The sequence below is a fragment of the Kribbella sp. NPDC051718 genome (assembly GCF_040681515.1).
GTDB lineage: Bacteria > Actinomycetota > Actinomycetes > Propionibacteriales > Kribbellaceae > Kribbella.
This window is the reverse complement of record NZ_JBFAYZ010000001.1, coordinates 396,326-452,363: the sequence shown is the minus strand read 5'-3', so window position 1 is coordinate 452,363 and position 56,038 is coordinate 396,326. Positions and strand designations below refer to the sequence as shown.

The 56,038-nt window shown below is 68.5% G+C and carries 52 protein-coding genes and 1 pseudogene (2 of these 53 cut by a window edge); 27 read left to right on the top strand and 26 right to left on the bottom strand.

Annotation, left to right across the window (positions count from 1 at the left end; translation table 11 throughout):
- Positions 1-1,224: the 5' portion of a hypothetical protein gene (locus tag AB0M15_RS02155; RefSeq protein WP_363813032.1), read on the bottom strand. 216 nt of this gene lie to the left of the window's left edge; only the first 1,224 of its 1,440 coding nucleotides appear in the window; its start codon is at positions 1,222-1,224; its stop codon lies beyond the left edge, outside the window.
- 162 nt (positions 1,225-1,386) lie between these two features.
- Between AB0M15_RS02155 and AB0M15_RS02150 the strand changes: the two genes are divergently transcribed.
- The 13 genes and pseudogenes from AB0M15_RS02150 (at position 1,387) to AB0M15_RS02090 (ending at position 15,541) form a co-directional block, all read left to right on the top strand.
- Entirely contained in the window at positions 1,387-2,979 is a 1,593-nt protein-coding gene (locus AB0M15_RS02150; protein ID WP_363813031.1) for a succinic semialdehyde dehydrogenase, read from the top strand.
- Complete coding sequence (locus tag AB0M15_RS02145) at positions 2,976-4,694, top strand: GMC family oxidoreductase (RefSeq protein ID WP_363813029.1); 1,719 nt, start codon at positions 2,976-2,978, stop codon at positions 4,692-4,694. Before AB0M15_RS02150 ends, AB0M15_RS02145 begins: the two co-directional genes overlap by 4 nt.
- A gap of 628 nt (positions 4,695-5,322) precedes the next feature.
- Positions 5,323-6,318, top strand: a complete 996-nt coding sequence (gene bioB / locus AB0M15_RS02140; protein WP_363813027.1) for a biotin synthase BioB — start codon at positions 5,323-5,325, stop codon at positions 6,316-6,318.
- Positions 6,315-6,503, top strand: coding sequence for a hypothetical protein (locus AB0M15_RS02135; RefSeq protein ID WP_363813025.1), 189 nt, complete (start codon positions 6,315-6,317; stop codon positions 6,501-6,503). Before bioB ends, AB0M15_RS02135 begins: the two co-directional genes overlap by 4 nt.
- A complete protein-coding gene (gene bioA, locus AB0M15_RS02130; protein WP_363813023.1) occupies positions 6,500-7,816 on the top strand; it encodes an adenosylmethionine--8-amino-7-oxononanoate transaminase in 1,317 nt (438 codons plus the stop codon). The genes AB0M15_RS02135 and bioA overlap by 4 nt, the downstream gene beginning before the upstream one ends.
- Positions 7,816-8,937 (top strand): 8-amino-7-oxononanoate synthase, encoded by a 1,122-nt coding sequence (locus AB0M15_RS02125; RefSeq protein WP_363813021.1) that lies wholly within the window; start codon positions 7,816-7,818, stop codon positions 8,935-8,937. The genes bioA and AB0M15_RS02125 overlap by 1 nt, the downstream gene beginning before the upstream one ends.
- The gene (gene bioD, locus AB0M15_RS02120) at positions 8,934-9,596 is read left to right on the top strand and encodes a dethiobiotin synthase (protein ID WP_363813019.1); all 663 of its coding nucleotides are present in this window, start codon (positions 8,934-8,936) and stop codon (positions 9,594-9,596) included. The genes AB0M15_RS02125 and bioD overlap by 4 nt, the downstream gene beginning before the upstream one ends.
- Positions 9,597-9,683: 87 nt before the next feature.
- Positions 9,684-10,637 (top strand): hypothetical protein, encoded by a 954-nt coding sequence (locus AB0M15_RS02115; protein ID WP_363813017.1) that lies wholly within the window; start codon positions 9,684-9,686, stop codon positions 10,635-10,637.
- Between the two features lie 163 nt (positions 10,638-10,800).
- Entirely contained in the window at positions 10,801-11,592 is a 792-nt protein-coding gene (locus tag AB0M15_RS02110) for a hypothetical protein (protein WP_363813016.1), read from the top strand.
- A 15-nt stretch (positions 11,593-11,607) separates the two neighbouring features.
- Positions 11,608-12,690, top strand: coding sequence for a hypothetical protein (locus AB0M15_RS02105; protein ID WP_363813014.1), 1,083 nt, complete (start codon positions 11,608-11,610; stop codon positions 12,688-12,690).
- Complete coding sequence (gene guaA / locus AB0M15_RS02100; RefSeq protein ID WP_363813012.1) at positions 12,687-14,237, top strand: glutamine-hydrolyzing GMP synthase; 1,551 nt, start codon at positions 12,687-12,689, stop codon at positions 14,235-14,237. Before AB0M15_RS02105 ends, guaA begins: the two co-directional genes overlap by 4 nt.
- A pseudogene (locus AB0M15_RS02095) lies at positions 14,228-14,691 on the top strand (phosphoglycerate mutase family protein). Before guaA ends, AB0M15_RS02095 begins: the two are co-directional and overlap by 10 nt.
- Positions 14,692-14,782: 91 nt before the next feature.
- Positions 14,783-15,541 carry a hypothetical protein gene (locus AB0M15_RS02090; protein ID WP_363813010.1) on the top strand — a complete coding sequence of 253 codons (759 nt, stop codon included), beginning with the start codon at positions 14,783-14,785 and terminating at the stop codon, positions 15,539-15,541.
- A 276-nt stretch (positions 15,542-15,817) separates the two neighbouring features.
- Here the strand turns inward: AB0M15_RS02090 and AB0M15_RS02085 are convergent, their stop codons facing one another.
- Together AB0M15_RS02085 and AB0M15_RS02080 are read right to left on the bottom strand one after the other, a co-directional pair.
- Positions 15,818-18,478: a hypothetical protein gene (locus AB0M15_RS02085; RefSeq protein WP_363813008.1), complete on the bottom strand. Its 2,661-nt coding sequence runs from the start codon at positions 18,476-18,478 to the stop codon at positions 15,818-15,820.
- The gene (locus tag AB0M15_RS02080; protein WP_363813006.1) at positions 18,475-20,244 is read right to left on the bottom strand and encodes an HSP90 family protein; all 1,770 of its coding nucleotides are present in this window, start codon (positions 20,242-20,244) and stop codon (positions 18,475-18,477) included. The genes AB0M15_RS02085 and AB0M15_RS02080 overlap by 4 nt, the downstream gene beginning before the upstream one ends.
- 72 nt (positions 20,245-20,316) lie before the next feature.
- On the opposite strand from AB0M15_RS02080, the gene AB0M15_RS02075 reads away from it, so the two are divergent.
- Genes AB0M15_RS02075 through AB0M15_RS02065 form a run of 3 tightly spaced genes read left to right on the top strand, consistent with a single transcriptional unit; the run spans position 20,317 to position 22,934 of the window.
- Positions 20,317-21,279, top strand: a complete 963-nt coding sequence (locus AB0M15_RS02075; protein ID WP_363813004.1) for an endonuclease/exonuclease/phosphatase family protein — start codon at positions 20,317-20,319, stop codon at positions 21,277-21,279.
- A 9-nt stretch (positions 21,280-21,288) separates the two neighbouring features.
- A complete protein-coding gene (locus AB0M15_RS02070) occupies positions 21,289-21,426 on the top strand; it encodes a hypothetical protein (RefSeq protein WP_363813002.1) in 138 nt (45 codons plus the stop codon).
- On the top strand, positions 21,420-22,934 hold the full coding sequence (locus AB0M15_RS02065; RefSeq protein WP_363813000.1) for a hypothetical protein: 1,515 nt from the start codon (positions 21,420-21,422) through the stop codon (positions 22,932-22,934). The genes AB0M15_RS02070 and AB0M15_RS02065 overlap by 7 nt, the downstream gene beginning before the upstream one ends.
- Here AB0M15_RS02065 and AB0M15_RS02060 read toward each other — a convergent pair.
- Positions 22,915-23,742, bottom strand: coding sequence for a TetR/AcrR family transcriptional regulator (locus tag AB0M15_RS02060; RefSeq protein WP_363812998.1), 828 nt, complete (start codon positions 23,740-23,742; stop codon positions 22,915-22,917). The two genes, AB0M15_RS02065 and AB0M15_RS02060, sit on opposite strands and share 20 nt — an antisense overlap.
- A gap of 57 nt (positions 23,743-23,799) precedes the next feature.
- Between AB0M15_RS02060 and AB0M15_RS02055 the strand changes: the two genes are divergently transcribed.
- Both AB0M15_RS02055 and AB0M15_RS02050 read left to right on the top strand, forming a co-directional pair.
- Positions 23,800-24,636 (top strand): NAD(P)H-binding protein, encoded by an 837-nt coding sequence (locus tag AB0M15_RS02055; protein WP_363812996.1) that lies wholly within the window; start codon positions 23,800-23,802, stop codon positions 24,634-24,636.
- Between the two features lie 32 nt (positions 24,637-24,668).
- Positions 24,669-25,820, top strand: coding sequence for an Rv2578c family radical SAM protein (locus AB0M15_RS02050; RefSeq protein WP_363812995.1), 1,152 nt, complete (start codon positions 24,669-24,671; stop codon positions 25,818-25,820).
- Here the strand turns inward: AB0M15_RS02050 and AB0M15_RS02045 are convergent.
- Positions 25,817-26,287, bottom strand: a complete 471-nt coding sequence (locus AB0M15_RS02045) for an HIT family protein (protein ID WP_363812993.1) — start codon at positions 26,285-26,287, stop codon at positions 25,817-25,819. The genes AB0M15_RS02050 and AB0M15_RS02045 overlap by 4 nt on opposite strands.
- The gene (gene map, locus AB0M15_RS02040; RefSeq protein ID WP_363812991.1) at positions 26,284-27,054 is read right to left on the bottom strand and encodes a type I methionyl aminopeptidase; all 771 of its coding nucleotides are present in this window, start codon (positions 27,052-27,054) and stop codon (positions 26,284-26,286) included. Before map ends, AB0M15_RS02045 begins: the two co-directional genes overlap by 4 nt.
- A gap of 102 nt (positions 27,055-27,156) precedes the next feature.
- On the opposite strand from map, the gene AB0M15_RS02035 reads away from it, so the two are divergent.
- Both AB0M15_RS02035 and AB0M15_RS02030 read left to right on the top strand, forming a co-directional pair.
- Positions 27,157-28,308: a CapA family protein gene (locus AB0M15_RS02035; RefSeq protein WP_363812989.1), complete on the top strand. Its 1,152-nt coding sequence runs from the start codon at positions 27,157-27,159 to the stop codon at positions 28,306-28,308.
- A 63-nt stretch (positions 28,309-28,371) separates the two neighbouring features.
- Positions 28,372-28,917: an rRNA adenine N(6)-methyltransferase family protein gene (locus AB0M15_RS02030; protein ID WP_363812987.1), complete on the top strand. Its 546-nt coding sequence runs from the start codon at positions 28,372-28,374 to the stop codon at positions 28,915-28,917.
- A gap of 51 nt (positions 28,918-28,968) precedes the next feature.
- On the opposite strand, the gene AB0M15_RS02025 is transcribed toward AB0M15_RS02030, so the two are convergent.
- Positions 28,969-30,705, bottom strand: a complete 1,737-nt coding sequence (locus AB0M15_RS02025; RefSeq protein WP_363812985.1) for an ABC transporter ATP-binding protein — start codon at positions 30,703-30,705, stop codon at positions 28,969-28,971.
- A complete protein-coding gene (locus AB0M15_RS02020) occupies positions 30,702-32,423 on the bottom strand; it encodes an ABC transporter ATP-binding protein (protein WP_363812983.1) in 1,722 nt (573 codons plus the stop codon). Before AB0M15_RS02020 ends, AB0M15_RS02025 begins: the two co-directional genes overlap by 4 nt.
- A 159-nt stretch (positions 32,424-32,582) precedes the next feature.
- On the opposite strand from AB0M15_RS02020, the gene AB0M15_RS02015 reads away from it, so the two are divergent.
- On the top strand, positions 32,583-33,548 hold the full coding sequence (locus tag AB0M15_RS02015; RefSeq protein WP_363812981.1) for a glycerophosphodiester phosphodiesterase family protein: 966 nt from the start codon (positions 32,583-32,585) through the stop codon (positions 33,546-33,548).
- On the opposite strand, the gene AB0M15_RS02010 is transcribed toward AB0M15_RS02015, so the two are convergent.
- Positions 33,545-34,816: a M48 family metalloprotease gene (locus tag AB0M15_RS02010; protein WP_363812979.1), complete on the bottom strand. Its 1,272-nt coding sequence runs from the start codon at positions 34,814-34,816 to the stop codon at positions 33,545-33,547. The two genes, AB0M15_RS02015 and AB0M15_RS02010, sit on opposite strands and share 4 nt — an antisense overlap.
- A 155-nt stretch (positions 34,817-34,971) precedes the next feature.
- The gene (locus tag AB0M15_RS02005) at positions 34,972-35,292 is read right to left on the bottom strand and encodes a PspC domain-containing protein (RefSeq protein WP_343979993.1); all 321 of its coding nucleotides are present in this window, start codon (positions 35,290-35,292) and stop codon (positions 34,972-34,974) included.
- Between the two features lie 153 nt (positions 35,293-35,445).
- Between AB0M15_RS02005 and AB0M15_RS02000 the strand changes: the two genes are divergently transcribed.
- Entirely contained in the window at positions 35,446-35,793 is a 348-nt protein-coding gene (locus AB0M15_RS02000; RefSeq protein WP_363812977.1) for an MmcQ/YjbR family DNA-binding protein, read from the top strand.
- Between the two features lie 30 nt (positions 35,794-35,823).
- Positions 35,824-36,393, top strand: a complete 570-nt coding sequence (locus AB0M15_RS01995; protein ID WP_363812975.1) for a TetR/AcrR family transcriptional regulator — start codon at positions 35,824-35,826, stop codon at positions 36,391-36,393.
- On the opposite strand, the gene AB0M15_RS01990 is transcribed toward AB0M15_RS01995, so the two are convergent.
- Genes AB0M15_RS01990 through AB0M15_RS01980 form a run of 3 tightly spaced genes read right to left on the bottom strand, consistent with a single transcriptional unit; the run spans position 36,390 to position 37,834 of the window.
- Positions 36,390-36,914, bottom strand: a complete 525-nt coding sequence (locus tag AB0M15_RS01990; protein ID WP_363812973.1) for a cupin domain-containing protein — start codon at positions 36,912-36,914, stop codon at positions 36,390-36,392. The two genes, AB0M15_RS01995 and AB0M15_RS01990, sit on opposite strands and share 4 nt — an antisense overlap.
- Before the next feature lie 18 nt (positions 36,915-36,932).
- A complete protein-coding gene (locus AB0M15_RS01985) occupies positions 36,933-37,202 on the bottom strand; it encodes a helix-turn-helix domain-containing protein (RefSeq protein WP_363812971.1) in 270 nt (89 codons plus the stop codon).
- Entirely contained in the window at positions 37,091-37,834 is a 744-nt protein-coding gene (locus tag AB0M15_RS01980) for a DJ-1/PfpI family protein (RefSeq protein WP_363812969.1), read from the bottom strand. The genes AB0M15_RS01985 and AB0M15_RS01980 overlap by 112 nt, the downstream gene beginning before the upstream one ends.
- Before the next feature lie 91 nt (positions 37,835-37,925).
- Here AB0M15_RS01980 and AB0M15_RS01975 point away from each other — a divergent pair, with 91 nt between their 5' ends.
- The gene (locus AB0M15_RS01975; RefSeq protein ID WP_363812967.1) at positions 37,926-38,354 is read left to right on the top strand and encodes a RidA family protein; all 429 of its coding nucleotides are present in this window, start codon (positions 37,926-37,928) and stop codon (positions 38,352-38,354) included.
- On the opposite strand, the gene AB0M15_RS01970 is transcribed toward AB0M15_RS01975, so the two are convergent.
- The gene (locus AB0M15_RS01970; RefSeq protein ID WP_363812965.1) at positions 38,351-38,911 is read right to left on the bottom strand and encodes a GNAT family N-acetyltransferase; all 561 of its coding nucleotides are present in this window, start codon (positions 38,909-38,911) and stop codon (positions 38,351-38,353) included. The two genes, AB0M15_RS01975 and AB0M15_RS01970, sit on opposite strands and share 4 nt — an antisense overlap.
- Positions 38,912-39,149: 238 nt before the next feature.
- Here AB0M15_RS01970 and groL point away from each other — a divergent pair, with 238 nt between their 5' ends.
- Entirely contained in the window at positions 39,150-40,775 is a 1,626-nt protein-coding gene (gene groL, locus AB0M15_RS01965) for a chaperonin GroEL (protein ID WP_363812963.1), read from the top strand.
- Between the two features lie 66 nt (positions 40,776-40,841).
- On the opposite strand, the gene AB0M15_RS01960 is transcribed toward groL, so the two are convergent.
- Positions 40,842-41,363, bottom strand: coding sequence for a DinB family protein (locus AB0M15_RS01960; protein WP_363812961.1), 522 nt, complete (start codon positions 41,361-41,363; stop codon positions 40,842-40,844).
- Positions 41,364-41,665: 302 nt separating this feature from the next.
- Here AB0M15_RS01960 and AB0M15_RS01955 point away from each other — a divergent pair, with 302 nt between their 5' ends.
- Together AB0M15_RS01955 and AB0M15_RS01950 are read left to right on the top strand one after the other, a co-directional pair.
- The gene (locus AB0M15_RS01955) at positions 41,666-42,598 is read left to right on the top strand and encodes a GNAT family N-acetyltransferase (RefSeq protein WP_363812959.1); all 933 of its coding nucleotides are present in this window, start codon (positions 41,666-41,668) and stop codon (positions 42,596-42,598) included.
- Positions 42,599-43,097: 499 nt separating this feature from the next.
- A complete protein-coding gene (locus tag AB0M15_RS01950) occupies positions 43,098-43,541 on the top strand; it encodes a hypothetical protein (RefSeq protein ID WP_363812957.1) in 444 nt (147 codons plus the stop codon).
- Here AB0M15_RS01950 and AB0M15_RS01945 read toward each other — a convergent pair.
- The 11 genes from AB0M15_RS01945 to AB0M15_RS01895 all read right to left on the bottom strand — a co-directional run.
- Positions 43,501-44,718, bottom strand: coding sequence for an epoxide hydrolase family protein (locus AB0M15_RS01945; RefSeq protein ID WP_363812956.1), 1,218 nt, complete (start codon positions 44,716-44,718; stop codon positions 43,501-43,503). The genes AB0M15_RS01950 and AB0M15_RS01945 overlap by 41 nt on opposite strands.
- Before the next feature lie 56 nt (positions 44,719-44,774).
- Complete coding sequence (locus tag AB0M15_RS01940) at positions 44,775-45,485, bottom strand: FHA domain-containing protein (RefSeq protein WP_363812954.1); 711 nt, start codon at positions 45,483-45,485, stop codon at positions 44,775-44,777.
- Positions 45,482-46,759, bottom strand: coding sequence for a VWA domain-containing protein (locus AB0M15_RS01935; protein ID WP_363812952.1), 1,278 nt, complete (start codon positions 46,757-46,759; stop codon positions 45,482-45,484). Before AB0M15_RS01935 ends, AB0M15_RS01940 begins: the two co-directional genes overlap by 4 nt.
- Positions 46,760-46,786: 27 nt before the next feature.
- A complete protein-coding gene (locus AB0M15_RS01930; protein ID WP_363812950.1) occupies positions 46,787-47,854 on the bottom strand; it encodes a PP2C family serine/threonine-protein phosphatase in 1,068 nt (355 codons plus the stop codon).
- Positions 47,851-50,193, bottom strand: coding sequence for a tetratricopeptide repeat protein (locus AB0M15_RS01925; RefSeq protein WP_363812948.1), 2,343 nt, complete (start codon positions 50,191-50,193; stop codon positions 47,851-47,853). The genes AB0M15_RS01930 and AB0M15_RS01925 overlap by 4 nt, the downstream gene beginning before the upstream one ends.
- Positions 50,190-51,314 (bottom strand): hypothetical protein, encoded by a 1,125-nt coding sequence (locus tag AB0M15_RS01920; protein WP_363812946.1) that lies wholly within the window; start codon positions 51,312-51,314, stop codon positions 50,190-50,192. The genes AB0M15_RS01925 and AB0M15_RS01920 overlap by 4 nt, the downstream gene beginning before the upstream one ends.
- The gene (locus tag AB0M15_RS01915) at positions 51,314-52,294 is read right to left on the bottom strand and encodes a glutamate ABC transporter substrate-binding protein (RefSeq protein WP_363812945.1); all 981 of its coding nucleotides are present in this window, start codon (positions 52,292-52,294) and stop codon (positions 51,314-51,316) included. Before AB0M15_RS01915 ends, AB0M15_RS01920 begins: the two co-directional genes overlap by 1 nt.
- The gene (locus tag AB0M15_RS01910; RefSeq protein ID WP_363812943.1) at positions 52,291-53,619 is read right to left on the bottom strand and encodes a hypothetical protein; all 1,329 of its coding nucleotides are present in this window, start codon (positions 53,617-53,619) and stop codon (positions 52,291-52,293) included. The genes AB0M15_RS01915 and AB0M15_RS01910 overlap by 4 nt, the downstream gene beginning before the upstream one ends.
- Positions 53,616-55,037 (bottom strand): AAA family ATPase, encoded by a 1,422-nt coding sequence (locus AB0M15_RS01905; protein WP_363812941.1) that lies wholly within the window; start codon positions 55,035-55,037, stop codon positions 53,616-53,618. The genes AB0M15_RS01910 and AB0M15_RS01905 overlap by 4 nt, the downstream gene beginning before the upstream one ends.
- The gene (locus tag AB0M15_RS01900; protein WP_363812939.1) at positions 55,034-55,612 is read right to left on the bottom strand and encodes a hypothetical protein; all 579 of its coding nucleotides are present in this window, start codon (positions 55,610-55,612) and stop codon (positions 55,034-55,036) included. The genes AB0M15_RS01905 and AB0M15_RS01900 overlap by 4 nt, the downstream gene beginning before the upstream one ends.
- Before the next feature lie 94 nt (positions 55,613-55,706).
- Positions 55,707-56,038 carry the 3' end of a toxic anion resistance protein gene (locus AB0M15_RS01895; protein ID WP_363812937.1) on the bottom strand. Its footprint extends 949 nt past the window's final position, so 332 of the gene's 1,281 nt are visible here — the last part of the coding sequence; its start codon lies off the right edge, out of view; it ends in the stop codon at positions 55,707-55,709.

Here is a 56,038-nt window from a genome sequence, read left to right as displayed (position 1 = left end):
GATGTCGAGCAGTACCTTCGCCCAGACCGGCGCGTAGGTGCTCGTCTCGTAACGCATCCGCTGCGATTCACGCTCCGACGAGATCGCGAAGAGATAGTGCGCCTCGAGCCCGAGCGTCAGGGCCGTCTCGGCGTCGTGCGCGAGCATCGGGCGGACCAGCTCGGCGAGCTCGGTGGCCCGGACCGCCGCCGACTCCGGATCGGTCCGGCCGGACACCGTCGCCAGCGTCATCCCCGGCGCGGGCTCGCTCAGCGCGACCAGCCGGTAGTACTGCTCGTACGGACCGAGCTTGATCTCCGCCGTCTCCAGCGCGGTGGTCAACGACGGCGGTACGCCGCGGTCGAGCTCCTCGGTGACGAGCGCGGCCGTCGTCGGGTCGGTCGCGAACGCGGTCCGCAGGCAGTTCTCGCCTTCCAGCACCCGGCCGACGATGCCGAGGTGTTTGCCCTTGCGGGTCAGCGCGGAGACGAGCGTGCGCAGGTCCGTCGCCGACTCGGAGTCGGCCAGTGTGTCCGCGGTGTTCAGCCCGATCTCGTCGGCCTCCAGCGCGAGGTCCAGCCGACCCTCGGCGGCGTGGATGTCGGCCGAGACGGCTGTCGCCGAGCAGAGATAGCGCGCGTACGACAAGGACTGCGAGCTCGCGTTGATCTGGTCGGCCAGCTGCAGGAACAACTGGGTCGCCGCATCGGCGGACGCGACAGCCAGATCGGGATCGCCGTACCGGCGGAGGATGAGCGCGTTCATGGCGAGCACCCGGGCGAAGTCCGGCTGGTGCAGCAGGCCGTCCGTGCCGCTGACCAGCTGGCCGTACGCGATCACCGCGCCGTCCATCTCCAGTACTGCGGTCGCCCCGTACCCGCGATGCGCCTGCGTCATCGCCCGTCGCGCGCGGATGTCCGCGAGGAACGAGGTGCTGTCCAGTACGTCGGCATCGGCCAGCTCCGTATAGCCGAGCTGGGCCTCGTGCAGAGCGGCAAGCGCTTCCTCGTGCCGGCCCGAGGCGTTCAGCGACCCGGCCAGCTCGTACTGCGTCGCCGCCATCAGATGCTTGGCCTCGTAGTGATCCGGGCGATCCCCGGCACGCTCCCTGGCCAGCTCGATGACACGCTGCTGGTACGGCCCGGCCTCGTCGGCGCGGCCCTCCTCGATCAGCACCTGGGCTGTCTGCAGCGCCTCGCCGAGCTCGTCCTCAGGGGGCGTCCAGAGCCCCCCGCTGTCCACCATCTTTACGTTCAACCCCTTCACAGGTTCAGTCGCTCACCCTATAGCCAACAACCACCCGGAAGCGCGCGTTGACGACCGTTACATCGGTGCCGTGGCACCCGAGTGCTGTCTGGCAGCACCCGAGTACTGACACGAGCTGTTACCGGCAGGTAGCCTGGGTGGATGAGCGAGCAGACCTCGATTCCTGCCGACCCCGAGCTCGACCCGACCGCGTCGTACGCGACCGACCAATCGGTCATCCGTCGGCTGGCCGGTCTGTTGCGCGCGACGGCGGGTACGCGCACCTCCTATGCGCCGGCGACCGGGCAACCGGTTGCCGAGTTGCCGGTGTCCGGTCCGGACGACGTGGTGCGCGCGGTCCGGTCCGCCCGCAAGACGCAGCGGAGCTGGAAGGGCACGTCGTTCGCCGACCGCTCGGCCATCCTGCTGCGGTACCACGACCTCGTCCTGGACCACCGCCACGAACTCGTCGACCTGGTGATCACCGAGTCCGGCAAGGCCCGTAAGCAGGCTTTCGAGGAGGTCGCGCACGTCGCGCTGACCGCCCGGTACTACGGCCGCAAGGGCGCCGAAATGCTCGCCCCACAGCGCAAACTCGGCATGTTCCCGGTGCTCACCCGCGCCGAGCAGCGGTTCGTACCCAAGGGTGTCGTCGGCATCATCTCGCCCTGGAACTACCCGCTCAGCATGGCGATGGCCGACGGCATCCCGGCGATCATGGCCGGCAACACGGTCGTCCACAAACCCGACAGCCAGACGCCGCTCACCGCTCTGCGCGCGATCGAGTTGCTCTACGAGGCCGGCCTCCCGCGCGACGCCTGGCAGCCGGTGAACGGCGACGGCCCGACCGTCGGCGGCGCGATCATCCAGAACACCGACTACGTCTGCTTCACCGGCTCGACCAGGACCGGCAAGCTCGTCGCCCAGCAGGCAGGCGAGCGCCTGATCGGCTGCAGCCTCGAGCTCGGTGGCAAGAACCCGATGCTCGTACTACGCGACGCCGACGTGCACCGAGCCGCCGAGGGCGCCGTCCGGGCCTGCTTCTCCAGCGCCGGCCAGCTCTGCGTCTCGATGGAACGCCTCTACGTCGCCGACCAGATCTACGACGCGTTCATCACCGCGTTCCTGGACCGGGTGAAGAAGCTCAAGCTCTCGGCCGGCACCGGCTGGGACGTCGACATGGGCTCGCTCATCTCCAAGGCCCAGCTCGAGACCGTCACCCGGCACGTCGACAACGCCCGCGAGCACGGCGCCGTCGTACTGGCCGGTGGCAAGGCGCGGCCGGACATCGGCCCGCTCTTCTACGAGCCGACCGTGCTGTCCGGTGTGACGCCCGAGATGGAGTGCTTCGACAACGAGACTTTTGGGCCGCTGGTGTCGGTCTACCGGTTCTCCGACGAGGCGGAGGCGATCGAGCGCGCCAACGAAGGCGAGTACGGACTGAACGCGAGCGTCTGGACCAAGGACGGCCGCCGGGGCCGCGCGATCGCGGCTCAACTGGTCGCGGGCACGGTCAACGTCAACGAGGGCTACGCCGCGACCTTCGGCTCGATCGACACCCCGATGGGCGGCATGCGCTCCTCCGGCCTCGGCCGCCGCCAGGGCGTCGAGGGCATCCGCCGGTACGTCGACCCGCAGGCGATCGCCACCCAGCGCGTCCTCCCGATCGCCGCCTCGCACGGACTCAAGGACGAGGCCTACGCCGAACTGATGACCGGAGCCCTGCGGGTCTTGAAGAAGCTGGGCCGCGCATGAGCTTCGACCACGACGTCCTCATCATCGGATCGGGTTTCGGTGGCAGTGTTTCAGCGCTGAGGCTGGTCGAGAAGGGGTATGACGTCGGGGTCCTGGAGGCCGGCGCGCGGTACGAGGACCAGGGGTTCGCGAAGAACTCCTGGGACAAGAGCCGGTTCCTGTTCGCGCCGAAGCTCGGCTGGTACGGGATCCAGCGGATCAGCGCGCTGCGCGACGTGATCATCCTGTCAGGCGCCGGAGTCGGCGGCGGCAGCCTCGTCTACGCCAACACCCTGTACGAACCGCTGCCGGCCTTCTACACCGACAAGCAGTGGGCGCACATCACCGACTGGAAGGCCGAGCTCGCCCCGTACTACGACCAGGCCAAGCGCATGCTCGGCGTCACCACCTATCCCGGCTTCACCCCGGCCGACAAGGTGATGAAGCAGGTCGCGGACGACATGGGCGTCGGCGACACCTTCCACCCGACACCGGTCGGCGTGTTCTTCGGCGAGCCCGGCGTCGAGGTCGACGACCCGTTCTTCGGCGGCGCCGGACCGCGGCGTACCGGCTGTATCGACTGTGGCGAGTGCATGACCGGCTGCCGGCACAACGCGAAGAACACGCTCACCAAGAACTACCTGTACCTGGCTGAGAAGGCCGGCGCGCAGGTGTACCCGATGACCACGGTGACGTCCGTCGAGGAGCTGCCCGGTGGCGGCTACGCGATCGAGACGCGCCGGACGTCGAACAAGAAGGCGACCCGCAAGTTCACGGCCCAGCAGGTCATCTTCGCTGCCTCCGCCCTCGGCACCGCGAAGCTCCTTCACCGGCTCCGCGACGAAGGCAAGCTGCCGCACCTGTCCGACCGGCTCGGCGTACTGACCCGGACCAACTCGGAGTCGTTGCTCGGGGCAATCGCCCGGGACAAGACGGTCGACTACACTAGGGGTGTCGCGATCACCTCGTCGTTCCACCCGGACGACATCACCCACATCGAGCCGGTCCGGTACGGCCGGGGCAGCAACGCGATGTCGCTGCTGCAGACCGTGCTGACCGACGGCGGTGGCGACAAGCCGCGCTGGCGGACCTGGCTGCGGGAGATGGCGCTGCAGCGCAAGAACCTGCGCCGGCTGTACGACCTGAAGCACTGGTCCGAGCGGACCGTGATCGCGCTGGTGATGCAGACCGCGGACAACTCGATCACCACCTACGGCAAGCGGGACAAGCTCGGCCGCTGGAAGCTGACCTCGAAGCAGGGGCACGGCGCCCCGAACCCGTCCTGGATCCCGGTCGCCAACGAGGTGGTCCGGCGGATGGCGAAGCTGATGGGCGGGACGCCGGGCGGCACGATCGGCGAGCCGTTCAACGTGCCGATGACCGCGCACTTCATCGGTGGCTGCGCGATCGGCGACTCGGCCGCGACGGGCGTGGTGGATCCGTACCACCGGGTCTACGGGTACGACGGGCTGCACATCGTCGACGGCTCGACCATCTCCGCGAACCTCGGGGTGAACCCGTCCCTGACGATCACCGCCCAGGCGGAGCGGGCGCTGGCGTTCTGGCCGAACAAGGGGGAGGACGACGGCCGGCCGGCGCTCGGCTCGGAGTACCGGCAGCTGACACCGGTCGCACCGGCCAACCCCGAGGTGCCCGCCGATGCCCCAGCGGCACTCCGCCTGCCCATCGTCACCATCACCCACCCTGACAAGCCAGGCGCGACCACCAGCAGCTGACCCACCCCGGCTGCCGCCTTGGGGGCTGGGAGGGAAATGCACCCGGATCGGGGTACAACACTCCCCGGCCGCGGACGAGTTCCTCCCCGAACCGGGCGAGCAGGCTGTGACGAAACCGTGACCCAGTGATGACAATGTCCCGTGACCAGTGATGGTCACGGGACGTGAATGCACTGCTGTGAAACTGAAAAACCCTCAGAACAATTGTTCTGAGGGTTTGTCTTTGCCGTAAAAGGGAGCAAGCCCCTCGGGAACGTTTCCGCCCAAATCGTTTCCCGAGGGGCTCACTCAAGCCGGGGTGAGGCGCCCGGCGCTTTGGGATCGGGTCACCAACCATAGCTGGCGACCCGAGTTCGTGGTCCTCACTCTACTACCGATCCGAGCCATTTTGACCTGCTCGCGGTGACCGTAATCACTCTGCGTGCTGTTCGTAATGTGCGACCTTGCAGTCGCTCCTCGTAACCGGAAGCGGTGTTCTTGCGATCACCGCCTCTGCACACATCAACGAGGCCACTCACAAGGGGTTACGAGATTCCCCAAAACTTTTTCTGGCGGGGTGACGCCCCTCGCAGCGGCCACCCGGGCCCTGGCTTACTGTGGGCCGACCGTTCGATGAGGCAGGAGAACCATGAACGACATCCTCGATGTGGCGCGTGAGCAGGTTCTGGAGCGAGGGATCGGCCTCACCCAGGAGCAGCTGGTCGAGGTCCTGCGATCGCCGGACGAACAACTCGACGCATTACTCGCGCTGGCGCACGAAGTACGGGTCAAGTGGTGCGGTGAGGAGGTCGAGGTCGAGGGGATCATCTCCCTGAAGACCGGCGGCTGCCCGGAGGACTGCCACTTCTGCTCCCAGTCGGGCCAGTTCACCTCGCCGGTCCGCTCGGTCTGGCTGAACATCCCTGAGCTGGTCGAGGCCGCGAAGGAGACCGCGAAGACCGGCGCGACCGAGTTCTGCATCGTCGCCGCGGTCCGGGGCCCGGACGCCCGGCTGATGTCGCAGGTGAAGGCCGGCATCGAGGCGATCAACGCCGAGGTCGACATCAACATCGCCTGCTCGCTCGGCATGCTCACCCAGGAGCAGGTGGACGAGCTCAAGGCGATGGGCGTGCACCGGTACAACCACAACCTGGAGTCGGCCCGCTCGTACTTCGGCGACGTGGTCACCACGCACTCCTTCGAGGAGCGCTGGGACACCTGCCTGATGGTCCGCGAGTCCGGCATGGAGCTGTGCTGCGGCGGCCTGGTCGGGATGGGGGAGTCGCTCGAGCAGCGTGCCGAGCTGGCCGCGCAGCTGGCTGAGCTGGAGCCGCACGAAGTACCGCTGAACTTCCTGAACCCGCGTCCTGGCACCCCGTTCGGCGACATGGAGATCATGGCCGGCAAGGACGCGCTGCGCACGATCGCCGCGTTCCGGCTGGCGATGCCGAAGACGGTACTTCGGTACGCGGGCGGCCGTGAGCTGACACTGGGTGACCTCGGCACGCGCGAGGGTCTGCTCGGTGGCATCAACGCCGTCATCGTCGGCAACTACCTGACCACGCTGGGCCGCCCGGCGACCGCCGACCTGGACCTGCTGGCCGACCTGAAGATGCCGGTGAAGGAACTCCAGAAGACGCTATGACCACTCTGCTCTACTGCGGCCACTGCGGCCGTGACACCGCCGACGGCAGTCACTCGGACTGCCGTCGCGCGTTGGCGATGGAACCGCCGCGGTACTGCGCCGAGTGCCGGCGCCGGATGGTCGTCCAGGTGCACCCGATGGGCTGGACCGCCAAATGCTCCGTCCATGGCGAGCTGGCCGGATGACCATGTGGTCGGCTGAGGAACTGCTCGGGCGGGATGCCGCGACGTTGTGGCATCCGTACTCGTCGTTGACCGAGCCCGCGCCGATGCACTTGGTGCGCGGGGCATCCGGGGTGCGGTTGCAGCTCGACGACGGGGCTGGTGGCACGGTCGAGGCGATCGACGCGATGGCGTCGTGGTGGTGCATGATCCACGGGTATCGGAACCCGGTGCTGGATGCGGCACTGAAGGCGCAGGTGGACTCGTTCAGCCATGTGATGTTCGGTGGGCTGACGCACGAGCCGGCGGTGCGGCTGGCCGAGCGGTTGGTGGAGATCACGCCGGAGCCGATCCGGCAGGTGTTCTTCTGCGACTCGGGGTCGGTGTCGGTCGAGGTCGCGATCAAGCTCGCGCTGCAGTATCAGGTTGCCCGCGGCAACAACGGGCGGACCCGGATGCTGACCGTCCGGGGTGGGTACCACGGCGATACGTTCGCGCCGATGAGCGTGTGCGATCCGGTGAACGGGATGCATTCGTTGTTCACGGGCGCGCTGAAGGAGCAGGTGTTCGGGCCGCAGCCGCCGGCTGGGTTTTCCCGGGCTGAGGATGATCCGGAGTACTTGGCCTGGGCCGCGTCGATGCGGGCGATTGCTGCGGAGTACCGGGATCAGGTGGCGGCGATCATCGTCGAGCCGATCCTGCAGGGTGCTGGTGGGATGTATCCCTACAGTCCGGCTTGCCTGAAGCTGCTGCGCGAACTGGCCGACGAGCACGGCTTCCTCCTCATCCTCGACGAGATCGCCACCGGCTTCGGCCGCACCGGCACTCTGTTCGCCTCCGAGCACGCTGACGTAGCCCCCGACATCCTCTGCGTCGGCAAGGCTCTCACCGGTGGCTACCTCTCGATGGCGGCCACCCTCTGCACGACAGACGTAGCCCACACCGTCTCAGCCGGCCCCGGCGGCGCCCTGATGCACGGCCCCACCTTCATGGCGAACCCGCTCGCTTGCGCGGTATCACTGGCCAGCATCGACTTGCTGCTCTCCCAGGACTGGTCGGCCCGGGTCTCCGAAATCTCCACCGGCCTCACCACCGGGCTAGCCCCCGCGGCTGCGCTCCCCGGCGTAAAAGATGTCCGAGTCCTAGGTGCGGTCGGCGTCGTCCAGCTGGCCGGCCCGGTTGACATGAAACGCATGACAGACGCAGTACTGAGCCGAGGCGTCTGGGTCCGCCCGTTCCGAGACCTCGTCTACACGATGCCTCCCTACACCTGCACGCCCGAGGAAATCACCACCATCACCACAGCCATCACCGAAGCCATTGCTGAGGGCAACTGATGTTGAAGGACTGGCTTGGGCCGAAGGCGGCTGCGTTGGAGGCGCGGGGGCTGACTCGGCGGCTTCGGGCGCGGGCTGCCGACGAGGTGCTGATTGATCTGGCTGGCAACGACTACCTCGGGCTGGCGTGCGATTCGCGGGTTGTGGAGGCTGCGGTTGCTGCGGTGCGGGAGTGGGGGGCGGGGGCGACTGCGTCTCGGTTGGTGACTGGGACTACTGCGCTTCATGCTGAGCTGGAGTCTGAGCTTGCGGACTATGCCGGGCATGAGGCTGGGCTTGTCTTCTCCTCCGGGTATCTGGCCAACCTTGGTGTCGTCACCGCGTTGGGTGGGCCGGGGACCGTATTGGTTTCGGATGAGCATGTGCATGCGTCGATCGTGGATGCTTGCCGGTTGGCGCGGTCTCGGGTCGAGGTTGTGCCGCACAGCGATGTCGAGGCTGTTGGGAAGGTGCTGGCTGAGCGCAGTGAGCCGCATGCGGTGGTGCTGGTGGAGTCGGTTTACAGCGTGCTCGGGGATGCGGCGCCGTTGGAGCAGTTGGCGGGGCTTGCGTTGGAGCATGACGCGGTGCTGGTGGTTGATGAGGCGCATGGGCTCGGGGTTACCGGGGGTGGGCGTGGGTCGGTGGCTGCGGCCGGGTTGGCCGGGCTGGAGCATGTGATCGTCACCATGACGTTGTCGAAGGCAATGGCTAGCCAGGGTGGGGTTGTGCTCGGGCCGGCCGTGCTGCGGGAGCATCTGGTCAATCGGGCGCGGTCGTTCATCTTCGACACCGGGCTCAACCCGGCTGCTTGTGCGGCGGCTCTTGCCGCGTTGAGGGTTCTGCAGGGCGAGCCGGATCGGCCCGCGCAGATTCATCGGACCGCGGCTCGGCTGGCTGAGGCGTGTGGGGTCAGGCCGTCTTCGGGTGCTGTCGTGTCCGTGCCGATGCCTGGTCCGCGGGAGGCGGTCGCGGCGGCGGAGGCTTGTTTGGCGTCCGGAGTACGGGTCGGTGTGTTCCGGCCGCCGTCGGTGCCGGACGGGATCAGCCGGCTCCGGCTGACGGCGCATGCGGGACTGTCGGACGAGGATCTCGAGCGAGCCTGCCAAGTCATCAGCAGTGCGATCCAGGAGGTTTCGTGAGCGGGGTTCTGTTCGTCACGGGCACTGACACCGGCGTGGGGAAGACCGTGGTTACGGCGGCGCTCGCTGCTAGTGCGGACGGCTGTGTGGCGGTGCTGAAGCCTGCGCAGACCGGTGTGACGGCGGATGAGCCGGGGGATCTGCAGGATGTCGCGCGGCTGACCGGGCTGGATGATCTGCATGAAGGCGTCCGGCTGCTGGAGCCGTTGGCGCCGACGACGGCTGGACGTCGGCAGAAGGTTGCCTTGCCGTCGGTCGACGAGCACGCGCGGGCGATCGAGAAGCTTGCGGTGGATCGGGATCTGGTGCTGGTCGAGGGCGCGGGTGGGTTGCTTGTCGGGTTGGATGACGATGGCAACGATCTGGCCGATCTCGCTGCCCGGCTGGAGATTCCGTTCGCGTTCGTGGTCGTTGCGCGCGCGGGGCTCGGGACGTTGAATCACACCGGGCTCACGGTCGAGGCGCTGCGGGCGCGCGGGTTGCCGATCGCCGGGCTGGTGATCGGGTCGTGGCCGGCTGAGCCGGATCTGGCTGAGCGGTGCAACCTGGAGGACTTGCCGGTCACGACCGGCGTACCGGTGATCGGCCGGATCCCGGCAGGTGCCGGCGCATTGGACAGGGATGTATTCGTCGCTGCGGCGGCCGGCTGGTTCGAGTGAGTTGCAGGTTTGACATCTCCCGGGCTGTAGGAGATCGGTTTCTCTGCGGGTAGGACAGAGCAGAGTCCGATCAACCGTGGGGGATAGATGAAGATATTGGGATCGATGGCGCTGGTGAGTCTGCTGGTGGCGGGGGTGGCCGGGACGGCAGCGGCTGCGGATCCGGTGGGGACGAAGAAGCTCAACGGGGTGCGGTCGGAGCAGCCGCGGATCAGGGTGCTCGGCGCATCGAGCGCGGGCACGCTCTACCAGGTGAGCCGGGTGGGCGACTCCGCTGAACCGGCGACCTGGGTCAAGCCGGCCGGGGCGCCGGCGTACCAGACGGACTTTTTCAGCCGGCTGGCCGGCGACAAGATCTACCGGAGAGGGCCCGGGACGAACTATCAGCTGATCGGCGACCCGCAGACCCGAACCTGCCCGCCCGATACGCCGGCAGCGGCTGACGACGGTGGGATCGATCCGTCGGACATCGCGTTCCTGGCGGTCACGCCGTTCGGGTGGATCGGCCGCTCCGGCGAGCGGGTCGACGTCTCCGCGAGCGGCTGCACGGTCAGCACGCCTGGCTATCCGTCCGGCGGTGACATCGTCGCGACCGGCCCGAACGGCTATCTGATCACGCCGCAGTCCTCGACCGCCGGCAACGTCACCGTCACCTACGTTCCGTATGCCGCGCCGGCCGCGCAGGTGGTGCTCGCCGACCTGCCGAGGGACAGTGTGTGGGCGTTCTCGCTGTCCGCGACCCATGCCGGCTGGGCGAGATTCAACGGCGCCGACGGTGGCAGCGCGATCTGGCTGGCCACTCTCGGCAGCGCCGGCTCGGGACACGCGATCGGCACCGTGCCGGACCGGGTCTCCCGGACCGCGGTCGCCGGTACCTCGGTCGGCTGGGACATCTGCTCGCAGAGTGAGGCCGACAACTGCACCTCCGGATCGGTCACCGCGGGTGGTGTCGCATCCACGCTGACCGGCACCAGGACCGTGACGTCGAACGGATCCAAGCTCGTGTACGACGTAACGGGCGCGCGCCGGCCTCGATCGTGAAGGCAGCGGCGGTCAGCGCTGCCGCGGCCAAGACCCAGGTGCAGGCGATCCAGCGACTCGTCCCGATCACTGGATCGGTTGCCCTCGGTGCCGACCGGGTGTTCTACAGCGACGGCCGGGTAAGGACACGCTCTACCAGCGCAGCTACAAAGTGCAGGACGGCGTGGTCGATCTCGGTGCGGAGACCACGGTCGCACCGGTGGTCCGTGCGACGCAGGTGACGGTGGAGGGCCGGAGCACGGCGTATCTCGACGCGCACGGTGATCTGCGGCTGATCTCACCGAACGGGAGTCAGTCGCTGGCCTTCGTCTCGCACCAGGATGGGCTGCGCGCTTCGCCGGACTTCGCGATGAGTGTGACCGGCCGGTGGGTTCGGTGGACCCGGGAGCAGTACGCCGGACCGCCTTGTGAGGATGGGGTTTGCGAGGGCTTCTATTCCGATCAGACCGCGATGCTCTACGACCAGGCGACCGGGACGAACACGGTACTGGGCGAGGAGGACTTCCTGCCTGTTGCCGATGGCAAGCTTTATCACTACGACGACGACCTCGCGATCGTGCAGAAGGATCTGGCGACCGGGACCGAGACGGTGATGCGGCCGGCCGGGTCGGAATCGCCGTTGGCGGTGGATGCGGACTCGCAGTACCTGGTCTGGCTGAGCTACACGGGTGCGGGGTACCGGATCGGCTATCGCAATCTGGCGACCGGGGTGGTGACCGAAGGGGTCGCGCTCGGCGGGGAGTTGGGGTACGGACAGCTCAAGGTGGGTGGCGCCAAGGCGGCGTACACGGTCCAGCATGGTGGGGATCAGCAGGTGCGACAGGTGCGGGTTCTCGATCTGGTGACCGGTATGTCGACGGAGGTCGGTGAGACGCGGCCCGGCTTCGATGTCTCGGGCAACGCGCTCGCGACGATCGGTGCCGATTGGACAGCGCGGATCACCCCGCTCGGTTAGATCTACACTCGCTCGGTGACCCACTGCCCTGCCCGGTACGACGAAGCGCTGGGCATGTGGGTCATCGACGAGCCGGACGAGGTCCGCGAGGTGCTGCTCGATCCGGGGACGTTCCGGCCGGACAATGCGGTGGTCGCTCACACTGCGTTGAGTGTGAAGGCACTGCGGGTGCTGCAAGGGGCCGGGTTCGCGTTGCCGCCGACGCTGGCGAACAACGCTGGGGCGTCGCATCGGCCGATCCGTGCTGCCGTTGCCCGCTTCTTCAGCCCGGCCCGGGTTGCTGCCGTCGAACCGCTGACACGACGGTTGGTCTCCGAGCGGGTCGCCACTGCCCAGGCACTGCTGGAGGACGGGCCTGTGGATCTGGTCGAGGTGGTCGCCGCTGAGCCGCCGGCGGTGGTGTTGCTGCATTTGCTCGGGCTGCGCGATGTCGACGTACCGGCATTGAAGGCGTGGGGCCGGGAGTCGCTCGAGTTGTTCTGGGGCTGGCCCGACGAGGACCGCCAGTTGGAGCTCGCCCACAGCGCAGCAGAGTTCTACAACTGGCTACGCAAGCAGGTGAAGGCTTCGAGGCGACTGCCCGGAGATGACCTGTTCGGCGTGCTGGTGCGGTTGGGGTTGAGCGACGAAGAGGTGTGTGCAGTTGCCTACTTCTTGCTGATCGCAGGCCAGGAAACAACCACCCAACTGATTTCTACTGCCTTTCAGAAGACTCTTGGACGAGTGGTGGACAACCCCACAGAAGTTGTCGAGGAGGTGTTGCGGGAGGCGTCTTCGGTGCCGACCTGGCGGCGGGTTACGGCGGGGCCTGCTGTGGTCGGTGGGGTTGAGGTGCCTGGTGGGGCGCCCTTGCTTCTTGGGCTCAGCGGGCATGGCGGGCCGGCCGATCTGGCTTTTGGGCTTGGGGTTCATCGGTGTCTCGGGGCGGGGCTGGCTCGGTTGGAGGCGCGGGTGGCCTTGGAGTGTGCGGCGTCGTTGCTGTCCGTAGTACGGGCGGTTGAGGCCGAGCCGCCGATGATTGAGTTGTTGTCGTTCCGGGCGCCGGCGAGAGTGCTGATTACAGCGGAGCTGACCTGCACCGATACCCTTGACAAGTGACTGAGCATGAGCTGGTTCTGGTCGTCGACTTCGGGGCGCAGTACGCGCAGTTGATCGCGCGCCGGGTGCGCGAGGCCAACGTGTACTCCGAGATCGTGCCGTCGTCGATGGCGGTCGAGGAGATGCTGGCCCGGAATCCGAAGGCGATCATCTTGTCCGGCGGACCGCAGTCTGTGTACGCCGAGGGCGCGCCGCGGGTCGAGTCGGGGCTGTTCGAGGCCGGGGTGCCCGCGTTCGGGATCTGCTACGGGTTCCAGGCGATGGCCCAGACGCTCGGCGGCGACGTCCGGCGTACCGGGCTGCGTGAGTTCGGCCGGACCCCGGTGACCGTCGGTGCGGCCGGCACGCTGCTGGCCGGTATCCCCGCGGACCTCAGCGTCTGGATGTCCCACGGTGACGCGGTGCACGCCGCGCCGGCCGGGTTCGACGTACTGGCTGCCTCCGAGGGTGCGCCGGTGGCGGCCTTCGAGGACCTGGACCGCAAGCTGGCCGGTGTGCAGTGGCACCCGGAGGTGCTGCACTCGCAGGCCGGGCAGGCCGTGCTCGAGCACTTCCTCCTCGACATCGCCGGCTGCAAGGGCGACTGGACGACCACCAACCTGGTCGACGAGCAGGTCGAGCTGATCCGCCAGCAGGTCGGCGACAAGCAGGTCCTGTGCGCGCTGTCCGGCGGCGTCGACTCCGCCGTCGCGGCGGCCCTGGTCAGCAAGGCGATCGGCGACCAGCTCACCTGTGTGTACGTCGACCACGGGCTGCAGCGCGCCGGTGAGTCCGACCAGATCGAGAAGGACTTCGTCGCGGTCACCGGCACCCGGCTCGAGGTCGTCGACGCGGAGGACCAGTTCCTCGGCGCGCTGGCCGGTGTCACCGAGCCGGAGCAGAAGCGCAAGATCGTCGGTCGCGAGTTCATCCGCACCTTCGAGGCGACCGCCCGCAAGCTGGACGCCGAGCGGCACATCGAGTTCCTGGTTCAAGGCACCCTGTACCCGGACGTGGTCGAGTCCGGCGGCGGTACCGGGACGGCCAACATCAAGTCCCACCACAACGTCGGCGGCCTGCCGGACGACCTGCAGTTCTCGCTGATCGAGCCGCTGCGGACGCTGTTCAAGGACGAGGTCCGCGAGCTCGGTATCGCCCTCGGCCTGCCCGAGACGCTGGTCTACCGGCACCCGTTCCCCGGCCCGGGCCTCTCGATCCGGATCATCGGCGAGGTCACCAAGGACCGGCTGGAGATCCTCCGCGCGGCCGACCTGATCGCCCGCACCGAGCTGACCGCGGCCGGCCTCGACCGCGACATCTGGCAGTTCCCGGTGGTGCTGCTCGCCGACGTCCGCTCGGTCGGTGTCCAGGGTGACGGCCGCACCTACGGCCACCCGGTCGTGCTGCGCCCGGTCACCAGCGAGGACGCGATGACCGCCGACTGGGCCCGCCTGCCGTACGACGTCCTGGAGAAGATCTCCACCCGGATCACCAACGAGGTGGACGAGATCAACCGGGTCACCCTGGACATCACCAGCAAGCCGCCGGGCACCATCGAGTGGGAGTAGCCCTCACCACGGTTCAGCTCCTCGTCGTCCGCCACGGTCAGTCGACCTGGAACGCGGACGGCCGATGGGCCGGGCAGGCAGATCCACCGTTGACCCAGCTCGGCAGGCAGCAAGCAGCCAAGCTGGCTCGTCGTTGTCGCGACGCCGGAATCGGAGCCGTCAGCTGCTCCGACCTGAGCCGGGCACGAGAGACCGCCGCGATCGTCGCCAAGCCCCTGGGCCTCGCCGAGCCGAACCTTTCGACCTGTTCGCCGACCGGGTCCAGCGAGGGCTGAAGAGTGCTGCGGCTCTCGCGCCGGTGGTCCTTGTGGTTGCCCATGCAGGCGTACTCCGCGCCGTGGCCTCGCTGACGGCAACCGCGACGGTCGGCCAACTGCTGAACACGGACGGTCGGCGAATCGCCGTGGCGGGGGACCAACTGAAGGACGACGGGCCGGCCTTCGCTAACCGGTAGGAGCCCCGCCATGTGGTGGATTGCTGAGAGTTCCTGCAGAATTCGGGGGGATCGGTTGTGAGGCCGTGGGTCGAGACGCAGAGTAGGGATTGTGGGGACGTCTGTGGGTGGGGTGAGGCTGTCACGCCGTCGTCTGCTCGGATTCGGGGCAGTCGCGGTCGCCACGGGTGCGGCGATGGTCGCGACGTCGAACTCGGTCTCGGCGGACACCTACGGCTCCGGGCAGCTTGATCCGTGGGAGGGGCTGAACACCTCCATCTCCTCCGACGACCAGATCCGCCGGGTGGTCGCGGCCGACGGGGTCTTCCTGTTCGGCGACAGCATCATGGTCCAGGACGGCAACCACCTGGCCCGCCGGGTCCTCACCCTGACCCACAAGCCGATGGCCATGCACAACTGGGCCGGCCAGCCCACCGAGGCCGCTGTCGACGCGCTGGAACGCTGGAAAACGAAGTACGGCCTCCCAAGCCGGATCGTGATGGCAGTCGGCTCCAACGACATCTTCAAGCCGCCGGCCTTCGGCCCCCAGGTCGACCGCGCGACGCGCATCATCGGTCCCGCTCGCGAGGTCTTCTGGGTCAACTCGTACGTATGCCGCACCCGCGAGTCCGACCTCGTCCAACGAGCCGACCGCCGCAACACCAACTGGGTCAACCGCCAGTTGGACGACGCCGAACGCCGCTACCCCAACCTCCACGTAGTCCGCTGGGCCGAATTCATAGCCAAAGTAAGATCCACCCGCCACTACGTCCGAGACGGCGTCCACACCACAGTCCCCCTAGGCCAACGCTTCCGCGACGAACTGATCACCGACGCCTTGATGTCCAGCCGCCAAGCCACCGGCTCCTGAACCAACCCTGCCGTACGTCGGCAGCCGTCCTCGACCACCGCGAGGTGTTGCTGGGGCAACGGACGGATCGCCAGGCCATCAAACATCCGGGGGCGGGTGCCTGGCTCGGCGTGTCGGGTGGTTGATGGGGGCGTTTGATGGGCTGGCGGTCCGGCCCGGTTCGCCAGCGCACACCAAACCCGGCGAGCAAACGCTTACCAGGGCGTGTCGCAGCCGTTCGCGAGGGTTGTGTATGCGTGGCGGTGCGGTCGCCGAGGTGACGCGAAGCGTCGGCTGCTACTGGTTCGTGAGTTGGGCCTCTAGGGCGGTGGCTTCTTCGGTGCGGCCTTGGGTGCGGAGGCGGTCTAGTAGGAGGTAGCCGGAGCGGTACCAGAAGTCGTCGCCGGGGTGGGTGGAGTTGAAGATCTCTCGGGCCAGTACTTCGTCTGTGGTGCCGTGTTCGGCTATCAGGAGTTTGGCGTTGGTCAGTTGGGATTCGAAGGCGCCGCGTTCGTAGTACGCCGCCGCCTGGTGGGCCTGGGCTACTGCCGCTGCGGGGTCGCCCTTCTGGAGTTCGAGCATGGCCAGGTCCCAGTGGATGCCTGCCTGCTGGAAGATGACCGACTCGTCGGCCGAGGGGAGGGCGTCGAGTACTGATTGGGCCTTGGCCAGGAGCTCCGGTACCAGGGGGAAGTTGCCGCAGTAGCGGGCCGACTGGGCGGCGAGACGGATGGCTTGGACGTACTCGATGGGTTGCTCGGCGGCTTCGAAGTACTCGGCTGCGGCGACCAGGGCGTCGACTGCCTCCTCGTCGCGGTCCATTCGTTCGAGGAGCATGCCCTCGTCCTTGCGCAGCAGGCCCAGCCAGTGCGGATGCGCGTCCTCGGGAGCATCGGTCAGCTGGGCGCGGACCTTGGCCAGCGCGGCCTCCAGTTCACCGAGTGCGCGGTAGGCATCGACCAGTACGCTGCGAGCGTCCGCCAACGTCCAGGCGAAGTCAGGGTCGCTCTCCAGGACCGGCGACGCCTCCTCAGCCGTCTCGGCTGCTTCGAGAGGCCGACCGGCCATCAGATAGGCGCGGGCCAGGTCGACCTGGCCGAAGGCGACGTGTGGTTGCGAGACGGGGAGGCCGGAGGCGATGGCGATCCCCTCCTCCAGGTCATCGACCGCCTCGGCTGCGCGATCCAGCTTGGCGCGGACCCGGCCGCGCTGCCGGTAGGCCACCGAGCGGGCCAGGTCGTCGCTGGCGGTCAGGCCGACGGTGGCGGCTGCCTCGGCCTCTTCCAGCCGGTTCAGCTGGACCAGGAGGTTGCTCAGCAGGATCGACGAGCTGGCCAGCTGGTCAGAGTCGGTGTCGGGGAGTTGGCGGGCGGCTTCGAGCTCGGCCACGGCGTCTTCGAAGCGGCCGTCCTGGGCGTAGAGGGTGGCCAGCGAGTCCTGCCAGCCGGCGCGGCGACGGGGTTCGTCGTTGGCGATCAGCCAGCGCATCGGCTGCTCGCCGGTGGCCAGGGCCTCTTCGACCTGACTCAGGTGGCCCAGCATGCGGGCGATCCGCGCACGGTTGCGGAGTAGCCGGGCCTCTTCGCCTAGGTCGGCGTACAGGGTCAGGGCGTTGCGCCAGGCGTCGAGAGCGACCTCGGGCTCGTCCTGGGAGGTCAGGCCCCAGAGGTCGAAGAGGCGGGCGCGGTCCAGGGGAGTGCGGGCCTCTTCGGGGACTTCGGCTTCGAAGGACTTCCAGGCCGCGATGGCGTCGTCGCGACGGTAGTGCTGCCAGGCTTCCTCAGCCCGGTCCAGCCAGCCGCTGCCCTGCGGTGTTTCAGCCGGTACTTCCGCCTGCTGTGGTTGGGATTGTGGCGCCTCGACTCTTGCCCGAGCCCGGCGCGCTGTCTCGGACAGCGGTAGGTACTCGACCCAGGGCTCGGCCGTGAGCACCGACTGGATGACCTGGGTCTGGTGCGCCGTCCCGTTGCGTTCGTCGAACCGAGCCGCGAGGCCGAGCGCCCGGTCGGCCAGCTCCTCGGCGAGCTGAGGCGCCGGCACGTCGTCACCCTGGGGACGTCGGATCATCAGGGAGCCGACTCGCCGCAGAGCCAGCGATGCGGCCGCGGCGAAGTTCATCTCGGCCAGCGTGGTCGGCGGGTCGTCGAGGTCGGCCAGATGCCGCTCGACCAGCTCGATCGCCTTTGTTTCGTTGCCGGTCCGGGCGAGGAAGACGACGTGGTCGGCGTAGGCCTTCAGCTCGCCGGGAAGGTTGCGGAGCGCCCGGTAGGACCGTCGGTGCGCGTCGACGGCTTCCGAATACATGCCCTCGGCAACATAAGCCGGCAGCAGCGCGGTCAGCATCTGCTGCGGTTGCTCGTTGCAGGTCAGCGTCCCGTCCAGTACGCCGACAGCGAGCGCTACTGCGTCGGCCGGGCGGCCGATGTCGATCAGGTGGCTGACCTTGGAGGTCGGGTCGCACCCGACGCAGTCCGACAACGAGTCACGCGGAGCCGTCGACCAGAGCCGGTACTGCTCGGCCGCCGTCTCCGCATCGCCGACATGACTGGCGACCAGCCAGCGGTACTGGTGCACCGCATGCATGCTGTGCCCGCCGGTCCGCCACCGCCGCTCCATGTCGTCCAGTACGCCGTACGTCTGCGCCAACGGCACCTCGGGGAACTGGCTCAACGTGCTCGGCGCGTACTTGAACGTCCACAGGAACGTGTGCGTGTGATCGCTGTACCGCTCCGGCTCCGCATCCCAGTCGGCCACGCAGCGCGCGAACGGCACCAGCGACTTCCGCGCCTCGCCACCCATCACGTACGCCGTGACCAGGCTCAGCCGCGAGTAGAACGACAGCTCCTGGTTCTCGGCCGCGTCGGCCCGGCGGACGACATCCTCCAGCAACGCCGACCGCGCCTTCCCGTACGGCGTACTCTCCGCGCGCTGCAGCCGATCAACGAGATCGTCACTCATCGCGGGTCCTCCTGGGACGGGACGGCCTGATCGAGCAGGCCGAGGAAGGAGCGGTTCACCAAGGCGGAGTCCGCGGGGCCGATCGGGTGGTAGCCGAGCATCAATGCGTGCCCGTAAAGGCCTTCCACGGCTAGCCGAGTCAGCTCGGGATCGGTCAGCGAGACCATCCTGCGCACCAGCGGGCTGCGGTGGTTGAGGACGAGTTGCGGCCGGCTGTCGTCATGCGTGTCGAGCGCGCCGAGCACCTCGGCCCACAACGCATCCGCTTTGCTCTTCGTACTGCGAAGCTCAGCCGCGAACTGTGCCGACCGATCGACCAGGTAGATCGCGGGCAGCCCGGCCGGGTCGAAGGCGCGGACCACGACCTCGCACCCCACGGCGTCGAGCGCGTCCTGGGCAAGGCGGATGAACGGCCGCAACGCCAGCTCGGTGGCCGGATCCAGACTGTCGAAGCTGGTCGACAGCTCGGTCGGGTCGAAGCGGCTCGTGGTCAGGTCGGGGACGACGTCGGGGAGCCGTTCGAGCAGTTCGCTGTCGTAGGTGTAGCCGCCGTTGACGACGGTGAGCTGTTGCGCGGCAGCGACGGCCGCGAGCTGGCGGAACTCCTCGATCGTCGCAACATAACGGATCTCGCCGCGCCGCTCGTGCAGCTCGGCGGCGGTCATCCGGCCGTGGTTGGTCTCGAACCGCAGCCAGCGATACACCAGCCGGAGCATCTCGTCGTCGTGCAGCGCGAGCGCCTTCACCCCGAGCTGGTGGATGCCGAGGAACCGGTCGAGCTTCTGCGGATCGGTACTGCCCAGCCGGACCAGCCAACCGCGCAGTTGTGCGCCGAGTGCTTCCCGGGTGGCCTCGAGGTTGCCGTCGTCGAACAGGGCTTCGCGGCTCGCGGTCGGGCGCAACTCGGAGGTGTCGATGACGGCGCGGACGAAGAACGCCCAGTCCGGCAGCAGGCCCTCGACGCCTTCCGCGAGCAGCATTCGCTTGAGGTAGACGCGATGGGTCGCGCGCTCGGCCGGGCTGGCGGGGAAGGGCAGGACGAACGCGACACCGGTCAGCCCGGCGGCCGGGATGTTGAGTGGAATGACGTCGAAGGGGGTGAACCCCAACTTGTCCTGCGCGTAGCCGAGTAGCTCGGCGCGTTGCGTAGTACCGGTTGCTTCCCAGGGGGCGCGGCCGTCGGTGACCTGGTCGCCGTTGACCTTGATCTCCAGCGGGAGCAGGGCTCCGAAGAGGCGGATCAGCTCGATCACGGTGGCCTGCTTGTACCACTGCTCGGCGCCGCGTCTGGCGGTCAGCGTGACGGTGGTACCGACCTCGTCGCGCGGGCTGGTCTCCTGCAGCGAGTAGCTGCCGTCCGCCGTACCGATCCAGAGCGTGGTGGGGCCGTCGGCCGGGCGGGTGACCACCTCGATCTCCTCGGCCACCATGAACGCCGACAACAGCCCGATCCCGAACTGGCCGAGGAACTCGGTCCGCGCGAACCCGATCTCGTCCCGCTTGGAGCTCCGCCCGATCGTCGCGAGCAACTCGGTCACCTGGCCGGGGAGCAGCCCGATCCCGGAGTCGCTGACGCTGATCCGCCGGTCGTCGACCTGTACGTCGATCCGCCCCGGCGCGCCGGCGTCGACGGCCCGGCGCGCGGTGATCGCGTCGACGGCGTTCTGCAGCAACTCCCGCAGGTAGACCCGCGGACTGCTGTACAGGTGATTGCTCAGCAGATCGACGACCCCGTGCAGGTCGACCTGAAACTTCTCGCTTCCCATCCCCAGCCCCTCTCCACACCCCGGTCGCACACGCTACCGTGAGGCAAGGGGTATCGAGCCTGGGGAGGGCTGATGGTGCTCACGGTGGGGACGTTCAATCTGAACAACCTGTTCGACCGGTGGAACTTCGCCGGTGCGGTCGAGGTGCTGGCGGCGGGGACGAGTTCGGTGCCGGCGACGTACACGTTCGACAACGAGGACCGGCGGCGGCTGCAGCTGGACGGGCACGGGAAGCTGCTGGTCTCCAAACCGGCCGAGGACACGGCCCGGATCGCCGAGCGGCTGCTGGCGGCGGATGTCGACGTCTGGGTGGTGCAGGAGATCGAGAACGTCGACGTGCTGCGGGAGTTCAACCGCGAGCACCTGGGCGGGGCGTACGAGCACGTGATGGTGATCGACGGCAACGACTCGGTCCGGTTCATCGACATCGGGATCCTGTCGCGGCGGCCGCTCGGCGGGGTGACGAGTTATCAGCGGGTGTTCCATCCCGACGTACCGGACCGGCCGATCTTCTCCCGCGACCTGGTCGAGGCGGAGATCCTGGACGCTGCCGGGCGGCGGATTCTGACCATCTTCGGTACCCACCTGAAGTCGAAGTTCGTCGACTTCACCGTCGCCGATCCGGTCGCAGCGGCCGCGGCGGCCCAACTGCTGCGGCAGCGGCAAGCCGAGACGATCACCCGGATCATCGCGGCCCGTACTTCGAGCCGCCAGCGCTATCTCCTCTGCGGCGACATGAACGACACGCCGGACTCGCCGGCGCTGGTCGCGTACGAGCAGTCGGGGATGGTCAGTGCGCTCTTGTCGCCGACCGAGGTGGGGATGGTGAAGACGACGGTCGAGCTGCCGGTGAGTCCGGCGTGGACGTCGACCTTCAAGGAGACCGGGCAGCCGCGGTCCTTCGACCTGATCGACCAGATCTGGCTGTCACCCGCCCTCGCCCCACGGCTGACCGGCGCCTTCATCGGCCGTCGCCGCAAGCTGGCCCGCGATGGGACCGACCACGACCCCGCCTGGATCACCCTCGACCTCTAGTCTCTTGGGGTGGACCTCGAACTGCTCATTGCCCAAGTGGACCGGCTGGTGTTCGGTGCGGATCCGGCGCTGGCGCTGGAGCCTTCGGGCGGGCGGTCGCGGCGTACGACGCCGAGCCGGATCCGGAGCAGCTCGACAGCTTGCTGACCACCTTCGGGTACGTCGTGCTGCAGTTCGACGAGTATTCCGGGTTGCCGCTCGACCGGACGCTGGACCTGCTCGACGATCTGGAGCGGCGGCATCGGGCGGCCGGGAACAGTCTGCGGATCGTGCACTTCTGCCGGTGGCTGGTTGCCAGACATCTCGGCGACGCGGCGGTGGCGGAAGCGCAGTACCAGGCGTGCCTGGCGGCTGAGCGGGACGACTTCGCCTGGTGTGAGGGTTGTGAGCAGATCTACCAGGTCAGGCATCTGATCGAGACGGGCCGCGCTGCCGAGGCCGTCGCCGTGACCGAGGCGGCCTTCGCCTCGCCGGTCGATGGTTGCCACCAGCAACCACAGGCGTTGCTGGCGGCGGCGCTGCCGGCCTATGTCGCGGTGGGGGAGCTGGAGGCGGCCGCTGATGCTCATCGGGTGGCTTATCGGTTGGTACGTGACGATCCCGACGAGTTGTTCGCGCATGCCCAGCACATCAGGTTCTGCGTGCTGACGGGGAATCTCGAGCGGGCTCGGGAGCTGGTCCAGCGGCATACGGCCGGCCTCGACGCCAACGTCTCGCAGGCCGATGCGCTGGCCTTCTGCGTCGCGGCCGGGCGGATCGACGAATCGCTCACCGAGCAGGCGTGGAAGCTGGCGGCGTCGTTTGATCAGCGAAACGGCAACCGGCACCAGAGCGATCTCGCCCGGTCACTGCTGGCCGAGCGGCCGTGGGTCGCTTCGCTGGATCTCTTCGGCGACGGTGGTTGCGCGGAGCAACTTGCCGCGGTCGCTGCCCGGCCGGACGACCCGGTGGCCGGTTGGGCGCTCGCCAAGGCGCGGATCGAGATGGCACATCGGATGCACCTTCAGGAGCGCAACCTGGAGGCTGCGGAGATCGCGGAGCAGGTGCTGGTTTCGCTGACCGACTCGCGCATCGCGGGGCTGGCCGAGCCGGACAGCTTGCGGGTACTACGCAACGTGCTGTTCGCGGCGTACCTGGACCTCAACGAGGCGGCGGCCGCGTTGCCCCAGGCCGAGCTGGTACTTGCCGACGTACCGCCCGATGCCGGGCCGGAGTGGCTGGGGATGATCCTGCGCAAGAAGGGCGAGCTACTCGAACAGCTCAACCAGGACTCCGAGGCTGTTGATGCCCTGGTCGCCGCGGCCGCGCAGTACGCGCTGGCCGGGGAGTTGCACGACCAGGTGGCGGCGCTGCGGCTTGCTGCTCAGTCGGCGCGCTATACCGGCTCGTTGGACCAGGCGGAAGGGTTGCTCGACGAGGCCCGGGCCGTGGTCGACGAGTTGCCTGCGGATGACCTGCGGAGCCCGACGAGCGATGCGGTGGTGCACTGGGAGCTGGCGCTGGTACGGGACATGCAGGGGCGGTTGCTGGAGGCGATCGAGCTGGCCACTGTGTCGGCGGGCCTGTACGAGTCGGTCGGGCAACTGGAGAGCGCCTCGAATGCTCGGGACTACATCGCTGATCGGCAGGGGCGGCTCAGGGCTTCCGGCTCTTGAGGGACTCGATCCCGTCCAGGAGGCGGTCGAGGCCGAAGCGGTAGGACTCGTCGGCGGCCTCGCGGGTGCCGTCGCCGTAGCCCTTGGCGTTCCAGATCGCCGTCATCGTCGGGTGGCGGTCCTGGTCGAAGTATGTCTCCCAGAGGTCCCAGCGCTCGGTCCACCAGGCGTCGTGGCTCTGACCGGTCTCTCGCTCCAGCTGGTCGCTCTCCGCCTCCAGGCCGGCGGCAGAGTCGATGTACGTCGTGATGGCGAGGGCTGCCGTGTTGGTCTGGCGGGGGGAGAGGCCCAGTACCGCGCAGGCAGACAGTAGGTACTCGCGAGCGGCCAGCATGCCGGGGCCGACGGGTGGGCGGATCGTGGAGATGCTGGCCAGCCAGGGGTGCCGGTGGAACATGGCGCGGGTCTGTTCGGAGTACAGGTTGATCTGGTCGCGCCAGCCGGTGGGGCGTGGTTCGCCGGGGGCGGGGAGGTCGCGCTCGGCCAGTACCTGGTCGACCATCAGGTCGAGGAGCTCCTCCTTGGAGGGGACGTAGGTGTAGAGCGTCATGGTGCCGACGCCGAGTGCCTTGGCGACGCCGCTCATCGAGGCGGCGGCCAGGCCGTGGGAGTCGGCCAGCGCGATACCGGCGTCGACGACCTTGTCGAGGTCGAGGGTGGGGCGGCGGCCGAGCTTGGTCTGCTGACTCGGCTGGGCCGGCTTGTGGTTCCGCCAGAGCAGGGCCAAGGTGCGGTCGGCCGAACCGCCGCCGCTGTGCCGAACTGCCATCGTCGCCTCCCCGTTCCTGCTGTCGAGGAACTTTCTCATATGCGCGCCTTTGCTATTCTCGTATAGCCTACGAGAATAGCAAGCTGAGGAGTGCGGATGACGATTCTGGTGACGGGTGCGACGGGCAGTGTGGGGCGGCTGCTGGTGGATGAGTTGGTGGCTTCTGGGGTTTCTTCTGTGCGGGCGCTGACGAATGACCCCGTGCGGGCTGCGTTGCCTCCTGGGGTGGAGGTTGCGGAGGGGTATCTGGGGCGGCCGTCGACGCTGCCGGCTGCTTTGAAAGGCGTGGACACGGTCTATCTCGCGCCGCTGCCTGCCCGGGTGGACTCCTTTGTGGAGTGTGCGTTGGAGGCGGGGGTGCGACGGGTGGTCGTGTTGTCGGGGGAGCCTGCGGAGTACGAGGCGGCGGGGGATCCGTCGGCGTGGCATTACTACAAGGTCGAGCGGGCTGTGGAGGAGGCCGGGTTCGAGTGGACGCATCTGCGGCCGGGGCAGTTCATGAACAACACGCTGGATTGGGCTGAGTCGATCAAGGCTGAGGGGGTGGTGCGGGCGCCCTATCCGGAGGCGGTGCAGACGCCGATCGATCTGGGGGATATCGCGGCGGTGGCTCGGGTTGTGCTGCTGGATGAGAGCTATACCGGGCATCGGTTGGTGATGAGCGGGCCGGAGGCGATCACGCAGCCGGAGGAGGTTGCGTTGATCGGTGCGGCCATCGGGCGGTCGTTGCGGTTCGAGTCGTTGTCGCGGGCGGAGGCGCTAGCGGCCTGGTCGCCTTCCATGGGAGTGGAGACGGCCGAGTGGTTGCTGGACGGGTTCCGGATGATGTCGGAGTACCGGATGACGCCTGAGCCGACCGTGCTGGAGGTGACCGGGCGGCCCGCTTTGCCCTATCGCGAATGGGCCGTGCGGAACGCTGCTGCCTTTATTTGATTCCTGGCCGAACATGTGTTCGACTGTTGTCCATGCGATGGGCTGGGCAGCGGATCGAAGCAGAGGCGCCGGGTGCGCTGCCGGGGCTGGGGTCGATCGCGGGGTTGGTGCGGAGCGTGACGACCCCGGAGTTCCGGGGCGTCACGTTCCACGAGGTGCTGGCGCGCTCGGCGCTGAACTCGGTGCCGGGCTCGGGGATGCCGTTCAACTGGACGATCAATCCGTACCGCGGCTGCACCCACGCCTGCCGCTACTGCTTCGCCCGGCCGAGCCACCGCTACCTCGAGCTCGACACCGGGCTGGACTTCGACCAGCAGATCGTCGTCAAGACCAACGTGGCGGACGTACTGCGCCGCGAACTCGCCCGGCCGTCCTGGGGTTTCGAACAGGTTGCCCTCGGCACCAATACCGATCCCTACCAACGGGCCGAGGGTCGCTACCAGTTGATGCCCGGCATCATCGAGGCGCTCGCCGCGTCCGGCACTCCGCTGTCGATCCTGACGAAGGGCACGCTGCTCCGGCGCGACCTCTCCGTCCTGGCCGCCGCCGCGGAAGAAGTCCCAGTCGGCCTGGGCGTCTCGCTGGCCCTCGCCGACGAAGATCTCCGCCGGTTGGTCGAGCCCGGCGTCCCGTCAGTACGCGGTCGCCTCGACCTGATCCGCGCCATCCGCGAGGCCGGCCTCCCTTGCGGGGTGATGGTCGCACCCGTACTTCCCTGGCTCACCGATTCCCCCGAGCAACTCGACCACCTGTTCGGCGAGCTAGCCGACGCAGGCGCAACCGGCGTCACCACCCTGATCCTGCACCTGCGCCCAGGCGTCAAGGAATGGTTCATGAAGTGGCTGGCCGAGGACCGCCCCGACCTGGTCTCCCGCTACGACCAGCTCTACTCCCACGGCTCCAACGCCCTGCAAAGCTTCCGCAACGCCTTCGAGGAGAAGGCCCGCCCCCTCCTGGACAAACACGGCTTCGGCCGAGGCGCCCGCCACCGCTCCTCAACCAACGGCGTAGTAGAAGCCTCCGGCCCAGGCTCCCGCTCAGGCTGGGGCGAACCAGACCCCACCAACGCCCGCTTCCGCACCCGCCGCCAACCGGTTGACTACACCCGCAACCGCCGCACCCACCGCGCCTCGGCTCCAGTCCCACCCCTAACCCCAGACCCCAACCAACAAACGCTCTTCTAGCTGAGCTGGTTTCGCAGGGCCCGGACCGGTGCGAGGAACTGTTCCTCCGGGATCTGGGGCTCTGGGTGCCGGGGTGCTGGGAAGGGGAACGGCTGGCCGGGGCGGGGGTCTTCGGTGTATCTCGGTAAGAGGTGGGTGTGCAGGTGCGGGCTGGTGTTGCCGAGGGTCTCGTAGTTGAGTTTGAGCGGCTGGTAGATCGCGATGATCGCCCGCGCGACCCGGAGCGTCTCCAGCCAATAGCCGGCCGCTTCCTGGTCGCTCAGCTCGACCGGCTCCACGACGTGGCCCTTCCAGATCGACAGCGAATAGCCCGTCTGGACGGCAGCGCTCTGCAGATACCCGTCGATGTACTGGCCCTCGAAGATCCGCGCGCCGTACTCGTTGCGGTCCTGTCCCATGCCGTGGCAGAAGTCGCACTCCTCGCCGGACACCAAAGCGGCCCAGTTCTCCGGCCAGCGCAGAGTCATTCGCGGGCCGTGAGGATCTCGGGGCCTTCGGGGGTGATCGCTACGGTGTGTTCGGCGTGGGCGCCTCGGGTTTGGTCTGTGGAGCGGAGGGTCCAGCCGTCGTCGTCGATGACGTAGACGCTGCCCGGGCCGTGCCAGAACCAGGGTTCGATGGCGATGACGTGGCCGGGGCGGAGCTTCAGGCCCCGGCCGGGGTGGCCGCCGTTGGGGACGTGGGGTTCTTCGTGCATGCGGCGGCCGATGCCGTGGCCGCCGAAGTCGAGGTTGGTGCCGACGCCGGCCCGGCGGCCGATCTCGCCGATGGCCGCGCCGACGTCGCCCAATCGAGCACCCGGGACGGCGGCCGCGATACCGGCCGAGAGTGCTTGCTCGGTCGTCTCGATCAATTGGAGGTCCTCGGCGCGCGGAGTACCGACGACGAAGCTGGTGGCCGAGTCGGCGCACCAGCCGTCGACCGAGGCGCCGCAGTCGACGTTCAGCAGGTCGCCGTCGGCCAGCCGGAGATCACTCGGCAGGCCGTGCAGGACGGCGTCGTTGACCGAAGTACAGATCACGCCGCTGAACGGCCTGGTCGCGAAGCCGGGCTGGTAACCGTCGAACAGCGACACCGCGCCGGCGGACCGGAGCACCTCGCGGGCGACCTCGTCCAGCTCGCGCAGCGAGACGCCGACCGAGGCATGCTTCTTGACCGCGACCAGGGCCGAGGCGACCACTCGTCCGGCGGCGCGCATCTGCTCGATCTGGTCCGCGGTCTTCAGTTCCACCATCCGCTGAGGTTAACCCGCTCACAGGGCCCCAACTTTTCCGGCCGCCGGGGCGTCTCCTCAGCAGGACCGCGGGGTGCGGACCTGCTGAACCGGGGGACACAGATGACAGGCTTGGGGCGGGCTGCACGGAAGATGGTCGCAGCGTTCCTGCTGATCGCGGGCATGGTGGCGGTCACCGGCTGTATCGCCGATACCGAAGCAGCGGAGAACAAGCCCGCTGCCGCGCCCAACAAGAAGCCTGCCAACGGACCGAACCAGCCGGACCAGCTGACCCTGGTCGCGACCGGCGACGTCCTCCTGCACGAGCGCCTCTGGAACACCGCCAAACGCGACGGCAGCAACGGCGAATGGGACTTCGCCCCGCTCCTCAAGGGCGTCAAACCCCTGGTAGAGCAAGCCGACCTGGCCGTCTGCCACCTCGAGACCCCGCTCGGCACGCCGCCCAAGGGCTACCCGCTCTTCCAAGGCCCACCGCAGATCGTCCCGGCCCTGGTCAAGACCGGGTACGACGCGTGTTCCACGGCCAGCAACCACAGCTTCGACCAGGGAGCGGCCGGCATCGACCGCACCCTGAAGCTGCTCGACAAGGCAGGCCTGAAGCACACCGGCACCGCCCGCACGCCCGAAGAGGCCGAGACCCCGACGATCGTCACGGTGCAAGGCGTGAAGGTCGCCCTGCTCAGCTACACCTACGGCTTCAACGGACTCCCGTACCCCGACGGCCAGACCTGGCGGGCCGGCAAGCTCGACGTCGACAAGATCAAGGCGATGGCTGCGAAGGCCCGCGACAACGGCGCCGAGATCGTCGTGGTCAGCTGCCACTGGGGTGACGAGTACAGCAAGAAGCCCAACGACCAGCAGCGTACGGTCGCCAGGGAACTCCTTGCCGACAGCAACATCGATCTGATCCTCGGCCACCACGCGCACGTGGTCCAGCCGGTCGAGCAGATCAACGGCAAGTGGGTCGTCTACGGACTCGGCAACCTGGTCGCCGCGCATCGGCAGCCCGACAGCACGAAGGCCGAGGGGCTGCTGATGAAGTTCACCTTCCGCAAGGACGGCGACCGGTGGAAGGCCGAAGCGCAGTACGCGCCGTTGCTGATGACCGACACGCTGCCCGTCCGCGTCCTCGACGTACAACGCGAGCTCGCCAAGCCTGACCTCTCCGCGGCCAGGAAGGACCGGCTGGAGCTGGCGCAGCGGCGTACCAGCGAGACAGTCACGTCGTTGGGCGCGCAGCCGAAAATGCTTTGATGGCAAGGCGTTCCACACTCTAAGGTCGACGCATGTCTATCAACTACTTCGTGATGGTCCGTCGTGCCCGGCTACGGGCAGGCGAGGGGTGCCTGGGGATGGCATCCGCTCGATAGTCGTTGGGCCCAACGCGTCGTCGACGCCGCCGGAGTCAAAGCCGGTGATCTCGTCCTCGACGTCGGTGCCGGCCTCGGCGCGCTGACCGCGCCGCTGGTCCGTGCTGGAGCCCAGGTGGTCGCTGTAGAGCTCCACCCTGGTCGCGCCGACCGATTGCGTCGGCGGTTCGCGGACGATCCGGTCACGGTGGTGCGTGCCGATGCGAGTGACCTCCGGTTGCCGTCACGGCCGTTCCGGGTGGTCTCCAGTCCGCCGTACGGGATCTCCACCGCGTTGCTCAAGAGATTGCTTGCCCCAGGCACCCGCCTGGTCGCGGCCGACCTCGTCCTGCAACGTCAAGTGGCCAACCGCTGGACCAGCCACCAAGCACCGGCCGCTTCCAGATGGAGCCGGTACTACGACCTGTCGATCGGCCTGCGTCTTCCCCGAAAGGCCTTCACACCCCCACCTCACGTCGACTCCGCCGTCCTGACAATCCGCAAACGACACTAGACACCGGCCTCCACTTCAACTCGAAGTGGAGGCCGGTGTCGTCAAAAAAGCTCAGCCGTGCCAGGAGTTCCAGAGCGCGGCGTAGGAGCCCTGATGGGCCACTAGTTCGTCATGGCTGCCCAGCTCGCTGATGCGGCCGTCCTCGACCACCGCAACCCGGTCGGCGTCGTGCGCCGTGTAGAGGCGGTGGGCGATGGCGATGACCGTCCGGCCTTCCAGTACTGCGGCCAGCGACCTCTCCATATGCCGAGCCGCCCGTGGGTCGATCAGCGAGGTCGCCTCGTCGAGTACCAACGTATGAGGGTCAGCGAGCACCAGCCGGGCCAGTGCCAATTGCTGCGCCTGCGCCGGTGTCAACGCCAGCCGGCCCGATCCGACCCGTGTGTCCAGCCCGTCGGGCAACGCCTCGGCCCACTCGCGCGCGTCGACCGCCGCCAACGCCTCGAGCAACTCGGAGTCGGTGGCGTCCTGGCGCGCCATCGTGAGGTTGTCCCGCAGTGTCCCCACGAAGACGTGGTGCTCCTGGGTGACCAGCGCGACCTGCTTGCGGAGATCGTCCAGCGGCAGCTCCGTCATCTCAACCCCGCCGACGCTCACCGAGCCGGTGCGTGGCGGATGGATGCCCGCGACCAGCCGCCCGAGCGTCGACTTGCCCGCGCCGGACGGACCGACCATCGCGATCCGCTCGCCCGGCTGGACGGTCAGGTCGACGCCATGCAGCACGTCGCGGCCGTCGACGTACGAGAACCGCACGTCCCGGGCCTCGACCAGCTCGCCGTCCGGAGTGTGCCCCGACGGGGTCCGGTCGTCCGGTACGTCGGTGATGCCGAGCAGTCGCGCGAGCGAGGCGCCACCGACCTGCAACTCGTCGAGCCACGAGATCAGCCGGTCGACCGGATCGATCAGCTGGTTCACGTACAGCACGCCGGCCGTGACCGCGCCGAGCGAGACATGTCCGTTGATGTGCAGCCAGCCGCCGAACAGCAGCGTGCCGACGATCGGCACGAAGTAGCCGAGCTCGACGACCGGGAAGTAGATCGTGCGCAGGCGCAGCGTGTACCGCTCGGCCTGGTACGACCCGTGGATGTCGTCGTCGGTACGCCGCACCCGCTCCTCGTACCGCTGCAGCGCCTCCACCGTGCGGGCGCCCTCGACCGTCTCGGCGAGCGAGCTGGTCAGTTGCGCGTACGCCGCGTTCTCGCGGAGGTACCCGTCTTTGGCGTAGCGCAGGTACCACCGGGTGCTCAGCACGAGCGCCGGCACCATCGCGAGCAGCGGCACCAGCACCCAGACGCCGACCAGCAGCGTCGCGGCGACCGTGAAGACAATGGTGACGAGGGCAACGATCGTCTCCGGTACGGCGAACCGCACCGTCCTCGACAACGCATCGACGTCCCGCGAGGTCCGCGACAGCAGATCGCCGGTCCCGGCCCGCTCGACCGTGCCGATCGGCAGCGCCAGCGCGTCGTCGACGAAGTCCTCGCGCAGCTCGGCCAGCACCTGCTCGCCGAGCGCGAACGACCGGAACCGCGCCCAGCGGGTGAGCAGCGACTGCAGCACGATGAAGACGGCGATCACCAGGATCACCTGGTTGACCTTGCTCGCCGTCGTGCCGCGCTGGACATCCTCGACCAGCGTGCCGATCAACCGCGGCGCGGCCAGCCCGGAGACGGCCGCGACCGCGTGCAGGCCCATCGTCGCGAGCAGCGCCCGCGGATGCCGCCGCGCGATCCTTCGAGCGTGCCGACGAACCTCCGCCGAGCTCGCCACCGGCAAGATCTGCCTCATGCCGATACCTCCTCGTCCTCGGTCTGCCGGGTGACTGTCCTGCGGTACCGCGGGTCTTGCTCGAGCAGCTCCCGGTGCTTGCCAGTGGCAACCACCCGGTCGCCGGCGAGGAAGATGACCTCGTCGACACGATCCAGCAGCAGCGGGCTCGAGGTGAGCACCACCGTGCTGCGACCGGACCGGTGCTCGCGCAGCCGATCCGCGATCCGCGCCTCGGTGTGCGCGTCGACGGCGGAGGTCGGCTCGACCAGCACCAGCACCGACGGATCGGCGAGCAGCGCGCGAACCAGAATCAGCCGCTGCCGCTGACCACCGGAGAACGAGCGGCCTTTCTCCTCGACCTCGGAGTCGAGCCCGTCCGTCAACGCGACCAGCACGTCCTCGGCCGATGCCGTCCGCATCGCCGTCATCAGTTCCTCGTCGGTACGCCGGTGATCCGGGTCCAGCTCCTGGCGCAGGGTGCCGGTGAACAGCTGCGAGCCGGTGTCGCTGACCAGGATCCGGGCGCGCACATCAGCACGAGTCGCGCTGGCCAGGGTGACCCCGCCGTACCGGACCTCGCTCGCGTCGTCGTACCGGCCGAGGCGGTCGGCCAGCAGGGCGGCCCGGTCGGGCTCGGCGGACACGATGGCGGTCAGCAGGCCGTTGCGTGCGCGGATGCCGGAGACGGGGTCGACCAGGTCGCCCGCCGAGGGCAGCCGCACGGGTCGGGCCGGGTCCACGACGTCGGGCGTCAGCGCCAGCACGCGGTTCACCCGTCCGGCCGCGACCAGGCCTCGCATGAGCTTCTCGGCCGCTTCGGTCGCGGTCCGCAGCGGTAGTACAAGGAAGGTCGCATACCCGTAGAAGGCGACCAGGCTGCCCGGGCTCAGCTCGCCGCGGAGGGCGAAGTGCGCGCCGAGGCCGACGACGACCACGGTGAAGATGCCGGGCAGCAACACCTGCGCCGCGTCGAGCACCGACTGGATCCGGGCCACCTTCACGCCGGCGGTACGGACCTCCTGCGACTCGCGCCGGTACCGCCGGGAGAACGACTCCTCGCCGCCGATGCCGCGCAGCACCCGCAGGCCCGCGACGATGTCGGAGCCCAACGAGTTCAGCTCGCTGACCGCCTCGCGTTGGGCGGACTGCCGCGCGTGCAACGGCCGCAGCATCGGGCCGAGGCAGAACACCATCAGCGGTACGCCGATCAGCACGACCAGGCCGAGCAGGGTCGACGACGACAGCAGGATCACCGCGACCACGAAGAACGTGACGACCGCACCGGCGAACCGGCCGGACACCTCGAGCAGGTTGCCGACGTAGGCCAGGTCGCTGGAGCCGACGCTGACGACCTCACCGGTGGCCAGCTGCTTGGGCAGCGTGGCGCCGAGGTCGGCCGACTTCCGGGTGACCACCTGGACCGTCCGGTACGCGCCGCTCAGCCAGTTCACCACCACGAACCGGTGCCGCATGATGCCGGCCAGCGCCTGCAGCAGACCGACCCCGACCAGCACGCAGCTCCACAGCAGCAGCTGCTCGGTGTCACCCGCCGCGATGCCCTTGTCGATCGCCTGGCCCAGCACGGCCGGCACCAACGCCTGGGCGCCCATCGCGAGGATGCCGAAGATCATCCCGCCCGCGAGCGTGGCCTTCTGACCGCTCGCCACCCACAGCAGGTAGCGGGCAGGTGAACGGTGATCGGGGATGCCGGGATCGGCCAACGGAAGCTGTTTCATAACCCTTCGAGGCTAGGTGCCCGCACCGACAAAAGCATGTGATTAAAGACCGGCCCAGCTCACTCGGCGGAGGGGAGGGAACACAGTTGGTGGGCGAGCTTCACTTTGCGTTGGGCAACGAGTTCCCACCCCGCCACCTCGGCCGCTTGTCCTGGAACCATGCTGGTGATCGCGCATCGGGGAGCGAGTGGCTACCGTCCGGAACACACGCCGCAGGCCTATCGGCTCGCTGCGGCCCTAGGCGCCGACTATCTGGAGCCTGACCTGGTCCCGACGCTCGACGGCGTCCTGGTGGTCCGGCACGAGAACGAACTGTCCGGTACGACGGACGTCGCGGAGCACGCGGTGTTCGCGGACCGGCGGATCACCAAGATCGTCGACGGCACGGCCGTGACCGGCTGGTTCGCCGAGGACTTCAACTACGAGGAACTGCGCACGCTGCGAGCCCGGGAGCGGATGCCCGCCTTACGGGCCGCCAACACGGCGTACGACGGCCGCGAGGGGATCCAGACCTTCGACCAGGTGGTCGCGCTGGCGCGGCAGGAGTCGGCCCGGCTCGGCCGCCCGATCGGGGTCATCCCGGAGATCAAGCACCCGGCGTACTTCCGCCGCCTCGGCCTGCCGCTGGAGGAGCTGCTCGCGGAGCGCCTGGTCGCGCTCGGCCTGCACAAGGGCGAGGCGATGATCCAGTCGTTCGAGCCGACCAGCCTGCGCCGGCTGTCGGTGATGACGGACGTCCCGCTGGTCCAGCTGATCGACTCCGAGAACGCGCCCAACGACTTCCTCCGGGCCGGTGACCCCCGGACCTTCGCGGACCTGATCGAGCCGGTCGGCCTGCGCGAGATCTCGACGTACGCGCAGGTGCTGGCGCCGCACAAGGACCTGGTCATCCCACGGACCCCGACCGGCGCCCTCGGCGAGCCGACCCGCCTGGTCGACCTGGCCCACCGGGCCGGCCTGTCGGTCCAGCTCTGGACCTTCCGCGCCGAACGCCGCTTCCTCCCCACCGGCCTCGACCTGGCCGGCGAACTGGCTCGCTTCGCCGCCACCGGCGTAGACGGCGTCTTCTCCGACCACCCCGACATCGCCGTCGCCGCAGTCGCCAAGACGTCGCTGAGGGTCTAGCGCAGCGCGGACCGCAGCTCCTTCAGCACGGTCCGCGCAGGCTCGGCCAGCTCTTTGTCGATGACCTGGCTCTCCTCGATCTCCAGCTCCACGAGCGGGTCCTGCGCGGGCCTGGTCCGGATCAGCTTCGCGCGGAGATTCGTCGGCGGGTGAGTCGAGTCGCTCCGGGTCTCCCGCAGCCGGCTGACCCGGATCCTCCGCTCGACCTCACGGGCCGGGATCTCCTGGACGGCCCCGGCGGCTGCCTCCAGCGGGTCCACGTCCGAGCCGAAGCGCAGTGCCTGCTCCATGGCCCGGTACGAGGTCGAGGCGAGCTCGTACCGCTCCAAGGCGCCAGCGGCCGCCTCCGAGCCGGCGATCTCCGCTGATCGCCGGTCGGCGAGGTACTCCTCGCGCTGCTGGGCTCTCAGGTCCGCCGTGGTCAGCAACCACTGCACACCTCGGGCCAGCGAGCCGATCGTCGCGTCGAGGAAGCTGTTGACCGCGTTGTTGCTGTATCCGTTGAAGTGATAGGTCTGGAGCTCCAGCCGGTACTCATCGGACTCGTCGTTGCGAGACGTCATCTGGATCTCCTCCAGTGCGTCCACCGCCGAGCCGACGACCCAGCGGTGCAGGCCGTCACCGTTCTTGCCATGGCCGAGCTCATGGGCCAGTACGGCGACCCGCTCCTGCGGCCCGAGCCCGGCCCACAGCGGCAGGCCGATGTTGATCACCGGCGTGATCCGCCACCCGACCTTGCTGAAGCCGATCGCCGGATAGGGACTGAGCTCGATGAACCCCACGCTCCTGGTACCGATCTTGGCGGCGATCTCGTCGACCAGGGCGAAGAGCCGGGGAGCCTGCTCTCGGTGCACGACATGGGCGTCCGGGCCGAGGTGGTGGGCCCGGGGGCGGAGCAGGAACGTGACCCCGAACGGGATGACCGACAGCAGGATGCCGATCCAGAGCGGCCGGTACGAGACCAGCGCGTAGACGCCGCCGACCAGGCCGGCCAGAGGGAGTACTACCAGGATCAGCGTCGACAGCAGATAGGTACCGACCCGGGCGACGGTCCAGCCCGGCCGGCGGATCTCGCCGTGCTCCAGCTCGCGGTACAGAGTGTCTGCCAGTCGATGCTCGCGTCGCCGTCGCCTGGCCGAGACCTGATGGGTCGGGCCGGTCGGGTCCACGTTCCAGTCGCACTGGTCACACCACGTCACGTGCTGCGGATCTACGGCGATCTCGTGGTCGCACTTGGGGCAGTGGTTGGCCCCCTGGTCGGTCTGCACTTGAGGAGTGTGGCAGGCGAGGTCAGTCGCTGAGCGCTGTCAAAGCTGTTTTTGCACGAACTTGCAGGGTGTGGCGTCGGTCGGCACGGCAGCAAGGGTGGGGCGCCGGTGGCCTATCTGGTGGCGCTGTCACCTTGCTGCCGTGCGTCCGCCCGTCACGCCGCCGGCGGCTTGTCGTCGTAGATGCGAGCGGCGATGTCGGACTCGGGGGTGGACTGCTGCTGGGGCTGCTGGACCGACTGCCAGACGGCCTTGCCGTCAGCTTCGGGCATCACGATCCAGGCGATAACGTAGCCGATCAGCGCGGTGCCGCCGGTGATCAGGGTCAGGCCGACGATGGCCAGCCGGACCAGCGTGGCGTCGATGTTGAAGTACTCCGCCAGGCCACCGGAAACACCGGAGAGCATCCGCTGGTTACGGGAGCGGCGAAGCGACTTGCCGGACAGGTTCGAGAACGGTGCAGTGGAGTTCGTCATGTCCACTACTCTGCCGCCGCGGACCCCTTCCCCACATCGGGATCGGTACCGACCCGACCCTGGTCGCACCCCTGGTCCGGGTCAGCCGGGGCGGGTCCGGGCCCCTGACTACTTTCGATATTTTCTGTCGGTGGAAGGTCTTACCGTCAGGGGATGGATGCTGAGGCGGTGACGAAGATGCTGCTCGCCCTGCCCGGGGTCGAGGAGCATGTGGGGTGGGCCGGGCAGCCTGCGTTCAAGGTGCGGAAGAAGGGGTTCGTCTACCTGTCGGCGGACGAGACGTCGGTGATGCTGAAGGCGCTGCGCGAGGAGCAGGAGGCGCTGGTGGCGGAGGATCCCGAGGTCTACACGCCGTCGTGGGCGTCCGGGCGGTTCGCGTGGCTGGAGGTCAAGCTCGCTGTCGCGGATGAAGGGGAGCTGCGGGAGCTGTTGACCGAGGCCTGGCGGTTGACGGCGCCCAAGATGCTGGTCGCCCAGCTGACCGATGGAGGTCCGGATTGATTCCAGCCACTGGCTGTAACGTATCCGGGTATGGCGCGGCCACGGGATGCGGAGCTCGACGAGGCGATCATCGAGGCGACCCGCAACCGGCTGGTCCGGGACGGCTACGCGCAGATGACGATCGGCGACATCGCGTCCGACGCGGGGGTCAGCCGGCCGACGCTGTACCGGCGGTGGGCGACCAAGTTCGCGTTGGTGGTCGACGCGCTGGACTACGGATTCCGCAAGCAGGAGGACCTGTACACGCTGGACCTGAGTCGGTTGGCGCCGCGGGAGGCGTTCGCTGAGGCGGTCCGGCGGCTGGATCCGGCGTACTACAACCCTGATGCGATGGTGCTGATGGCCGACTTCGCGGGCGAGGCGATCCGGACGCCGGAGCTGCTGGAGATCCTCCGCAAGCATGCGGTCGAGCCACGCCTCGCACTCCTCGAGAACCTGCTCGGCCGGCTCGAAGAGCGCGGAGCCGTTCGCGCCGGCCTCGACCGGCACACCATCGCGACACTGTGCTTCGGCAGCTACTTCGCCGCGTACTACCGCGGCGACCCCCGCGAACAAATCCCGGCAGCCGTGGTCGCCGCCCTCTGGCCCGCGATCGCCTAGCTGCGGCCGTGTGTCGGTGGGCGCAATCCGTATCTCCGCACGACATCGTCCAGCCAGTCCGGCTCGCCATAGGTGAGCCCGTACTTCTCGGCCAACTCGGCGAACCCAGGGCGGGCAACGACCTGTACTCCGTCCGCCGGCTCCGCGAGCAGCTCACTCAGCTCGCGGAAGTAGTTCTCGAACCCGCCAGGGGTGATCACCTCGATGATCCGCCCGGGCTGGTCGCCGGCGTTCCACATCGCGTGCAGCTGGCCCCGCGGCTTGGTGATGTAGCCGCCGGGGCCGAGCACCACCTCGCTGTCGTCGGAGCGGAACCCGATCTCGCCTGCGAGCACGATCGAGTGCTCGTCCTCCCGGGTATGCCGGTGTGGCGCCGTGATCGTGCCGACGGCGAACGGGTGCTCGACGATAGACACCTCAGCGCCGGGCACCCGGCTGGCCAGCTTGAAGACGGCGCCGAAGCCGGGGATGGCGACGGACTCGCCTTCGCCGGGGCGCAGTACGGACAGTTCGGCAGTCATCGCCCACCTCCTGTTTCGTTACAGGCCTTGATTGTAACTCGACTTGCGATAGGCGCTGGGCGTGGTGCCGACCGCGCGGCGGAAGTGGGTGCGGAAGTTCGCTGCGCTGCCGAAGCCGGTGGTGGCGGCGATCCGCTCGACCGACCAGTCGGAGGTCTCCAGGAGTCGGCGTGCGCTCAGTAGGCGCTGCAGGGCGACCCGCTGCATCGGGGGCATCCCGGTCTCGGTGGTGAAGTGCCGGATGAAGGTCCGGCGCGGCAGGTTGGCGTGCTCGGCCAACTGCCGCACGGTGAGCGGTTCGCCCAGCTGCTGCATCGCCACTCGCGGGTGGTCGACAGGTCTGAGCGGGGCGGGGTCAGTACGTCGACGTACTGGCGCTGATCGCCGCTCCGGGCCGGGCCGGCCACGACGTGCTTGCCGGCCTCGTACGCGGCGGCGGCGCCGACGTCGGAGGCGATCAAGTGCAGGCAGGCGTCGATGGCAGCGCCGCCGCCGGCCGAGGTGAGGATCTTGCCGTCCTCGACGTACAGGCGGTTCTCCAGGACGTTGACGAGTGGGTGGTCGGCGCGAAGGCGGGCGACGTACTCCCAGTGGGTGGTCGCGTCCCGGCCGTCCAGTACGCCGGCCGCCGCCAGCGCGAGCGTCCCGGTGCAGATGCCGACCAGCCGGGCGCCCCGGTCGGCGGCTGCGCGGAGCAGGTCCAGGTACTCGGCGGGTGGTGGGAGCTCGGGGTCGTCGTACCCGGGTACGACGATGATGTCGGCGTCGGCCGCCGCGGCCAGTGGCTGCGTGGACATCGCCTCACCGCAGACGGTCACCCGGTAACCGGCGTACCGGCCGAGGATGTGCAGCGGGATGCTCAGATCGAGCGGGATCAGGCGCGGTACGCCGAGGATCGCGACCGTCAGGCCTGGCATCATCCTTGCCTCCTTTGGCATCGTCGCCGCTGGTGACAGGCGGTACTCGAATCCTACGGTTGATTCAATATTCAGCTTTCGGATCGGGAGAGACATGACCGCGACACAGGTGGAGAGCTTCGGGCTCCCGTGGGAGAGCGTGTACGGCTACGCCCAGGCCGTCCGGCACGGGGACACCATCTACCTCTCCGGCCAACTGGGCCACGCCGGCGAGAACCTGGTGGCGCCGGCACCGCTCGACGCGGCCGGCGAGGTGACGGACTTCTCGGGGATGGCCGACCAGATGCGGCAGACCTACATCAACGCTGCGGACCTGCTGAGCCGCTTCGGCGCCGGCCTGGAGAACGTGGTCGAGGAGGTCCTCTACGTCCTCGACATCCCGTCAGCCTTCGCAGCCGCCGGCCCGGTCCGCAAGGCCGCATACGGCCGAGAAGACCCCCAGGTCGCCAGCACCCTCGTAGGAATCACCCGCCTGGCCCTCCCCGGCCAACTAATCGAAATCAAGTTCATCGCCAAGCTCTAGAGCTCCTTGCGAACCAGCACCCACTGCGCCGACGTCCGGCTCACCTCCGCGAAGCCTGCCTCCAGATAGACGGACAGCGGACCGCGGTAGAGGTCAGCAGAGGGGATCCGGCCCATGTAGGAGAGATCCACCGCGCAGGCCTCCAGTACTTCGGCCCCCTGGGTGCGGGCGAAGTGGATCGCTCCTTGGAGGAGCTCACCGGCCAGTCCCTGACGGCGGTGGCCGACCGGTACGACGAAACAGGTGACCACCCAGGCGTCGGGATCGTCGGCGCGCCAGTTGGGGGAGGCGAGTACGCGCGGATAGGCCGAGCGGGGAGCTACGGCACACCAGCCCACCGGCGTACCGGCGTCTGTTGCGAGGACGCCTGGTGGGCGGTCCGAGGCGATCTGGGCGCGCAGGGCCTCGCGCTTGGCGGCGGGGGAGGTGTCGGACCACTCCTTGCCGCGGAGGCGGAAGTACTGGCAGAAGCAGCGGGCCGGGTCGCCGCGGTCGCCCATCACGGTGACGACGTCCGGCCAGCGGTCCGGGGTGGCCGGTACGACCTCCAGAGTCATCTCAGCACCGTACTGCGGACCGGGGGCTGGCTTGCACTCGCTTGGGTCGAGTGCTAATACTTGGTTAGCACTCGATGGGCGAGAGTGATAACTGCTCGCGCCCGGACGGTGTGACCATAGACGGCCTCGATGAGGTGCCGGAGGCGTGGCGGGACGTGACCGCCGCACCGATAGCACCGTCCGTCGCGGGCATCCGGCCGGCTGAACAAAAAACTCGACGCGGGAGGACTCGCGGAGAATGCCCAAGCTGATTTCTTTCAATGAAGAGGCGCGCCGTGGCCTCGAGCGGGGTATGAACACCCTCGCCGACGCCGTGAAGGTGACGCTCGGCCCCAAGGGCCGCAACGTCGTGCTGGAGAAGAAGTGGGGCGCCCCCACGATCACCAACGACGGTGTCTCCATCGCCAAGGAGATCGAGCTCGAGGACCCGTACGAGAAGATCGGGGCCGAGCTCGTCAAGGAAGTTGCCAAGAAGACGGATGACGTCGCTGGTGACGGCACCACCACGGCGACCGTGCTGGCCCAGGCGCTCGTGCGCGAGGGTCTGCGCAACGTCGCCGCCGGCGCCAACCCGATGGGCCTGAAGAAGGGCATCGAGAAGGCCGTCGAGGCCATCAGCGAGCAGTTGCTGGCCCAGGCGAAGGACGTCGAGACCCGGGAGCAGATCGCTTCCACGGCCTCGATCTCCGCCGCCGACACCCAGGTCGGCCAGATCATCGCCGAGGCGATGGACAAGGTCGGCAAGGAAGGTGTCATCACCGTCGAGGAGAGCAACACCTTCGGTCTCGAGCTCGAGCTCACCGAGGGCATGCGCTTCGACAAGGGTTACATCTCGCCGTACTTCGTGACCGACACCGAGCGGATGGAAGCGGTCCTCGAAGACCCGTACATCCTCGTGGTGAACAGCAAGATCTCGAGCATCAAGGACCTGGTCCCGGTGCTGGAGAAGGTCATGCAGACCGGCAAGCCGCTGGCGATCATCGCCGAGGACCTCGAGGGTGAGGCGCTCGCGACCCTGGTCGTGAACAAGATCAAGGGCACCTTCAAGACCGTCGCCGTCAAGGCGCCGGGCTTCGGTGACCGCCGCAAGGCCATGCTGGTCGACATCGCCGTGCTGACCGGCGGTGAGGTCATCTCCGAGGAGGTCGGCCTCAAGCTCGACACCGTGGACCTGGAGCTGCTCGGCCAGGCCCGCAAGATCGTCGTCACCAAGGACGAGACGACCATCGTCGAGGGTTCCGGCGACGCCGACCAGATCTCCGGCCGGGTGAACCAGATCCGCGCCGAGATCGAGAAGTCGGACTCCGACTACGACCGCGAGAAGCTGCAGGAGCGGCTGGCCAAGCTGGCCGGCGGCGTTGCGGTGATCAAGGTCGGCGCGGCCACCGAGGTCGAGCTGAAGGAGCGCAAGCACCGCATCGAGGACGCCGTTCGCAACGCGAAGGCCGCCGTCGAAGAGGGCATCGTCGCCGGTGGCGGCGTGGCGCTGCTGCAGGCTTCGGTCGTTGCGTTCGAGAAGCTGGAGCTCGAGGGTGACGAGGCCACCGGTGCCGCGATCGTGCGGTCCGCGGTCGAGGCTCCGCTGAAGCAGATCGCCTTCAACGCCGGCCTCGAGGGTGGCGTCGTGGTGGAGAAGGTTCGCAACCTCGAGCCGGGCTGGGGCCTCAACGCCGCAACCGGTGAGTACGTGGACCTGATCGCCACCGGCATCATCGACCCGGCCAAGGTGACGCGCTCGGCGCTGCAGAACGCAGCGTCCATCGCGGCCCTGTTCCTCACCACCGAGGCCGTCATCGCCGACAAGCCGGAGAAGGCCTCGGCCGCTCCGGGTGGCGCGCCCGACATGGGCGGCATGGACTTCTGATCTCCTAGAAGTTCCTTCTGTACAAAGAACCTGGCCCCGGGCACTTCGCCCGGGGCCAGGTTCTTTTTATGCGTCTGCTGCTGCTTTGAGCAGGCGGAGCTGGCCGATCTCGGCGGCGTTCTTCATCAGCTCGGTGTTGACCCAGGCGAACTGGTCGGCCGTCGAGCGCCCTGCTTCCGGCGGCCAGGGGAACACGGCCGGGCGGGTGAGGTCGGTGATGTCCTCGAGGACGTGGGACCACTGGTCGCGGAGGGCCCGCATCCAGCCGAGGGTTCTGGCGAGGTCGCCGGGCCACAACACCGCAGTACGGTCCGGTGGTACTGCGCCGCGCGCGTGGGCCGCCGCGGTCGACCACCACCAGCCGATGTGCCAGGTGAGCCAGCCGATCGTCGGGACCGGGATCGGATCGAGCGCGCTGTCGGACCAGTCCGCCCGCCAGTTACCGATACTGTCCGGGCGGACTGTCCAGCAGAGCTTGGCCGGTTCCCAGAGCAGATCCTCCGGGGTCAGGCGTTCCAGGTGGTACTCGAACAGCGCCCAGGTGAGCTCGAACTGGTTGCGCAATACGTTCTGGATGTCTGACGTCACCGGCCGATTCTCTCAGCCGTTCTCGTTCACCAGACAGAAGGACGCGTAATGGTCGCCTGCGGCGGCAGGGTGCTGAGGCCGCAGGAGGGGATCGCGGTGACGGCGGACGGTACGGCGTACCGGGCCCATCTCGATCGTGAATAATCGGTGGACTGTGACCTCGGCCAGGTTCTAGTGTCTGCCTGGCGAGAACGACCCCTCGAGTGGAAGGAGCGACCGATGAAAGCTCTTGTTCCGGCGCGCCTGATCCGCTCGTCCAGCTCGCACTGAGCGGAGCCGCGCGCCTCCTTTCTGGAGGATTCGTGAAGATCCGCAACACCGTCGAGGCCGACCTCGACATCATCCACACCCTGATCGCCGACCAGTCGCTCAACACCGTCACGCGTGAGCGCTGGGACTCCTATCTGCTCACCGGCGCCTATCGCCACGAGTGGTCGTGGGTCGCCGAGGATGACGGCAAGATCATCGCGCTCGCCATTTGGTGGGGGATGGAGCAGTTCGCCCATCCGTTCAGCATCGACGGCCTGTACGCCGTACCGGGCGTCGATCGGGTCGCTGCCTGGACCTCGTTGATCCGGCACGCGCTGGACACCTTCCCGACGGACGGGGAGGAGCCGGAGTACCACATCTTCCTACCGACCGGCTGGCGCGATCAGCCTTCTGTGGTCACCGAGCTGGAGCCGCGACTCGCGGCTGCGGCCGGCGCTGGGCTGTCTCAGCTGACCGAACGCCTGCGCTACGAGTGGACGCCATCCGACGGCCTCCCTCTGCGCTCAACCCGCCTGCATTTCAAGCCGGCCGACGATGAGGCCTTCCTCGACGTCTTCCGCCGAGTCATCGAAGGCAGCCTCGACGCTGCGACTGCCCGGGCGGTCGCGCGAGTCGGGGTCGACGGCGCTGCGAAGGAAGACCTGGACATCTACCAGTCGATGCCGGGGGAGCGCTCGTGGTGGCGCCTTGCCTACAACGCTGACGGCTCTCTGGTCGGTTTCGCCCTTCCGTCAGCCAACAACGGCGGGCCTGTCGTCGGGTATCTCGGCGTACTACCCGATCACCGAGGTCATGGTTACAGCGATGACCTCCTGTCCGAGATCACCCACCTCCTGGTCGAAACAGGCGCCGACCGAATCCGAGCTGACACCGACCTGACCAACAAACCGATGGCCGCCAGCTTCGAACGACTGGGCTACCGCAACCACGCAGTACGAATGGTCGCCAGCTACCCCATCCGCTAACCGATTCCCGACGTCGGCGCTCGCTCCTGCGTCGCTCCCGTGGCGCTGAGCTCCCACCCACCCTGGGGCGCGGGCTGCTGCGCCGCCCGCTTGGTGAGAGCGGGTGGTTGCCGCGGAGCCGCTTGGGGAGGTGACTCGGGTTGCAGCCGCTGCATCCCTTGCAGGGTGGGGGAACTCGCGACCTCTCGGTCATCGGTTCAGCTGCGGATGGCCTGCGAACTCGAGTTCGCAGGCCATCTGGCTAGTTGGCCCAACGCCTCGGGAGTCGCGGGGTGCTCGCTTCGGGCGGCTTCGCGATGGGGGCCTTCTGAGTCGTGACGTCATTCGGGCGCGGTGGCAACCAGTTCGTTCTCACCAAGCGGGCGACGTAGGAGCCCGCGCGCCGGGTGGGTGGGAGCTCAGCGCCGGGGCGCCGGCGTGGGGATTTTCCTTGGGTTGAGGGGGAGACGCGGGGGAATGGGAGGGCTAGGGTTCGCTGACATGTCAGGTTGTTCGGCTGATGCGTGACATCGCGCTGATTCTGCATGTGGTGGCTGGGCTGGTCGGGATGGTGTTCGGGCCGCTGGCGGTTGTTGTCACGTTGGTGCGGCGGAAGCTGACCTGGGCGGGGGAGGTTTTTCACTGGGCGGTGGTGTTGATCTGTCTGACGGCGCTGGTGATGGTGCCGTACGACTGGGGGCGGTTGTGGGTGTTCTGGCCGTTGTCGATCGCCGCCTACTTGTTCGTGTACCTCGGCCAGCGAGCCGCGGAGTCGACCGGTGAGTTCTGGTACCGGGGTGTGCTCCGCGGCTACGGTGGCAGCTGGATCGCCTTGTGGACGGCGGTTCTGGTGGTCAACGTGCCTGATCATCCGTGGACCTGGCCGCTGCCGATCGTGCTCGGCGGGGTGGCGGTCGAGTGGCTCAGCGCAAAGGGCGGAAAAAGGTTCGCAGATCGGCCGTGAGTAGCTCCGGTACCTCCATCGCGGCGAAGTGACCGCCGCGCTCGTACTCGACCCAGTGCTCGATCTCGCCCGCCGGATCGGTCAGGCTCTTGATCGCCGTCTCGTCCCCGAACACCGCGACCCCAGTCGGCGGCCCGGCCACCGCACCCCAAGCCTCGCCCGAGCCATCACTGGCGTCACCCCAGCCGCCACCGCCCGACTGCATCGCGACGATCGCCTTCCATGCGGCCATTCCGTCGTAGACGGCGTGCGCGGACGAGGCGCCCGAGCCGGTGAACCAGTACAGGCTGACGTTGGTAAGGAGCTGGTCGCGGTCGACGGCGTCCTCGGGCAGTTCGTGCGCCGGGTCGGTCCACTCGGCGAACTTCTCGACGATCCACGCCAGTTGCCCCACCGGCGAGTCGTTCAACCCATACGCCAGCGTCTGCGGACGCGTCATCTGCTGGACCAGATATCCGAACCCCTCGTCCAGCATCCCGTTGAACCGCTCCGCCCGCGCCCGGTCTGACCCGTCCAGCCCGTCCAGCGGAATCGGATCCCCGAACGGTGCCGCCGCGCTGACCCCGGCCAGATGGATGCCGATCACATGCGCCGGATCGACCATCGGCAGCATCCCGGCCACGCCCGACCCGGCGTCCGTACCGTGCGCGGCGTACCGGTCGTAACCCAGCCGGCCCATCAGTTCGGCCCACATCTGCGCCACCCCGAACAGGTTGAACCCACCCTCGCCAAGCGGGTTCGAGAACCCATACCCAGGCAGCGACGGTACGACGACGTGGAACGCGTCCGCCCGATCCCCACCATGCGCCACCGGGTCCGTCAGCGGCCCGATCAGCCGCTGGAACTCGACGGGCGACCCCGGCCAGCCGTGCGTCAGGATGAGCGGCGTCGCGTCCGGCTCCACCGAGCGCTGGTGGAAGAAGTGGATCCGCTGCCCGTTGATCTCGGTGACGAACTGCGGGATCTCGTTGAGCGCCGCCTCCTGCGCCCGCCAGTCGAAGCCGTTGGCCCAGTACTCCGCCAGTTCCTTCAGATAGCCGGTCGGTACGCCGCGGCTCCAGTCGTCCACTCGCGGCGTGGCCGGCCACCGGGTGGCCGCCAGCCGGGTGCGCAGGTCGTCGACCTCGCTCTGGGCGATGTCGATCCGGAAGGGCCGAATCTCGCTCGAGTTCGTCATGTGCCCAACGTTAGAAGCAGAAGCGGCCAACTCCTGGCCGCTTCTGCAACCACCTGTCAGGCCTGGCCGGCTTGTTCCTCCGGAGTGGACTTCCGTACTACGAGACGCGTCCAAGCACCCACATAGACACGATCGTCGGCGTCCAGCTCCCGTCGTTGGCCAGGAGTGATCGGGTCTTCCGGCAGCGGCCCAGACGACGGGCCGACGAACGTGCCGTTGGAGGACTGGAGGTCCTCGACCCACCAGCGTTGGCCGTCCGTGGTGAGCTGCGCCTGCCGGCGGCTGACCCCGGTGTCCTCACCACAGTCGATCTCCGGAGTGATACCGCGACTTTTGGAAGGGCGGCCGACGAGGACGCTCTTCGCGGTGACGGGGATGACTACCGGCAGGCCCGGCGACGGGCACGGGTCGTCACTCTGCTGGACCTCGTACCAGTCCGGGTCGACCCAGCGCTCCACCACCCAGTCGGCGACCTCCTGCGGCGCAGGCGGTACCGGGGGCGGCGTACCGAGGTCCAGTGTCGAGGCCGGCCGGGGCATCGTGCCGGTGGTGAAGTCGTAGCCGCAGTTCTCGCAGAACAGGGCGTCCGGGGCGGCCGGCTCCGAGCAGTTCGGGCAGGCCTGGGTCGTGGGACCGGGGGCCGCCACGGCCGGGGCGGGCACCGACGTACCGGACAGTGCGGCGGCTGCGTCGATCGGCAGGCCGCAGACGTCGCAGTAGTCGGTGGAGACGGACGGGTGCCCGCTCGGACACGTCGCTGAGGTCATTTCTTCACCCGGGTGGTCTTGGTGGAGGCGGTGTCGAGTGCCATCTCGTCAGCCTTCTCGACGGTCCGCTTGAGCCGTACGGTGCCGTTGTCCTGGTCGTCGATGTCGACCACCTTGCGCAGCCGCGTGGTCGCTTCCTCGTTGCCGGTCTGCGCAGCGAGCTGCACTGCCCGGCCGAGCTTGGTAGTCGCGGTAGCTGTGTCGCCGGCCGCCTTCGCTGCCAGGCCTTCCTGGATCGCATCGGCCAGCTCGGTCTGCCCGGTGTAGTGGGCGACCTCTGGGCTGATCCGGGTGGTCAGTGCCTCGTCCTCGGACCACAGCGCCCGCACGAGGCCCTGCGCCACCACCTGGTCGCCCAGTGCCAGCTGCACCCGCGCAGCGAGCTGCTCCTGGCCGATGCCCTTGGCCGCGAGCCGGATAGCCACGTGGTAGTCGCGGGACTCGTCACCCCACGAGCCGGTCGGGTAGGAGCCGGTCAGCGCGTTCACCTCGGTACGCCGGGACGTCAGGTCATCCACTGTCGGGGCAACCTGCCGCACGAACAGCACCTGCGCGCCCTGCGGAGCCCAGACCCGCATGTCGGCCTGCGCGACGCCCTTGCTCATGGCGTTCTGGATGATCTTGGCGAACTCGGCGGCGAGCTGGTCCTTCGCCGGGATGATGTCGACCGTGCCGAGCAGAGCGGTCGCGATCCGGCGTACCTCGTCGACCTGCCAGGCGACGCCGACACCGCGGCAGTCGCACTGGAACTGGCCGGTGACGGACTGGATCGCTTGGGTCAGTGCCTCGGGCGTCTCGTGCTGGTTCTCGCCGTCGGTGAGCAGCAGCGCGTGCTTCTGGGTCAGCGACGGTACGGTCGCGAAGACCCGCGAGGCGAGCCGGAGCCAAGTGCCCATCGCGGTGCCGCCGTCGGCGTAGAAGCGGGCCACCGCGTCCTTGGCCGCTTGCCGGGTGAACTGGTCCATCTTCACCATCACCGGCTCGGGCGACGGCGGGAAGGCCAGCTGGGCCCGGTCGTTGCCGGAGATGACCGCGAACCAGACTCCATCGAGGATCTGGTCGAGCGCGGTCTGCGCGGCGAAGGCGGCGGCCCGGACGCCCTCGGCGCCCATCGAGCCGGAGGTGTCGACGATGATGATCTCGCCCGCGTCGCCGCTGCCACTCTGGCCGGCCGAGCCCGCACCGCTGCAGGACACCGTGACGATCGCGTGCACATCGGTGCCGCCGTCGGGCAGGAACTCGTTCTGGTACACGGTGGCGGAGAACTCGGCCATCTCAGGCGTCCTTTCGGTGGAGCAGAATCAGATACGGGCAAGCGCGACGGTGATGTTGTCCTGGCCGCCCTGGGCGTTGGCCCAGTCGACCAGCGCGGATGCCGTGGCCAATGGCTCGTTCGCATTGGCCGCAGCGGTCTGACGTACCAGGTCGGCCAGTGGTGCCGCCTCGGAGCAGTAGTTCCACAGCCCGTCCGAGCACACAACGAGCCAGCCCGGCCCGGCCACCTTCAGCGACGTAGTACGGGGTGTGTGGTCAGGAGCGTCCTTGCCCAGCCAGCGGGTGATCGCATGCGCCTGCGGCCCTGTCTCGGCCTCATGCCGCGGTACTCCGGTAGCGATCAACTCAGCAGCCCAGGAGTCATCCACTGTCAACGCAACAGCCTCTGCGTTGTCCGGGAACCAGTACGCCCGGCTGTCACCCACCACACCGGCCACCAGCAGGTCGCCCTCGAGCACAGTGGCCACAAACGTGCAGGACGCCGGGTTAGGACTGTCCGGCGAAGTATTCGCCAGTACTGCGTCGCTAGCGGCATCCGCTGCAGCCTTGAGCCGCGCGATGACCGCACTGTTCCGGGAGGACTCGGTCCCCATCCCCTGCGCATGACCAGCAGCCAGTACGTCGCGGGCTGCGCGGGCAGCGGCCAGGCTGGCCACGTCGGAGTCGAGCGATGAGCTCACCCCGTCGCAGACCACCAGCAGGGCGCGACTGCCCGGCTCTGGGTCGGCAGCGATCGCCGCTGCGTCCTCATTGCGGCTGTGCCGGATCCCGCGGTCGCACACGGCCGCCACCCAGGGAGCGGGCTGCTCGCTGAAGTGGTCGCGCGCCTTGGTCGCCTTGGTGCCACAGGTCTCGCAGTACCCGTCTGCGCCGATCGTCCCGCCGCAGGAGCGGCAGGGGCCAGGCAGTGCCTCGGCACCGCGTGCAGCACCCGGGTTCAGCTCGACCGTGGGCTCGGTGTCGGTGTCGATAGCCGGCGTCGGAGTGGCCGGGGTGGCAGGCGTGAGCTCGGCCCCGCACGCCTCGCAGAAGCGGTCGGCGTCGGAGATCGGTCCACCACAGCTGGGGCAGGCCGTCTGGGTCGTACTCGTCATCGCAGCGTCCATCCTCGAACATCGTTGGCCAGGTCGACCAGGGCGACACGTTCCTGCCGGCTGTGCGCATGGCCGGCGAGTTCACGGTAGGCCGCCTCGAGCCCGTCCCGCAGGTCCGGCTCGACCGCCTCCCGGCCGGCGATCTTCAGCCCGGGCTGTGGGCCGCTGCCGAGGACCTCCGCCAGCGCAGTCCGGAAGATGCTCGCGGTCAGGTTCGCCCGGTCGACCGGGTCGATCGTGACGCTCTCGATGTTGCTCATGGCTTCGGCCAGCGCAGACAGTCCACGCCCCGATCCTGCCAGCAGACCGGCTCGCGCCCGGCGAGCCCGCACATACGACCCGCTGGTCGGCGGTACCAGGTCGAGCGCGCCGACCGCGCCGTCGAGGTCTCCACGCGTGGACCGGATCGCTGACAGCCCGAAGGCGGAGGGAGCGATGTAGTTGGCGTCGGTACGGGCACAGGTCAGGTACAGGCCCTCGGCCACGTCGTACTCGCCGCTGGTCTCACAGGAGACGGCCAGTGCGAGCTTCGGCGCCAACTCGCCCGGCACCTGGCCGTAGACCGCATTGAACGCCGACTGAGCCGTAGCGGCGTCGTTGCGGGCTAGCGCGACCAGTCCGGACATCCAGACCGCACGCCACTCCCACGGGTCGTCCGCGAGCAGGTCGGAGACCGCTGTGTCGACCATGTCGTACCGCGACGGGCCGATCTCCAGAGAGGTCTGCGCGATCTCCAGCAGGATCTGGGGAGAGGACTCGGGCGCATCCACCAGCAGGTTGAGCCGCTGCTCCGGGTCGGGCACGCTGACGGTCTTCAGCCAGCCGGCCATCTTGTCGCTCTCGTCCCGCACCAGCGACGGCAACCGCCGCCACGGCTCGGCCTGGTCGCCCAGACCGGCAGCGAGGTCTCCCGGGCTGCCGAAGAGCAGGGACGACGTGGAGTGCTGGGCAGCCTTCACACCCTGCTTGTCGGCCACCACCTCCCGCAGTACGCCGAGGAGCTGCACCCGGAACTCGTCGGCCGACACGAAGCGGTCGGCCGGGTCGGGCGCGCAGGCCTTCAGCAGCAGCCGGTAGACCGAGTCGTACTGCTGGAACAGCGGCACCTCCGCCACCGGGGGCAGCGTGCCGACGTACTTCGACTGGTAGCCGCGGAACTCGAAGGCGAGCACGCACAGCGTCCGGCCGAGCGTGTAGATGTCCGACGCGATCGACGGGCCGACCTCTGCCACCTCAGGCGCCTGGAAGCCGACAGTGCCGTAGATGGCCGAGTCCATGTCGTCGATCCGCCGCACGCCACCCAGGTCGATCAGCTTGACCGCGTCGCCGACCTGGATGATGTTGTCCGGCTTGAAGTCGCAGTAGACCAGGCCGAGGTCGTGCAGGTAGGAGAACGCCGGCATGATCTCGAGCATGTAGGCGATCGCCTGGTCGATCGGCAGCGCGTCGTACTGGCCGCGGTTGGCCTCCATCCGCTGCTTGAGCAGGGTCTTCAGCGAGGTACCGCCGACGTACTCCATCACGATGTAGCCGGCGCCGTCGTGGGTGACGAAGTTGTAGATCTCGACGATCAGCGGGTGCTCGACCCGGGCCAGGAACTGCTGCTCGGCGATCGCGGCCGCGACGGCGTCCGGGTCCTCCGAGTTCAGCAGACCCTTCAGCACGACCCAGCGGTTGGAGACGTTCTGGTCCTGGGCCATGTAGATCCAGCCGAAGCCACCGTGCGCCAGGCAGCCCCGGACCAGGTACTGGCCGCCGACGAGGTCGCCGTCCTTCAGCTTGGGCGAGAACGAGAAGGGGCTGCGGCACTTCGGGCAGAAGCCGTCGGTACGGCCCGGCTGGTCGCCTCGCGAGCGGCCGACCGGGTTGCCGCAGTTGGGGCAGTTGCGGCGCTCCTCGGGGACCATCGGGTTCTTCAGGATCGCCTTGCTGGCGTCGATCGCGGGGATCGGCGGTACGTGGGTCAGGCCGGCGCCCAGCCGTGCTCCGCGCAGTCGCGTGGACGACGTACCGAGCTTGCGGGTGAGCTTGGAGCCGGCCACTGTCGCCCGGGCCGAGCCCAGCGGGGTCGAAGCCAGCCGGTTGGACGCCCGGGACACGGTCGAGGCAGTACTGATTGGGTCTAGAGGCGCAGAGCTGCTTCCGGACCCAGGAGTACCGCAGACATCGCAGTAGCCGTCTACAACAGTTCCCGAGCAGCCAGGCTGAGTACACCTGCCTGCTGTGGCAGTAGTTGCACTACTGGTCGTAGGAGTAGCTGCAGGTGAGCCGCAGACGTCGCAGTAGCCGTCCAGGATCGTGCCGGTACAACCCGGCTGTGTGCAGGCGTTGGTCGTCATGTCGTCACTCCCAGATACGTCTGGTACGCCGCAACGAGCGCGCCGAGCCGAACCAGGTCCACTGGTTCCGCGTCGAGCACCTCACGGCCGCGCCGGTAGAGCTCTGCCAGGTCATCGGTGGTACCACTGCTCCGGGGGACGCTGCCGGCTTTCACCTGATACGCGTCCAGCCGCCCGGCCAACTCGTCCTTGCGCTCCAGTGCGGAGCCGTACGCCGTCTGCGCCTGCCCCAGTGCACGCCGTACCGCGTCCAGCCGGGTCAGGTACTTCTCCAACTCGGCCGGCGTGTTCGGCACCGGCCCCAACGCAGTCACATCCGGTACTGCGAGCCGCGGCGCCGGCGTGACCGTGGCGACGCAACGATCGGCCAGCGTCCGTACAGCCTGCCCCTGCGCTTCGAGCTCGGTCCGTACCGCGCGAGCCCGGGCCACATCGGCCGCGCGCTCGCGCCGGGTGGCGGCACCGACGATGAGGTCCCGCTCGGCATGCGCGGCATCGATCTCCAGCGGCCCGATCAGCCCGCCGATGTCCGCGCCACGCTTGGCCCGCTCGGTCAGGTCGGTGGTACGCCGGTCGAGATCGTGGTGCGTCGCGATCGCCGCGTTGCGGGTGGCCGCGGGCTCGATCGCCACCAGGTCGTTGATCCGCTCGATCCCCGCACGCAGTTGGCGCAGTCGTGCGGCCAGGTCGGCGTCACCGGGTTCGAGCGCGAGCTTGGCCCGCAACGTCGACGCCAGCGCGTCCGACAAAGTGCATGCCTCAGGCAACGAAACCGCGAGCGAGCCGGCTGCGCCACCGGTGTCGAGGCCGCCCCAGATCAAGGTCGAGATCCGTTCGGTCTCGGTGGTCCCGACCCGGCCGGAGTCCCAGGTGACCAGGATCAGCTCGTACCGGTCCGAGACCGCCTTCCAGACCGCCATCGACAGCACGATGTCGCCGCTCAGCGCGTCGGCGTCGGCCGAGTTCAGCGCGGCCTGGTCGAGCTCGTCCAGCTCCGCCCGCCGCCGGTCGCGCCAACTCCCCAAAGCATCCAGGAACGCCAGCAGCTCCTTCGCAGGAATGCTGCTGCCGATCCGGCCCGGGGGAGACGGCGCGGTGGCCGTCGGCGTACCCACTGTCATCAGGGCGCGACTCTCCCGTAGACAGCCACCGGCGGCGTCGCCTTACCAAGCGCAGGCTCGAGCCACCGCTTGTACGACGCCTGCCAGGCCGTGTTGCCTGCCGGCTCCGTCTTCATCTTTTCCAGCACGCCGTTGACGAACCTGACGAAGTCGACCTGGTCCTTGTTGATCCCGAGTCCGTACGGCTCGTCGCTGATCTTGGCCGCGGTGGTCACCCGGGCGTACGGGTCCTGAGCGGCATCGCCGGCCAGCACGGTGTCGTCGCCGGAGATGCCGACGACCTTGCCCTGCTGGAAGAGCGCCAAGCAGCCCGTGTCGGTGTCCGCGGTGACCGGGATGATCTTGGGGTTCGCCTTCACCATGTTGTCGAAGCTGGTCGAACCGGCCGGAGTGCAGATCTTCTGGCCGCTCAGTTGCGACAGGTTCTCGACCTTCAGATCGCGCTGGACGAGCAACTTCTGACCCGAGTGGTAGTACTCGGCGGAGAAGGCGATCTGCTTCCACCGGGCGCAGTTGATCGTCATGTTGCGCGCGACGATGTCCACGTCGCCGTTCGTCAGCGACGGGATCCGTGCCGGGCTGGAGATCACCCGGTACTCGACGTGTCCCTTGGCCTCGCCGAAGATCGCGGCCGCGACGGCGTTGATCATGTCGATGTCGAAACCCTCGATCACGCCGGTGATCGGGTTGCGCGACCCCAGGTTGAGACTGTCGGCCGAGACGCCGGCGATCAGCCGGTTACGGGCGTGGATCTTTTCCATCGTCGACCCGGCCGGCATGCTTCCGGCCGGCGGCAGCGGTCCGACCGGCGCATAGGACTGCAGTGCGTTGTTGCAGTCCTGGACCGGAGGAGCGGCCGGCTTGGCCGGGGTCGGTACCGGCTTGGCCGGGACCGGTGTCGCGTCGTACGAGCTGGAGCCGCAGGCGGTGGCGGCGAACAGGAGGGCGAGGGTGCCGGCGATCAGGCGGGTCTTGTTCATCGGTACTCCTCCAGTCGCTGTGAGAATCCCCAGGCGGCGAGCAGTGCGGCGGCGATCCCGATCGGCAGGCCGAGCCAGCCGATCGGCGGCAGCCCGTTGCGGGCGTCGCTCAGCTCGGCCCGGGTCTGGTCGCTGAAGTCGGCCAGCTTGCCGGCCGACTGGTCGTCGAAGGTCTTGAACGTCGCGTTGGACGTCCCGTTGCTGGATCCGATGGCCTGGTCGACCGCCTTGTCCCAGAACCCGTCGTCGTCGCTCTTGCGGATGGCGACGTGCACCCCGCGGTAGTTGTCCCATGCCGAGCCGAGGCCGGGCGCGAGGGGGCCGACGGCCCTGAGCTGGTCGCTGGTGTTGTTCGCCGCTGCCTTCCAGGCGACCTCGAACGCCGTACCGGAGCCGCGGGCGATCAGGGTCAGGCTCTCGTTCGACTTCGCGTCGTACGCCGAGATCCGGGCCTGCGAGAGCGCCAGCGTGTCGGCGTACGCGTTCTTCCTGGTGTCCTTGGCCGAGCTGGCCGCGCCCGCGAGGGAGGCGCCACCAATGACTGTGGTGAGCAGTACCAGGGCTGCGGCGGCCGCGACCGGCACGTTCACCCAGCGGTGGGTGCGCTTGGCCAGCCACCACAGGGCGAAGACCAGGATCGCGAAGCAGAGCAGCCCGCCGGTGAGCATCCAGATGTTGCCCAGGTTGACGCCGTTGAACTCGGTGTCGACCCGGTCCTGGTTGGCGGTGACCAGTGCGTTCAGCAGCGGCAGTGAGTCGTTCTGCAGGGTTGCGCTGGCGTCCTTCAGGTACTGCGAACCCAGCGGCAGGCCCTGGCGGTTGTTGGCCCGCGCCTGCTCGATCAGGCCCTGGTACGTGAGCAGCGTGACGTTGAGCTCGCCCAGTGCCTTCTGGTCGGCGGGCTGCGCGGTAGCGGCCTCGGAGATCAGCTTGGCGGCGGTCGTCATCGCGTCGGTGAAGTGCTGACGCTGTGCGGGTGGCTCCAGGCCGCCGACGAGGAAGGAGTTGGTGGCGTCCGCGTTCGCGCTGACCAGGTTGGTGTGGATCGCCTGGACCCGGACCAGCTGGGCAGTGTTCGCCTCCGCTCGGGACAGAGCGCCGTCGGACTGGTTGAAGCCCTGCGCGGCGGTCAGCCCGAAGACGACGCTGAACACGGCGGCAAGGATGAGCATCGCGCGCATCTTGCCGGGGGTGCCCTCGAAGAGCTGGGCGACCCTGCCGAGCTGTTGCCGCTGGACGGGCGGCGACGTCGGCAGGCCCGGCGTCGCGGCCTGCGGAACCACCGGCGACCTGGTCGCGGGTGGCGCACTGGCTGTCTGTGTCACGCCGTCTCTCCTTGCTCCGGTTCTACCTGCTCAGCGATCTCAGCTTTTTCTGTCTTGATCTCTTCGTCCGTCAGGTCTTCGGCGAGGATCTGACGCAACTGCTCGGTGGTCGGTGCCGTCACATCGCGCAGCCGCCACGCATGCCGGCCGATCGCGGCCTCCAGCATGTTGCGGGCGAACCGCCCGTTGCCGAACGACCGATCCCGCCGGGTCGATGCGAGGATCACCTTGAACTCATCCAGCGCGTTCGGTGTCAGCTCGTAGTCGGCGCCCTCGGCCAGGCCGGTGAGGATGTCGGTCAGCTCGTCGTCGGTGTAGTCCTCGAACGCGATCGTGGTCCGGAACCGGCTGGCCAGTCCGGGGTTGGCGGCGATGAAGTCCTCCATCGGCTCGGGATACCCGGCCACGATGACGACCAGGTCGTCCCGCCGGTCCTCCATCTCCTTGACCAGCGTGTCCACGGCCTCGCGCCCGTACTGGTCCGCGCCCAACTCACCCGCGGTCAAGCTGTACGCCTCGTCGATGAACAGCACCCCGCCCGCCGCGGACGCGACCACCTCAGCCGTCTTGGTAGCCGTCTGCCCCAGATACCCAGCCACCAGCTCCGACCGGTCCACCTCGATCAGCTGCCCCTTGGACAACAACCCAAGCGCCTTGTAAATCCCACTCACCAGCCGAGCCACGGTCGTCTTACCCGTCCCCGGATTACCCGTGAAAACCAAGTGCCGGGTGATAGTCGGACTCTTCAGCCCCGCCTCCACCCGCAACTTCTCCACCCGCAACACAGCAACCTGCCGATGCACTTCCCGCTTGACCTTCGCCAACCCGGTCAGCTCATCCAGCTCACCCAACAACTCCTCAACCGACCGCTCCGGCACAACCGGCTCCGCGTCCACAGCCGGCTGCGCCACGCTCGCCACCGCGCCTGCGGCGCCCACGCTCGTCCCTGCGCCCTCGACGCTGTCGCTCCCGAGAGCGCCAAGCGGGCCTGGCGTTCCGCCTACTTCCAGGCGCCTTGCGCCTGCTGCTTGCAGCTGCGCAGCAGCTGCGACCGAGGCGTTGCCAATGACTCGCATCGTCGGTTCGCCGAGCGAACAAGCAGCGGAGGCTACCTCGGCCAGTGCGACGGCGTAGGGGACTTTCTCGGGGGAGCCTTGGGCGACTAGGTCGGTGAGGACGGCAGTGGGGGCGCCGCGCCAGCGGCGGCCTCGTACTGCTGCGTCGAAGAAGTCTTGGGTGCCGGCGCCGGGTGTGACAGCGGCCCAGTCGGCCGGAGCGCCTGGGGCTGACTCGGCCAGGGCGGCGGCCAGTGAGAGGGCCTCCGCGCGGGCTACCGACTCAGCGACGCCCGCGCGTGCGGCGACGGTGAGCAGGCCCGACAGTGCGTCCTGCAGCGAAGTACCCCCCGCGCCGCTCATGCGCCTCCTCGTCCAGGTGGTGGTTGCAGTGGGCCGGACCCGGTGTCCGGCGGCGGTGTCGACTCCGTCGGGCCGAGAGCGAGACTGCCACCCGTCGACCCGGTACCGAACTTCTCCTGCAGGAACCGGCCATGGGCGATCAGTGCCGCCGCGTCCGCCCGGTTCACCGCGTCGAACACCTTGTCCATCGTCGACCCCAAGAGGTCCAGCTGATCGATCAGGAGCATCAGCGAGGTCCGCCCGCGATCCACCGGCCGGCTGTCCGCCCACTGTCGCGGCAGACGCAGGTAGCCCCCGATGGCCTCCGGCAGGTAGTCCGTCGCAGTCGCCATCACGGAGTACGCCTGCGCACTCCCACCGAGGTTGCCCAGCCGCGGGATGGTCTCCCGAACGATGCGGACCACCCGGTTCACCCGGGACGCCACCACGGCCGGTACCGCGCCGTCCGCGACCAGTTGCTCGACCCTGACCAGCGCCAGCAACAGGTCGTCGTTGGTGGGTGCGCGGGGGATCGGGGCAGGCTCGGGCTCCGCCTTGCGACCCGTGAGCCGCGCAAAGAAGTCACCCAGCGCCATGCAGTCCGTCCCCGCTTCTGTGGTCCCCAGAGCCGGACCGGGCCTCACCTGCGCCCGGCCGGCTGCTTCCGGCGTACCTGCTGTGTACTTGTGCTCAGCGACCGAGGTCGAGGGTGCCGGACACGACCCGCTGGTCCTGCTTGGCGACCCGGTCCAGGTAGCTGCGGGACTTGGTCACCTCGCCCTCCAGCGTGCCGATGGTGGCCGCCATGTTGTCCAGCGCCTCCACCTTGAAGGTGTCGATCGCGTCCATCGTGGCGTAGATGTTCGCGAACGCCGCCTGCAGCTGCGGCAGCCCGATGGTCGCCGAGGCCGCCTGCTGCTGGATCGCGACCGAGTTGTCCCGCAGCATCTGCGAGGTGCGCTCGATCATCCCGCTGGTGGTCGTGTTCAGCGCGGTGATCTGGTCGAGCACCAGCTTCTGGT

Excerpts from the sequence above, each read along its gene's own strand:
- AB0M15_RS02150 (WP_363813031.1), top strand. The coding sequence starts at position 1,387 with ATGAGCGAGCAGACCTCGATTCCTGCCGACCCCGAGCTCGACCCGACC.
- AB0M15_RS02145 (WP_363813029.1), top strand. The coding sequence starts at position 2,976 with ATGAGCTTCGACCACGACGTCCTCATCATCGGATCGGGTTTCGGTGGC.
- bioB (WP_363813027.1), top strand. The coding sequence starts at position 5,323 with ATGAACGACATCCTCGATGTGGCGCGTGAGCAGGTTCTGGAGCGAGGG.
- AB0M15_RS02135 (WP_363813025.1), top strand. The coding sequence starts at position 6,315 with ATGACCACTCTGCTCTACTGCGGCCACTGCGGCCGTGACACCGCCGAC.
- bioA (WP_363813023.1), top strand. The coding sequence starts at position 6,500 with ATGACCATGTGGTCGGCTGAGGAACTGCTCGGGCGGGATGCCGCGACG.
- AB0M15_RS02125 (WP_363813021.1), top strand. The coding sequence starts at position 7,816 with ATGTTGAAGGACTGGCTTGGGCCGAAGGCGGCTGCGTTGGAGGCGCGG.
- AB0M15_RS02115 (WP_363813017.1), top strand. The coding sequence starts at position 9,684 with ATGAAGATATTGGGATCGATGGCGCTGGTGAGTCTGCTGGTGGCGGGG.
- AB0M15_RS02085 (WP_363813008.1), bottom strand. The coding sequence starts at position 18,478 with ATGAGTGACGATCTCGTTGATCGGCTGCAGCGCGCGGAGAGTACGCCG.
- AB0M15_RS02080 (WP_363813006.1), bottom strand. The coding sequence starts at position 20,244 with ATGGGAAGCGAGAAGTTTCAGGTCGACCTGCACGGGGTCGTCGATCTG.
- AB0M15_RS02075 (WP_363813004.1), top strand. The coding sequence starts at position 20,317 with ATGGTGCTCACGGTGGGGACGTTCAATCTGAACAACCTGTTCGACCGG.
- AB0M15_RS02060 (WP_363812998.1), bottom strand. The coding sequence starts at position 23,742 with ATGAGAAAGTTCCTCGACAGCAGGAACGGGGAGGCGACGATGGCAGTT.
- AB0M15_RS02055 (WP_363812996.1), top strand. The coding sequence starts at position 23,800 with ATGACGATTCTGGTGACGGGTGCGACGGGCAGTGTGGGGCGGCTGCTG.
- AB0M15_RS02050 (WP_363812995.1), top strand. The coding sequence starts at position 24,669 with ATGCGATGGGCTGGGCAGCGGATCGAAGCAGAGGCGCCGGGTGCGCTG.
- AB0M15_RS02045 (WP_363812993.1), bottom strand. The coding sequence starts at position 26,287 with ATGACTCTGCGCTGGCCGGAGAACTGGGCCGCTTTGGTGTCCGGCGAG.
- map (WP_363812991.1), bottom strand. The coding sequence starts at position 27,054 with ATGGTGGAACTGAAGACCGCGGACCAGATCGAGCAGATGCGCGCCGCC.
- AB0M15_RS02035 (WP_363812989.1), top strand. The coding sequence starts at position 27,157 with ATGACAGGCTTGGGGCGGGCTGCACGGAAGATGGTCGCAGCGTTCCTG.
- AB0M15_RS02025 (WP_363812985.1), bottom strand. The coding sequence starts at position 30,705 with ATGAGGCAGATCTTGCCGGTGGCGAGCTCGGCGGAGGTTCGTCGGCAC.
- AB0M15_RS02020 (WP_363812983.1), bottom strand. The coding sequence starts at position 32,423 with ATGAAACAGCTTCCGTTGGCCGATCCCGGCATCCCCGATCACCGTTCA.
- AB0M15_RS02015 (WP_363812981.1), top strand. The coding sequence starts at position 32,583 with ATGCTGGTGATCGCGCATCGGGGAGCGAGTGGCTACCGTCCGGAACAC.
- AB0M15_RS02005 (WP_343979993.1), bottom strand. The coding sequence starts at position 35,292 with ATGACGAACTCCACTGCACCGTTCTCGAACCTGTCCGGCAAGTCGCTT.
- AB0M15_RS02000 (WP_363812977.1), top strand. The coding sequence starts at position 35,446 with ATGGATGCTGAGGCGGTGACGAAGATGCTGCTCGCCCTGCCCGGGGTC.
- AB0M15_RS01995 (WP_363812975.1), top strand. The coding sequence starts at position 35,824 with ATGGCGCGGCCACGGGATGCGGAGCTCGACGAGGCGATCATCGAGGCG.
- AB0M15_RS01990 (WP_363812973.1), bottom strand. The coding sequence starts at position 36,914 with ATGACTGCCGAACTGTCCGTACTGCGCCCCGGCGAAGGCGAGTCCGTC.
- AB0M15_RS01980 (WP_363812969.1), bottom strand. The coding sequence starts at position 37,834 with ATGATGCCAGGCCTGACGGTCGCGATCCTCGGCGTACCGCGCCTGATC.
- AB0M15_RS01975 (WP_363812967.1), top strand. The coding sequence starts at position 37,926 with ATGACCGCGACACAGGTGGAGAGCTTCGGGCTCCCGTGGGAGAGCGTG.
- AB0M15_RS01970 (WP_363812965.1), bottom strand. The coding sequence starts at position 38,911 with ATGACTCTGGAGGTCGTACCGGCCACCCCGGACCGCTGGCCGGACGTC.
- groL (WP_363812963.1), top strand. The coding sequence starts at position 39,150 with ATGCCCAAGCTGATTTCTTTCAATGAAGAGGCGCGCCGTGGCCTCGAG.
- AB0M15_RS01950 (WP_363812957.1), top strand. The coding sequence starts at position 43,098 with ATGCGTGACATCGCGCTGATTCTGCATGTGGTGGCTGGGCTGGTCGGG.
- AB0M15_RS01945 (WP_363812956.1), bottom strand. The coding sequence starts at position 44,718 with ATGACGAACTCGAGCGAGATTCGGCCCTTCCGGATCGACATCGCCCAG.
- AB0M15_RS01940 (WP_363812954.1), bottom strand. The coding sequence starts at position 45,485 with ATGACCTCAGCGACGTGTCCGAGCGGGCACCCGTCCGTCTCCACCGAC.
- AB0M15_RS01935 (WP_363812952.1), bottom strand. The coding sequence starts at position 46,759 with ATGGCCGAGTTCTCCGCCACCGTGTACCAGAACGAGTTCCTGCCCGAC.
- AB0M15_RS01930 (WP_363812950.1), bottom strand. The coding sequence starts at position 47,854 with ATGACGAGTACGACCCAGACGGCCTGCCCCAGCTGTGGTGGACCGATC.
- AB0M15_RS01925 (WP_363812948.1), bottom strand. The coding sequence starts at position 50,193 with ATGACGACCAACGCCTGCACACAGCCGGGTTGTACCGGCACGATCCTG.
- AB0M15_RS01920 (WP_363812946.1), bottom strand. The coding sequence starts at position 51,314 with ATGACAGTGGGTACGCCGACGGCCACCGCGCCGTCTCCCCCGGGCCGG.
- AB0M15_RS01915 (WP_363812945.1), bottom strand. The coding sequence starts at position 52,294 with ATGAACAAGACCCGCCTGATCGCCGGCACCCTCGCCCTCCTGTTCGCC.
- AB0M15_RS01905 (WP_363812941.1), bottom strand. The coding sequence starts at position 55,037 with ATGAGCGGCGCGGGGGGTACTTCGCTGCAGGACGCACTGTCGGGCCTG.
- AB0M15_RS01900 (WP_363812939.1), bottom strand. The coding sequence starts at position 55,612 with ATGGCGCTGGGTGACTTCTTTGCGCGGCTCACGGGTCGCAAGGCGGAG.